Source organism: Mesorhizobium sp. B2-4-14 (assembly GCF_006442155.1).
Taxonomy (GTDB): Bacteria; Pseudomonadota; Alphaproteobacteria; order Rhizobiales; family Rhizobiaceae; genus Mesorhizobium.
Genome location: NZ_VFVA01000008.1, coordinates 1 through 53,439, shown reverse-complemented (window position 1 = coordinate 53,439; position 53,439 = coordinate 1). Strand labels below are relative to the sequence as shown.

The 53,439-nt window shown below is 64.1% G+C and carries 60 protein-coding genes and 2 pseudogenes; 41 read left to right on the top strand and 21 right to left on the bottom strand.

The window, feature by feature from the left end; all coding sequences use genetic code 11:
* Positions 1-127: 127 nt before the first annotated feature.
* A complete protein-coding gene (locus tag FJ938_RS09810; RefSeq protein WP_140693142.1) occupies positions 128-547 on the top strand; it encodes a DOPA 4,5-dioxygenase family protein in 420 nt (139 codons plus the stop codon).
* A gap of 42 nt (positions 548-589) precedes the next feature.
* Here FJ938_RS09810 and FJ938_RS09805 read toward each other — a convergent pair whose 3' ends face one another.
* Positions 590-1,666, bottom strand: a complete 1,077-nt coding sequence (locus tag FJ938_RS09805; RefSeq protein WP_140693140.1) for a class I SAM-dependent methyltransferase — start codon at positions 1,664-1,666, stop codon at positions 590-592.
* Between the two features lie 336 nt (positions 1,667-2,002).
* Here FJ938_RS09805 and FJ938_RS09800 point away from each other — a divergent pair, with 336 nt between their 5' ends.
* Both FJ938_RS09800 and FJ938_RS09795 read left to right on the top strand, forming a co-directional pair.
* Positions 2,003-3,448, top strand: a complete 1,446-nt coding sequence (locus tag FJ938_RS09800) for an adenylate/guanylate cyclase domain-containing protein (protein WP_140611875.1) — start codon at positions 2,003-2,005, stop codon at positions 3,446-3,448.
* 190 nt (positions 3,449-3,638) lie between these two features.
* Positions 3,639-3,782: a hypothetical protein gene (locus FJ938_RS09795; RefSeq protein WP_140693137.1), complete on the top strand. Its 144-nt coding sequence runs from the start codon at positions 3,639-3,641 to the stop codon at positions 3,780-3,782.
* Between the two features lie 24 nt (positions 3,783-3,806).
* Here FJ938_RS09795 and FJ938_RS09790 read toward each other — a convergent pair whose 3' ends face one another.
* Together FJ938_RS09790 and FJ938_RS09785 are read right to left on the bottom strand one after the other, a co-directional pair.
* Positions 3,807-6,140, bottom strand: a complete 2,334-nt coding sequence (locus tag FJ938_RS09790; protein WP_246673243.1) for a cation:proton antiporter — start codon at positions 6,138-6,140, stop codon at positions 3,807-3,809.
* A 72-nt stretch (positions 6,141-6,212) separates the two neighbouring features.
* Positions 6,213-6,905 (bottom strand): DUF2270 domain-containing protein, encoded by a 693-nt coding sequence (locus tag FJ938_RS09785; protein WP_140611871.1) that lies wholly within the window; start codon positions 6,903-6,905, stop codon positions 6,213-6,215.
* 585 nt (positions 6,906-7,490) lie between these two features.
* On the opposite strand from FJ938_RS09785, the gene FJ938_RS09775 reads away from it, so the two are divergent.
* From FJ938_RS09775 to FJ938_RS09730, 10 genes are all read left to right on the top strand, one after another.
* Positions 7,491-8,012: an Hsp20/alpha crystallin family protein gene (locus FJ938_RS09775; RefSeq protein WP_140693135.1), complete on the top strand. Its 522-nt coding sequence runs from the start codon at positions 7,491-7,493 to the stop codon at positions 8,010-8,012.
* Positions 8,013-8,141: 129 nt separating this feature from the next.
* Positions 8,142-8,873, top strand: coding sequence for a gamma-glutamylcyclotransferase (locus FJ938_RS09770; RefSeq protein ID WP_140693133.1), 732 nt, complete (start codon positions 8,142-8,144; stop codon positions 8,871-8,873).
* Between the two features lie 414 nt (positions 8,874-9,287).
* The gene (locus tag FJ938_RS09765; RefSeq protein ID WP_056570925.1) at positions 9,288-9,611 is read left to right on the top strand and encodes a metalloregulator ArsR/SmtB family transcription factor; all 324 of its coding nucleotides are present in this window, start codon (positions 9,288-9,290) and stop codon (positions 9,609-9,611) included.
* Complete coding sequence (locus tag FJ938_RS09760; RefSeq protein ID WP_140693131.1) at positions 9,608-10,039, top strand: SRPBCC domain-containing protein; 432 nt, start codon at positions 9,608-9,610, stop codon at positions 10,037-10,039. Before FJ938_RS09765 ends, FJ938_RS09760 begins: the two co-directional genes overlap by 4 nt.
* Before the next feature lie 75 nt (positions 10,040-10,114).
* Positions 10,115-10,507 (top strand): VOC family protein, encoded by a 393-nt coding sequence (locus FJ938_RS09755; protein ID WP_140693129.1) that lies wholly within the window; start codon positions 10,115-10,117, stop codon positions 10,505-10,507.
* Between the two features lie 38 nt (positions 10,508-10,545).
* On the top strand, positions 10,546-10,767 hold the full coding sequence (locus tag FJ938_RS09750; protein ID WP_140611854.1) for a hypothetical protein: 222 nt from the start codon (positions 10,546-10,548) through the stop codon (positions 10,765-10,767).
* 12 nt (positions 10,768-10,779) lie between these two features.
* Positions 10,780-11,244, top strand: coding sequence for a DUF1801 domain-containing protein (locus FJ938_RS09745; RefSeq protein ID WP_140693127.1), 465 nt, complete (start codon positions 10,780-10,782; stop codon positions 11,242-11,244).
* Positions 11,245-11,278: 34 nt separating this feature from the next.
* Positions 11,279-11,677, top strand: coding sequence for a DUF1801 domain-containing protein (locus FJ938_RS09740; RefSeq protein WP_140693125.1), 399 nt, complete (start codon positions 11,279-11,281; stop codon positions 11,675-11,677).
* A gap of 374 nt (positions 11,678-12,051) precedes the next feature.
* Positions 12,052-13,155 carry an acyltransferase family protein gene (locus FJ938_RS09735; RefSeq protein ID WP_140693123.1) on the top strand — a complete coding sequence of 368 codons (1,104 nt, stop codon included), beginning with the start codon at positions 12,052-12,054 and terminating at the stop codon, positions 13,153-13,155.
* A 142-nt stretch (positions 13,156-13,297) separates the two neighbouring features.
* On the top strand, positions 13,298-14,359 hold the full coding sequence (locus tag FJ938_RS09730) for a diguanylate cyclase (protein WP_140693120.1): 1,062 nt from the start codon (positions 13,298-13,300) through the stop codon (positions 14,357-14,359).
* Between the two features lie 295 nt (positions 14,360-14,654).
* Here FJ938_RS09730 and FJ938_RS09725 read toward each other — a convergent pair whose 3' ends face one another.
* Both FJ938_RS09725 and FJ938_RS09720 read right to left on the bottom strand, forming a co-directional pair.
* Positions 14,655-14,921 (bottom strand): DUF1488 domain-containing protein, encoded by a 267-nt coding sequence (locus FJ938_RS09725; protein WP_140611844.1) that lies wholly within the window; start codon positions 14,919-14,921, stop codon positions 14,655-14,657.
* 66 nt (positions 14,922-14,987) lie between these two features.
* Complete coding sequence (locus tag FJ938_RS09720; RefSeq protein WP_140611841.1) at positions 14,988-15,221, bottom strand: hypothetical protein; 234 nt, start codon at positions 15,219-15,221, stop codon at positions 14,988-14,990.
* A gap of 270 nt (positions 15,222-15,491) precedes the next feature.
* Here FJ938_RS09720 and FJ938_RS09715 point away from each other — a divergent pair, with 270 nt between their 5' ends.
* The 3 genes from FJ938_RS09715 to FJ938_RS09705 all read left to right on the top strand — a co-directional run bounded on the left by FJ938_RS09715 (position 15,492) and on the right by FJ938_RS09705 (position 17,705).
* Positions 15,492-15,770, top strand: coding sequence for a metal/formaldehyde-sensitive transcriptional repressor (locus FJ938_RS09715; protein ID WP_140611839.1), 279 nt, complete (start codon positions 15,492-15,494; stop codon positions 15,768-15,770).
* Positions 15,771-15,778: 8 nt separating this feature from the next.
* Positions 15,779-17,011, top strand: coding sequence for a CDF family Co(II)/Ni(II) efflux transporter DmeF (gene dmeF, locus FJ938_RS09710; RefSeq protein ID WP_140693118.1), 1,233 nt, complete (start codon positions 15,779-15,781; stop codon positions 17,009-17,011).
* 196 nt (positions 17,012-17,207) lie between these two features.
* Positions 17,208-17,705, top strand: a complete 498-nt coding sequence (locus tag FJ938_RS09705; protein ID WP_140693116.1) for a GAF domain-containing protein — start codon at positions 17,208-17,210, stop codon at positions 17,703-17,705.
* A gap of 7 nt (positions 17,706-17,712) precedes the next feature.
* Here FJ938_RS09705 and FJ938_RS09700 read toward each other — a convergent pair whose 3' ends face one another.
* On the bottom strand, positions 17,713-18,777 hold the full coding sequence (locus FJ938_RS09700; RefSeq protein WP_140693114.1) for a YeiH family protein: 1,065 nt from the start codon (positions 18,775-18,777) through the stop codon (positions 17,713-17,715).
* 300 nt (positions 18,778-19,077) lie between these two features.
* On the opposite strand from FJ938_RS09700, the pseudogene FJ938_RS09695 reads away from it, so the two are divergent.
* Positions 19,078-19,916 (top strand): annotated as a pseudogene (locus FJ938_RS09695) (IS1595 family transposase).
* Between the two features lie 500 nt (positions 19,917-20,416).
* Here FJ938_RS09695 and FJ938_RS09690 read toward each other — a convergent pair.
* The 4 genes from FJ938_RS09690 to FJ938_RS09675 form a co-directional block, all read right to left on the bottom strand.
* Positions 20,417-21,184, bottom strand: a complete 768-nt coding sequence (locus FJ938_RS09690) for a hypothetical protein (RefSeq protein WP_140611827.1) — start codon at positions 21,182-21,184, stop codon at positions 20,417-20,419.
* A 49-nt stretch (positions 21,185-21,233) separates the two neighbouring features.
* Positions 21,234-22,241 carry a tetratricopeptide repeat protein gene (locus FJ938_RS09685; RefSeq protein ID WP_140611825.1) on the bottom strand — a complete coding sequence of 336 codons (1,008 nt, stop codon included), beginning with the start codon at positions 22,239-22,241 and terminating at the stop codon, positions 21,234-21,236.
* Between the two features lie 268 nt (positions 22,242-22,509).
* The gene (locus FJ938_RS09680) at positions 22,510-22,887 is read right to left on the bottom strand and encodes an ester cyclase (RefSeq protein WP_181169047.1); all 378 of its coding nucleotides are present in this window, start codon (positions 22,885-22,887) and stop codon (positions 22,510-22,512) included.
* 80 nt (positions 22,888-22,967) lie between these two features.
* Positions 22,968-23,861, bottom strand: a complete 894-nt coding sequence (locus FJ938_RS09675; RefSeq protein WP_140611823.1) for a LysR family transcriptional regulator — start codon at positions 23,859-23,861, stop codon at positions 22,968-22,970.
* A 154-nt stretch (positions 23,862-24,015) separates the two neighbouring features.
* Here FJ938_RS09675 and FJ938_RS09670 point away from each other — a divergent pair, with 154 nt between their 5' ends.
* The 9 genes from FJ938_RS09670 (at position 24,016) to FJ938_RS09630 (ending at position 30,126) form a co-directional block, all read left to right on the top strand.
* A complete protein-coding gene (locus FJ938_RS09670) occupies positions 24,016-24,411 on the top strand; it encodes a cupin domain-containing protein (protein WP_140611820.1) in 396 nt (131 codons plus the stop codon).
* The gene (locus tag FJ938_RS09665) at positions 24,408-24,806 is read left to right on the top strand and encodes a carboxymuconolactone decarboxylase family protein (protein ID WP_226890662.1); all 399 of its coding nucleotides are present in this window, start codon (positions 24,408-24,410) and stop codon (positions 24,804-24,806) included. The genes FJ938_RS09670 and FJ938_RS09665 overlap by 4 nt, the downstream gene beginning before the upstream one ends.
* A gap of 2 nt (positions 24,807-24,808) precedes the next feature.
* Positions 24,809-25,798, top strand: a complete 990-nt coding sequence (locus FJ938_RS09660) for an aldo/keto reductase (RefSeq protein WP_140611818.1) — start codon at positions 24,809-24,811, stop codon at positions 25,796-25,798.
* Positions 25,799-26,065: 267 nt separating this feature from the next.
* Positions 26,066-26,530 (top strand): GNAT family N-acetyltransferase, encoded by a 465-nt coding sequence (locus FJ938_RS09655; RefSeq protein ID WP_140611816.1) that lies wholly within the window; start codon positions 26,066-26,068, stop codon positions 26,528-26,530.
* A gap of 169 nt (positions 26,531-26,699) precedes the next feature.
* Positions 26,700-28,133: an aldehyde dehydrogenase family protein gene (locus FJ938_RS09650; RefSeq protein ID WP_140693112.1), complete on the top strand. Its 1,434-nt coding sequence runs from the start codon at positions 26,700-26,702 to the stop codon at positions 28,131-28,133.
* A gap of 417 nt (positions 28,134-28,550) precedes the next feature.
* Positions 28,551-28,961, top strand: coding sequence for an MbcA/ParS/Xre antitoxin family protein (locus FJ938_RS09645; protein ID WP_140611808.1), 411 nt, complete (start codon positions 28,551-28,553; stop codon positions 28,959-28,961).
* Entirely contained in the window at positions 28,955-29,653 is a 699-nt protein-coding gene (locus FJ938_RS09640) for an RES family NAD+ phosphorylase (protein WP_140693110.1), read from the top strand. Before FJ938_RS09645 ends, FJ938_RS09640 begins: the two co-directional genes overlap by 7 nt.
* A complete protein-coding gene (locus tag FJ938_RS09635) occupies positions 29,650-29,850 on the top strand; it encodes a hypothetical protein (RefSeq protein ID WP_140693108.1) in 201 nt (66 codons plus the stop codon). The genes FJ938_RS09640 and FJ938_RS09635 overlap by 4 nt, the downstream gene beginning before the upstream one ends.
* A gap of 3 nt (positions 29,851-29,853) precedes the next feature.
* A complete protein-coding gene (locus FJ938_RS09630; RefSeq protein WP_140693106.1) occupies positions 29,854-30,126 on the top strand; it encodes a DUF6314 family protein in 273 nt (90 codons plus the stop codon).
* 64 nt (positions 30,127-30,190) lie between these two features.
* Here the strand turns inward: FJ938_RS09630 and FJ938_RS09625 are convergent, their stop codons facing one another.
* The gene (locus tag FJ938_RS09625) at positions 30,191-30,640 is read right to left on the bottom strand and encodes a universal stress protein (RefSeq protein WP_140611802.1); all 450 of its coding nucleotides are present in this window, start codon (positions 30,638-30,640) and stop codon (positions 30,191-30,193) included.
* 299 nt (positions 30,641-30,939) lie between these two features.
* Here FJ938_RS09625 and FJ938_RS09620 point away from each other — a divergent pair, with 299 nt between their 5' ends.
* The 3 genes from FJ938_RS09620 (at position 30,940) to FJ938_RS09610 (ending at position 35,933) form a co-directional block, all read left to right on the top strand.
* Positions 30,940-32,070 carry an efflux RND transporter periplasmic adaptor subunit gene (locus FJ938_RS09620; protein WP_140693103.1) on the top strand — a complete coding sequence of 377 codons (1,131 nt, stop codon included), beginning with the start codon at positions 30,940-30,942 and terminating at the stop codon, positions 32,068-32,070.
* Between the two features lie 4 nt (positions 32,071-32,074).
* Positions 32,075-35,269, top strand: coding sequence for an efflux RND transporter permease subunit (locus tag FJ938_RS09615; protein WP_140693100.1), 3,195 nt, complete (start codon positions 32,075-32,077; stop codon positions 35,267-35,269).
* A gap of 82 nt (positions 35,270-35,351) precedes the next feature.
* Positions 35,352-35,933: a histidine phosphatase family protein gene (locus FJ938_RS09610; protein ID WP_140693097.1), complete on the top strand. Its 582-nt coding sequence runs from the start codon at positions 35,352-35,354 to the stop codon at positions 35,931-35,933.
* Between the two features lie 6 nt (positions 35,934-35,939).
* On the opposite strand, the gene FJ938_RS09605 is transcribed toward FJ938_RS09610, so the two are convergent.
* The gene (locus FJ938_RS09605; protein ID WP_140611794.1) at positions 35,940-36,341 is read right to left on the bottom strand and encodes a VOC family protein; all 402 of its coding nucleotides are present in this window, start codon (positions 36,339-36,341) and stop codon (positions 35,940-35,942) included.
* 202 nt (positions 36,342-36,543) lie between these two features.
* On the opposite strand from FJ938_RS09605, the gene FJ938_RS09600 reads away from it, so the two are divergent.
* Positions 36,544-36,813 carry a cyclase gene (locus FJ938_RS09600; protein WP_140611891.1) on the top strand — a complete coding sequence of 90 codons (270 nt, stop codon included), beginning with the start codon at positions 36,544-36,546 and terminating at the stop codon, positions 36,811-36,813.
* 58 nt (positions 36,814-36,871) lie between these two features.
* On the opposite strand, the gene FJ938_RS09595 is transcribed toward FJ938_RS09600, so the two are convergent.
* Complete coding sequence (locus tag FJ938_RS09595) at positions 36,872-37,660, bottom strand: pseudouridine synthase (RefSeq protein ID WP_140693094.1); 789 nt, start codon at positions 37,658-37,660, stop codon at positions 36,872-36,874.
* A gap of 105 nt (positions 37,661-37,765) precedes the next feature.
* Positions 37,766-38,647 carry an aldo/keto reductase family oxidoreductase gene (locus tag FJ938_RS09590; protein ID WP_140693091.1) on the bottom strand — a complete coding sequence of 294 codons (882 nt, stop codon included), beginning with the start codon at positions 38,645-38,647 and terminating at the stop codon, positions 37,766-37,768.
* 94 nt (positions 38,648-38,741) lie between these two features.
* Between FJ938_RS09590 and FJ938_RS09585 the strand changes: the two genes are divergently transcribed.
* From FJ938_RS09585 to FJ938_RS09560, 6 genes and pseudogenes are all read left to right on the top strand, one after another.
* Positions 38,742-39,647 (top strand): LysR family transcriptional regulator, encoded by a 906-nt coding sequence (locus FJ938_RS09585; protein WP_140693088.1) that lies wholly within the window; start codon positions 38,742-38,744, stop codon positions 39,645-39,647.
* A gap of 131 nt (positions 39,648-39,778) precedes the next feature.
* Complete coding sequence (locus tag FJ938_RS09580; protein WP_140693086.1) at positions 39,779-41,692, top strand: diguanylate cyclase; 1,914 nt, start codon at positions 39,779-39,781, stop codon at positions 41,690-41,692.
* Positions 41,693-41,753: 61 nt separating this feature from the next.
* Positions 41,754-41,990, top strand: a pseudogene (locus tag FJ938_RS29855) (metalloregulator ArsR/SmtB family transcription factor); the annotation flags it as partial.
* A 105-nt stretch (positions 41,991-42,095) separates the two neighbouring features.
* Positions 42,096-42,782 carry an MIP/aquaporin family protein gene (locus FJ938_RS09570; RefSeq protein ID WP_140693346.1) on the top strand — a complete coding sequence of 229 codons (687 nt, stop codon included), beginning with the start codon at positions 42,096-42,098 and terminating at the stop codon, positions 42,780-42,782.
* A complete protein-coding gene (gene arsC, locus FJ938_RS09565) occupies positions 42,779-43,201 on the top strand; it encodes an arsenate reductase (glutaredoxin) (RefSeq protein WP_140693083.1) in 423 nt (140 codons plus the stop codon). The genes FJ938_RS09570 and arsC overlap by 4 nt, the downstream gene beginning before the upstream one ends.
* 120 nt (positions 43,202-43,321) lie before the next feature.
* Complete coding sequence (locus FJ938_RS09560; protein WP_140693080.1) at positions 43,322-43,918, top strand: class I SAM-dependent methyltransferase; 597 nt, start codon at positions 43,322-43,324, stop codon at positions 43,916-43,918.
* Between the two features lie 69 nt (positions 43,919-43,987).
* Here the strand turns inward: FJ938_RS09560 and FJ938_RS09555 are convergent, their stop codons facing one another.
* Genes FJ938_RS09555 through FJ938_RS29375 form a run of 3 tightly spaced genes read right to left on the bottom strand, consistent with a single transcriptional unit; the run spans position 43,988 to position 45,019 of the window.
* On the bottom strand, positions 43,988-44,314 hold the full coding sequence (locus FJ938_RS09555) for a hypothetical protein (protein WP_140693078.1): 327 nt from the start codon (positions 44,312-44,314) through the stop codon (positions 43,988-43,990).
* Between the two features lie 40 nt (positions 44,315-44,354).
* Complete coding sequence (locus tag FJ938_RS09550) at positions 44,355-44,777, bottom strand: hypothetical protein (protein ID WP_181169044.1); 423 nt, start codon at positions 44,775-44,777, stop codon at positions 44,355-44,357.
* Positions 44,690-45,019: a hypothetical protein gene (locus FJ938_RS29375; protein ID WP_181169043.1), complete on the bottom strand. Its 330-nt coding sequence runs from the start codon at positions 45,017-45,019 to the stop codon at positions 44,690-44,692. The genes FJ938_RS09550 and FJ938_RS29375 overlap by 88 nt, the downstream gene beginning before the upstream one ends.
* 6 nt (positions 45,020-45,025) lie before the next feature.
* Between FJ938_RS29375 and FJ938_RS29370 the strand changes: the two genes are divergently transcribed.
* Positions 45,026-45,232 carry a hypothetical protein gene (locus tag FJ938_RS29370; RefSeq protein ID WP_181169042.1) on the top strand — a complete coding sequence of 69 codons (207 nt, stop codon included), beginning with the start codon at positions 45,026-45,028 and terminating at the stop codon, positions 45,230-45,232.
* A gap of 15 nt (positions 45,233-45,247) precedes the next feature.
* Here the strand turns inward: FJ938_RS29370 and FJ938_RS09540 are convergent, their stop codons facing one another.
* The 3 genes from FJ938_RS09540 to FJ938_RS09530 all read right to left on the bottom strand — a co-directional run bounded on the left by FJ938_RS09540 (position 45,248) and on the right by FJ938_RS09530 (position 47,172).
* Complete coding sequence (locus FJ938_RS09540; RefSeq protein ID WP_140693343.1) at positions 45,248-45,631, bottom strand: YkvA family protein; 384 nt, start codon at positions 45,629-45,631, stop codon at positions 45,248-45,250.
* 155 nt (positions 45,632-45,786) lie between these two features.
* Positions 45,787-46,266, bottom strand: a complete 480-nt coding sequence (locus tag FJ938_RS09535; protein WP_140693070.1) for a DUF2127 domain-containing protein — start codon at positions 46,264-46,266, stop codon at positions 45,787-45,789.
* A 48-nt stretch (positions 46,267-46,314) separates the two neighbouring features.
* Complete coding sequence (locus FJ938_RS09530) at positions 46,315-47,172, bottom strand: helix-turn-helix transcriptional regulator (RefSeq protein WP_181169041.1); 858 nt, start codon at positions 47,170-47,172, stop codon at positions 46,315-46,317.
* A 97-nt stretch (positions 47,173-47,269) separates the two neighbouring features.
* On the opposite strand from FJ938_RS09530, the gene FJ938_RS09525 reads away from it, so the two are divergent.
* Entirely contained in the window at positions 47,270-48,154 is an 885-nt protein-coding gene (locus tag FJ938_RS09525) for an SDR family oxidoreductase (RefSeq protein WP_140693068.1), read from the top strand.
* An 18-nt stretch (positions 48,155-48,172) separates the two neighbouring features.
* Here FJ938_RS09525 and FJ938_RS09520 read toward each other — a convergent pair whose 3' ends face one another.
* Positions 48,173-48,847 (bottom strand): RibD family protein, encoded by a 675-nt coding sequence (locus FJ938_RS09520; protein WP_140693065.1) that lies wholly within the window; start codon positions 48,845-48,847, stop codon positions 48,173-48,175.
* 418 nt (positions 48,848-49,265) lie between these two features.
* Between FJ938_RS09520 and FJ938_RS09515 the strand changes: the two genes are divergently transcribed.
* The 3 genes from FJ938_RS09515 to FJ938_RS09505 all read left to right on the top strand — a co-directional run bounded on the left by FJ938_RS09515 (position 49,266) and on the right by FJ938_RS09505 (position 53,090).
* Positions 49,266-50,213 (top strand): substrate-binding domain-containing protein, encoded by a 948-nt coding sequence (locus FJ938_RS09515; RefSeq protein WP_140693062.1) that lies wholly within the window; start codon positions 49,266-49,268, stop codon positions 50,211-50,213.
* 220 nt (positions 50,214-50,433) lie between these two features.
* Positions 50,434-52,074 carry a sugar ABC transporter ATP-binding protein gene (locus FJ938_RS09510; protein ID WP_140693059.1) on the top strand — a complete coding sequence of 547 codons (1,641 nt, stop codon included), beginning with the start codon at positions 50,434-50,436 and terminating at the stop codon, positions 52,072-52,074.
* Positions 52,074-53,090: an ABC transporter permease gene (locus FJ938_RS09505; protein ID WP_140613585.1), complete on the top strand. Its 1,017-nt coding sequence runs from the start codon at positions 52,074-52,076 to the stop codon at positions 53,088-53,090. The genes FJ938_RS09510 and FJ938_RS09505 overlap by 1 nt, the downstream gene beginning before the upstream one ends.
* Positions 53,091-53,439: the final 349 nt, after the last annotated feature.

Genomic DNA, 53,439 nt, shown 5'->3' with positions numbered 1-53,439 from the left:
AAGTCCCAGGTGGCGGCCATACACGATATCGAGAGGTCTTTGCGGCAAGACAGGTAAGGCAGGCTCCGGCGCTGTGCTTGGGGTATAGTTCCGCCGGGCGCCGCCAACATCAAGGGAGGACATTGACGTGAACGAAGATGCCGCCAGTCCAAGACCGCTCGCCGAGATTGCCAGCTATCACGCCCATATCTACTATGACGGGCAAACCGAGCGGCAGCATGCCGAATGGCTGCGTCTTCGCATCGGGGAGCGTTTCCGTGTCCGCCTGGGCAACTGGCATGACGGACAAGTCGGCCCGCATGACCAGGCGATGTACCAGGTCTCCTTCGCCAACGAGATTTTCGCGTCACTCGTTCCGTGGCTGATGCTGAACCATCGGGGCTTGAGCATCCTCATCCACCCGAACACGACCAACCCCAGGCGCGACCATCTGGTCGATCCGATCTGGATAGGCCGGCCGCTGGTGGTGCACGGCGATATCCTGGGCGAGGATCACGAGGCGGAAGAGGCGCTGGAGCCCAACACCGAGCCGACGCTGCCGGCGTAGGCGTTTCTTGACATAGCCGCGACCTCCCTTGCCCGGCCGGCCTTACGGGCGTGCCTCGAGCACCATGTTGAACGGGGTTTCTGTGGCGCGGCGGAACCGCTTGAACCCGCCACCCGACACGACTTTGCGCAGCCTCGCCTCGCCGGCCTGGGCGCCGAGCCCCAATCCGACTTCCTGGGACAGCGAGGCCGGCGTGCAGATGAAGGTCGAGGCGGCATAGTAGATGCGGCCGACTGGGTTGAGGTTGGCCGAGAGCTGGTCGTGGGCAAGGGGCTCCACGATCATCCAGATACCATCCGGCTTGAGCGCCTTGTGCACATGCCTGGCAGCCCCCTCCGGATCGCCCATGTCGTGCAGGCAGTCGAAGAATGCGACGAGATCGTAGGTGCCTGGGAAATCCTTGGCCGCCGCAACCTCGAACCGGGTGTTGCCGGCAACGCCGGCCTCCTTCGCGGCGGCACGGGCGCGCTCGATCGACGGGGCGTGATAGTCGAAGCCGGTAAAGCGCGAGTTCGGGAAGGCCCTGGCCATCAGCACCGTCGAGGCGCCGTGGCCGCAACCGACATCGGCGACGTCCATGCCGCTCTCCAGCCTCTCGACAACGCCGTCGAGCGCCGGCAGCCAGGAGCCGATCAGATTGGCGTTGTAGCCTGGCCGGAAGAAGCGTTCGGTGCCGCGAAACAGGCAGGCGCTGTGGTCGTGCCAGCCCAGCCCCTTGCCGGAGCGAAAAGCCTCCCGCACCTTCTCCTCGTCGAGCCACAGCGTCGAGACGGCCTCGAACGCGCCGGCCATGAAGGCGGGGCTGTCCTCGTTGACGAAAACCTGCTCCTGCTCGGGGCTGAGGTAGAAACTGTCGCCGGCCTCGTCATATTCGACATAACCGGCCGCCGCCTGCGCCGACAGCCATTCGCGGACCAGCCGCTCCTGCGTGCCGGTCTTTTTGGCAAGCTGTCCGGCGGTCATCTCGCCGCCCCCGCTCATGGCCGCGAACAAGCCGAGCCTGTCGCCCAGCAGCACCGCAGCTCCGGTGGTGATGGCGCCCAGATCGCCGATCATCTTTCCAAGCAGCGCCTCCAGTTTCTCCTGGTCAGGCTGGGTCTCCTTGTTGCGCTTCAGCATCGGCTTTCTCCTCCGGCTCGATCCCAAACACTTGCCATGGGCGACAAGCCCGATCCCGTCGCCGGGATGGCCCGCCATGACAAATCATTGTACGCCCCGAGGCGACTGGCTGTTACAGCTTCACAGCAACGTGACCGACACCTGGGAATTCTCGGCGAGCGCGGCCCGGCCAGCGCATCAGAGCCAATGTGCCAGCTCAAGAACGGCGTCTGCTCCAGTGCGCCGCCCGCCGTTTCTGAGGCTCCTGGACAGACCGTCGTACAACAAAGGAATTCATCCATTCGCATCGCGCTCGTTTTTTAGTAGGCTGTCGCGAGACAAGGTTGAGGATCCGGCATGACGGCAATCAACGATCGTCTTCTCGAAAGCAAGATGACCAAGGTGGAGCAGGCGCGAGCCTGGAGCCCACGCGTCATCTCGAAATTCGAGACGCTGATCAGGGATGCCGACGACCACTCGCTCTATCGGGTCAATCCGCGGAGCTTTGCGCGCGACCGCGCAATCGCCGAGCCCGAAGCAATCGACCTCTTCCTTCATGCCGCCCGCTGTGGCCTGTTCGACATGAGCTGGGATGTGCTCTGTCCGCAGTCCGGGATGGTGCTCGACAGTTTCGGCGCCCTGCGCACGCTGAAGACCCACTATGTCTGCGGCCTGTGCGACGTATCGGGCGACACCGACCTCGACGACTTCATCGAGGTCACCTTCTCGGTATCGCCGAAGTTACGGCGCCTGCCGTACCACGATCCCGAGACGCTGCCCGTCGAGGATTTCCACTGGAAGCTCCACTTCGGACATGACGGGCGGCTGCCGGGGCAAGGCGTTCGCTTTCTCGACGTTCTGCGCGGCTTCGTTCGGGGCATGACGTTTCTGCCGCCCGGCACCACCACGGTGCTCCGCGCCGACCTGGGACCGGGCGCTCTCGCGGGCGTCAACGTGCGGACGCAGGCCGCATTCGCCGTGCCAATATCAGGCGATCCGGCGTTGGCGCCGACACTTCTGAAGATCGATTATGACGGCAAACGCTTCTTGCCGGCGCTGCCAGCCGTGCCACCTGGTCCGATTGTCATCGAGGTCGCGAACAGGGGGCCAGCACGCGGTTCGTTGCTTGTCATCAACTGGCCGCCCGAGCTCGTCGCGCTGACTACCAAGCCGGCGCTCGATTTCGAACCTTATGTTTCCGGTGGAGCGCTGCTTGCGCGGCAAACCTTCCGCCAGCTCTTCCGGTCCGAACGTGTCGACGAGAAGGAGGGGCTCGGCATCCGGCAGATCACCTTCCTGTTCACGGACCTCAAGGGTTCGACCGCCATGTACGAGCGCCTGGGCGACCTCAACGCCTATGCTTTGGTCCGCGAGCATTTCGCTTTGGTCAACGCGGCGGTTCAGCAACATTCCGGAGCGGTGGTCAAGACGATCGGCGATGCCGTGATGGCCGCATTCTCGCAGCCGTCGGATGCGATTTCGGCCGCACTCCACATCTTTGAAGAAATCGATCGCTTCAACAGCGATCATCACGGGCCGGGGATCATCATCAAGATCGGCGCCCACTGTGGACCTTCGATCGCCGTGACGCTCAACGACAACCTCGACTATTTCGGCCAGACCGTGAATGTCGCCGCGCGCGTGCAGTCCCTGGCGGACGCCGGACAGGTCTGCATTTCCGAGGCGCTCCATTCCGCGCCCGGGGTTAGCGAAATGCTTGCGGGCCATCGTGTCGTGGCTTTCGATGCGCCTCTTCGAGGTGTGGAGGGTGATGCAACTGTCTATCGCATTATGCGGGGGTAGACACGATTGCGGAGAGTCGGCTGGAATAGGCCTCGCCGCGCAATGCTCGGCTATTCGAACGAATTTCTTTGCAACTCGTTAATTCGGCCATGCTGTAAATAAGCGCCTTCTAATACATTCGACCCAAAAGTGCTCAGCGGTTTTGGGATAACGACATGTGTAAAAACGGATGGCTTCGCGGGGGTACGCAATGACCAAGAATCTCGGCAATGCACTCTACACGCCGGCGAAAGAGCAGCAGAGCTCCGTGCTGGGCAAGGTTGCGCCGGCACTGTTTCCGCTGGTCGTGGTGGCGCTTGGCTACATGATCGGCAGGCAATTCTTCGGCATATAGGATTACAATCGCGGCGAAGATGGATCAGGCGCCGGTCTCGGCTTTCGCCTCCTCGGCCTGGGCCTCGCTACGCCTGGCGCGCTCACTGGCCAGGAGCACGACCGGACAGCCGACGGCGGCCAGCACCGCCGTGGCGGTGTCGCCGAAGAACAGCTCTTGGCCCGGCCGTTGCGTGACACCCATCACCACCATCGCGGCGCCCTTGGCCGCTTCCCTGGCGATGGCCCTGTCGGGCGTCGCGCGGGCGCGGATGGCGGTGTCGACCGTAACGCCGTAGCGATCGGCGAGATCGGCGACGTCCTTCAGCACGGCTTCCTCGCGGCGGTGCGAAACCGAGCTTGGCGGGCTGCCCTTGCGGGCCTGCGAGACATAGAGGACCTTGACGCGGGCTCGGTGCGGACGCGCCAAAGCGAGGGCGAAATCGGCGGCGCGCCGCGCGACTTCGGTGCCGTTGACCGGGACCAGAACCGTTGCGCCGGCGCGCAGCATCGGCATCTTGCCGGTGTCCTTGGCGCCGTTCAGCACCAGGCACAGCGGGCCGTCGAAACCGCTGGTGATGTCGTTCAGCGTGCCGCTGAAGGTGCCGTTGTCGGTCAGCGCGTTCTCCAGCCCGACGAGCAGGAGGCCGTAACCCTTGCGGGCTTCCGCGGCGATCGTCTCGGTGGTGGCTTCAAGTTGGGTGCGGGCTGTGAGATGCATCTTGTCGACGGGCGTGTCCTCGGCCTTGCTGACGGCCCTGGCGCTCCTGGCGGCACCCTTCTTGACCTGGTTCGAGGCCCGCTCGGGACCTCTCTCGCGGGCAGGGCCGGGCAGTTCCGCGCCCTCGAGATGAAGAAGCGTGGTCGGCATGCCGCTGCCGCCGCCGACCAGCCCGGCCAGATAGGCGGTGAACTTGCCGACCGGGCTGTCGTCGACCAAAAGCAGCAGCCGCTCCAGCTTGGAGACGAAGCCGCGTTCGTCGAGCAGTTCGCGGTCGACGCGCTGCTTCTCGGCATTGCCGACGGGCAGGCGGCCGAGCGCCCAGCGCAGCATGGGCGGCATGGCCAGCGTGGTGATGACGGCCATGGTGACGATCATCGTGAACAGATCGTGGGAGAGGATGTTCATCGACAGGCCGATGCTGGCGACGATGACCTCGGTCGAGCCGCGCGCGTTCATGGCGCTGCCGACGGCGGTCGCTTCCTTCAGCGACATGCCGGCGAACCGGCCGCCGACGAAGGCGCCCGAGAATTTACCGATGCTGGCGATCACCACCAGCGCCAATGTCAGCAATGCCAGCGTCGGGTCGGCAAGCACGGTGAGGTCGGCGGACAGGCCGGCCATGCCGAAGAAGACCGGCATGAAAAGCGCGGTGATGACGCCGCGCAGCTGACTCTCGATGTGGTCGGACAGGATCGGCGATTCCCCGACCAGGATGCCGGCGACGAAGGCGCCGAGTACCGTGTGGACGCCGATCAGGTTGGTGATCAGGGCCATCACGCCCATGATGATCAGGATGACGGTGATGACGGCATATTCGCTGCGGAAAGAATCATTGCTCCAGCGGATCAGCGTGAACACCAGACGGCGGCCGATGGTGAAGGAGAACACCATGAACAGCGCCACCTCGGCCACCGTGGTGATAAGCGGCAGCACCTGCAGGCTGCCATTGGTGGCGATGCCGAAGGTGACGGCGATGATCAGCCAGCCGATCGTGTCCTCGATGATGGCCGAGGAGATGATGATCTGGCCGAGATTGCGGCGCATGAAGTTCATTTCGCGCACCACCATGGCGACGATCTTGACCGAGGAGATCGATAGCGCGGTGCCGAGGAACAGCCCGGCGACGACGCGTTGCGTCGGGTCGGGCAGCAGGGAGCCAGGTAGGAATTGCGCCAGCGCGAAACCGCAGACGAAGGGCACGACGACGCCGGTGATCGAGATCGAGAAGCAGGCCGCACCCACCCGGCGCACCAGGCGCAAATCCGTCTCCATGCCGGTCAAGAGCAGGAGCAGCAGGATGCCGAGCTGCGAGACGGCGTCGATCATGCTTTTCTGGGCGGGGTCGCTGGAGAATATCATGTGCTGGGCGCCAGGCCATATCAAGCCGAACAGCGATGGGCCGAGCAGAATGCCGCCGATCAACTGGCCCATGATAGCCGGCTGGCGGTAGCGCTGGAAGATCTCGCCGAGCCCGCGCCCGACCAGAAGCAGAAGGACGATTTCGGCGACGAACAGCCCCTCGGCCGAGCCGCCCATGCCCGAGGCATGGCCGGCGGGCTGCGCGGCGAGGGCGCGGCTTGCCGGAGCCAGGGCAAGGATGGCCAGCAGGACAGCGGCCACAACGCTGCGTGACGCCGTTGCCGGTTGACGGTTCATGGGCTCCCTCAAACGCCGCTGCGGACTGACCATCACAACGCGCGGCCGGCGTTTGCGTTGCAGCCGTTGTCGTCAGACGTGGACGTCGCCAAAGGAAAGTTCGCCGTCGTCGGCGGCCGAGAAAAGGACGATGGCGAACAGGCTGGCATAGAATGCCGCCACGACGATCACGATCGCTACACCGGGAATGGGGCCAAGGGCGGCGCTGTCGACCGCTTCGCGCAGCGAACCGACGAAGCCGGTCCGCACACCCACGGTTTGAAGGCTGGGCGTTGATATCTTCAGCACCCATGCCAGCAGCAGGATCAGGAACAGGTAGATGTAATTCCGGCGCAGGCGACGCGCCAGGGCTGCGCGATGAGACAGCAGGAACTTCGGCGCGCGCAGGCCTTCGCCAACGATAAGCAGCCAATCCGAGGCGAAATCGGGTTGTGGGGAGAAGATCTGCGCGAAATAGTGGCGTTCGAACTGACGCACGCGAGACCGGTAGAAGTCGAAAAACCGGTAGCGGCGTGCCTCGATCCACAGAAGCAGCAGGATCAGCAGCATGGCGAACAGCAGCACGCCATGATGCGCGCTGGCCGCCGACAGCGACACGGAAAGCATCGCCGCCACCACGGTGATCGCCCAGTTGGTCGTCCTGTCGAGCCGATCGCGCCATCCAGCCATGCGCGCGATCTCGGCGCGGTGGAAATGCGACAGCGTGTTCACGCGCTCCGTCGATGACAGGACGGGGCCCGCAGGTTTTGCCGACGCGTCGTTCATGGCATCCTCCGGCCAGGACTATAACCGTTTGCCGGCAACATCGTTCCCTGCCGCAAGCCGCCCCGCGAACGGATTGGCACGGCGAGCCGCCGATTGGCTTCGAGGCCGCGCGGCTGCCGTTCCAGGCTGGGATGGAGGCCGTCGATCTCGGATGCCGCTGGTGGGCGCGTGGCCACGGCTTTGGAATCGTCTCGCCGGGCGCCTTCGCCGACAGCCGCTGGCGACGATCACATTGCATTACCAGGTCTTGAACCCGCCGCAACGGACCCCAGATCGACCGTGCCGGCGCCAGATGGGGCCGGTGCGGACGCGCGCCAGCTTCGTGGGCGGCGGCGTCGGGCGATGGTTTTGTGACCATCGAACTCGGGGCATCATGTGCCGGAGGCGGTGACGCCTCGCGAGGACCGCGACCGGGCAAAAGCGTTCCCAAAGGTGGAGCGGATCGGACCAAAAGCAGGGCGAAAACAGCGAGCGCAAATGGGGTCGGCAGCGATGCCTGCGTCTGACGGCGCATTGTCCCCCCGGAGCATGGCAGCCAGAGCATGCAAGCGTACTAGAAACAGGATCAAGAAAGGAGAAAGTGCAATGACCATTCGTGATCTCATGCCGTGGGGCCGCGATACCAGCCAGTCTCCGACCCTCTTTCGCGAAGACGACCGGGACCCGTTCATGGGCCTGCATCGCGAGATGAGCCGCCTGGTCGACGACATGTTCCGCGGCTTCAATTCGCGGCTTCCCTCCATGGGCAGGTTCTCTTCGGCCGGCCCCGGTTGGCCCAGCATGGAAATCACCGAAACGGACAAGGAGGTCCGCGTGACAGCCGAGATACCCGGCATGGACGAGAAGGACATCGAGGTGCTGCTCGATGACGGCGTCCTGACGTTGCGGGGCGAAAAACACGCCGAAACCGACGACAAGGAGCGCCAGTTCTCCGAGCGGTTCTATGGCCGCTTCGAACGTCGCATCCCGATCGGCTTCGAAGTCGCAGAGGACAAGGTTGCGGCCGATTTCCGCAACGGCGTCCTGTCCGTGACCTTGCCGAAGTCCGAGAAGGCGCAGAGCAAGGCGAAGCGCATCCCCATCGGCGGCAAGAGCACCAAGCACTAGAGCAGACCCAGCCGGGCGGGCGCGCCGCGCACGTCCGGCATCAGCCGGCGGATTTCGCCACCGGCCGCACGGCCCTCTTGAGAATCTCCCAGCCTTCGGCAACATGCCGGCAAGGCTGGGAGCGCAAGGATGAGCAAGGCCATTTCCACCACACCGCGAAAGTCCGTACCGCGCAAGTCGCCGATGGCGCTGACCGAGGCGCTGGTGGCGCGCACCTTGCGCGTGGTCGAGGATGCCGGGCCGACACCGGGCATGGTCTATATGCGCGACGCCGACTATGCGCGGTTCCGCGACGAGATCCTGGCCAGCGCGCCACCGGGGCCGCTGAAGCTGTTCGCCTATGGCTCGCTGCTGTGGAAGCCGGCCGGCGAGGTGAGGGGTGGCGAACGGGCGGTGGCGAGAGGCTGGCACCGATCGTTCTGCTTCACCGTGCAGCGCTTTCGCGGCACGCTCGAGCAACCTGGCCTGATGATGGCGCTCGACCGCGGCGGCCAGTGCCAGGGCATGGTGTTCGAGATCGCGGAGCCGATCGCCGCCAATCTGGAGGCGCTGCTGCGACGCGAGATGACCATCCTGCCCGCCGTCAACGTGCCGCGCTGGCTGCGGGTCACCACCGATGGTGGGGCAGACCGGGCGCTCGGCTTCGTCGTCGATCCCTCCAATCCGCGCTACGCCGGCAAGCTCGACAAGCCTGCGGTCGCGGCGACGCTCGCCCGCGCCGTCGGGCACTGGGGGTCGGGCGCCGAATATCTGTTCGAGACGATCCGCCATCTCGAGGCCTGCGGCATTCGCGACCGCAATCTGTGGCAGCTGCAGGAACTGGTGGCGCAGGAGATCGGCCGCACGCACGGCACCGTCTAGCGACGGATCGCCTGCCTTGGCGAGAGATCAGCCGAAGCTTTCCAAAGTCGTCATCCCTGGGCGAAGCAGGAGCGAAGCTCCGTCGCGGAGACCCCAGGATCCATGCCGCGACCTTTGCCGTGGAGTGCAGCGGAGCAGAATTCTAGACCGTTGCAACGCTCTAAAATCGCGGCATGGATCCTGGGGTCTCCGCTGCGTCGCTGCGCTCCTTGCTACGCCCCAGGATGACGAAGCGATTGATGTTTCCGCCAATCCATGATGTCGCCTGTCAGCAGGCGAAGTCCTGAGATATCGCCGTAGCGGCCCTCGACGATCGAGGTGCACAGCGTGGCGCACCACTTCAGTCTACCCCTTGACGAACATATATCTCTGTGGTTATACATTAACCAATAGCCATCGGGTTATGGATTGCAAATGCCGGATGCCCACGACATGCTCTTCAGGACGCTCGCCGACCCGACCAGGCGGGCGATCTTCGAACGGCTGTGCCGGCAAGGAGAACAGACAGTTGGGGCGCTGACAAGCCAGTCCGGCGTCTCACAGCCTGCGGTGTCGAAACATCTCGGCGTGCTCAAGCAGGCCGGGCTGGTGCGCGACCGCCATGAAGGCCGCCAGACGCATTACAGCGCGCAGCTTGGCGCGCTTGCGCCGCTGATGGACTGGACACGCGAGATGGCGGGGTTCTGGGAGAGCCGGTTCGATGACCTGGAAGATTTGCTCAAGAGGATGGACCAGTGAACGATAGTGCCACGGAAAACCGCACGGTCGTCGTCGAACGCCAGATTTCCCATCCGCCCGAAAAGCTCTGGCGCGCGCTGACGCAACCGCACCTGATCGAGGAGTGGCTTATGAAGAATGATTTCAAGCCAGCTGTCGGCCATCGCTTCAACATCAGCGCCGATTGGGGCGGCGTGCTGGACTGTGAGGTGCTGGCCGTCGAGCCGAACAAGACGCTGTCCTACACCTGGAACCTCGCGCATCACGATCCGGCCTTCGATCTGCGGAGCGTGGTGACCTTCACGCTCACCCCGACACCCACGGGAACCCATCTGCGTATGGAGCAGTCCGGCTTCCGGCCCGATCAAAGGCGGGCCTATGGCGGCGCCAAGGTGGGATGGCCGCAGCTTCTCGAGAAGCTGGAACAACTTCTTGACCGGACGGACTGAGGTCCGCCGGCCGATTGAACGCCACACTGATTTCACCGGGCGGTCCACCGCCAGCAAGACCTATGGAGGATTACGATGAAGATCAAACTGACCAGCATCTACGTGGACGACCAGGAAAAGGCGCTTGCCTTCTACACCGGCGTGCTCGGCCTGACCAAGAAGGCCGATTTCAGCAACGGGCCGTTCCGCTGGCTGACGGTCGCCTCGCCAGACGAGCCCGAGGGCACCGAGCTGCAGCTGGCGCTCAACGACAATCCGGCGGCCAAAGCCTATCAGCAGGCCATCTTCCAGCAGGGCCAGCCCGCGGTGATGTTCTTCACCGACGACGTCAAGGGCGAGTGCGAGCGCATTGCGGCGCGCGGCGCCAGTTTCAAGATGCCGCCGACCGAGGTGACCGGCTCGACCATCGCGCAGCTCGATGACGGCTGCGGCAATCTCATCCAGATCACCCAGCTGGCGCGCTGGTAGCAGCGGCCGATTTCAGCATGTTTCCAAAGGAGGTCGTCTTGGACTGGAGCAAGTGGATCCGGCAAACGCATCGCTGGCTGTCGATCATCTTTACGGCAACCGTCGCCGCGAACTTCGCCACCATGGCCTTTGGGCAGCCGCCGGCCTGGGTGGTCTATTCGCCACTCCCGCCACTCTTTCTTTTGCTGTTCAGCGGCCTCTATATGTTCGTGCTGCCCTATGTTGCGAAGGGACGCGCCGCGCAGAGGGCCACCGGATAGGAGTGTGAGGGCATGGCCCAGTCGACCAAACCCCAGTCGACCAAGCCCAAGTCGACCAATTCCGCCGACGAAGCTCAGCCGAAGCTGCTTTCCGGCGGCAGTCCGCAGGTCGCCAAGGGCTATGGCGATGCTCCCGTGCAGGCCTATATCGCGGCCATGCCCGGCTGGAAGCGCGAGATGGGCCAACGTCTCGACGCGCTCGTCGAGCGCGCCGTGCCCGGCGTCCACAAGGCGGTCAAGTGGAACTCGCCGCTCTATGGCATCGAAGGCGAGGGCTGGTTCCTCGGCGTCCATTGCTTCACGAAGTACATCAAGGTGGCTTTCTTCCGCGGCCAGTCGCTGGAGCCGGTGCCGCCGGGCCAATCCAAGAGCCGGGACACGCGCTATCTCAACATCCATGAGGACGACCCGCTCGACGAGGCCCAGTTCAGCGCCTGGGTGAAGCAGGCCAGCCAACTGCCTGGCGAGCGGATGTGAGCGTTCTACTTATCAGGCGCAAAGGAGAAACGGCATGACGACCACCGGATCGCAGGAGAGCAAATCCGCCTCCGAACTGATCGACGGCAGGATCAAGGAACTCGGCGACTGGCGCGGCGAGATGCTGGGGCGGCTGCGCGCCCTGATCCGGCAGACCGACCCCGCCGTGGTCGAGACGTGGAAATGGCGCGGCGTTCCGGTGTGGGAACATGACGGCATGATCTGCACGGGCGAGACCTACAAGAGCGTCGTCAAGCTGACCTTCGCCAAGGGCGCGGCGCTGCCCGACCCCTCGCGGCTGTTCAACTCCAGCCTCGAAGGCAACACGCGGCGCGCCATCGACTTCCAGCAGGGCGAGGAGATCAACGAGGACGCTTTCAAGGCACTGGTGCGCGCCGCCATCGCCTTGAACAAGTCGAAAGCGCGGAAGTAGTTCTGCCGCGCCATGGGCGATTATGCGTGACGGTCGTCGTCGGCGCTGCCCCTCACCTGCCTGCCGGCATCCTCTCCCCGTATAGGGCGGGGAGAGGGGCGCTGTCATCGGCGATTTCGCCAATCTTCAGCGTTGCAGGAAGGCGCCGGCGTTGCGGCCAGCCCCTCTCTCCCCGTTTTACGGGGAGAGATGTCCGGCAGGACAGTGAGGGGCAGCGCCAACGGCGGAGGATTGCCAACGACTCCGCAAATTATCGGACGTGCCGGACGGCAGCGGCCAATAGTGATCCGGCGTTTACGATCTGGGAAGCTTGATGGTGCTAGATATCGCCGGATGATGGCTGGCCGGATTGGCCGGCTCCGGATGGATTCGCCATGAACAGCCCGATGCGCATGCCGTGGGTGGACACGGCCAAAGGCCTCTCGATCATCCTCGTGGTGATGATGTACTCGGCCTACAACACCGGCGAGTACACGGGCGGCGTCGGCTTCCTCCACTATGTCATCGGCTTCGCGACGCCGTTTCGCATGCCGGAATTCTTCCTGATCTCCGGGCTTTTCCTGTCGCAGGTCATCGACCGGCCGTGGCGGCGCTATATCGATCGCCGCGTCGTCCACTATCTCTATTTCTACGTGCTGTGGGCGATCATCTCGATCGGGCTGAAGATCGGCATCTTCAGCCGGGATCCCGGCGGCATGCTGCACGACCTGGCAATGGCTGTCGTCCAGCCCTATGGCGTGCTGTGGTTCATCTACATGCTGGCGGTGTTCGGCCTGGTGGCGAAGCTGTTGCTGCAGTTTCGCGTGCCCGCCTGGATCGTCATCCCGATCGCTGCCACCCTGCAGATGTGGGCGCCCCATCCGGAGAGCTATGCGCTTGAACAATTCGCGGCCTATTTCGTGTTCTTCTACCTCGGCTTCGTGATGGCGCCCTTGGTGTTCCGGCTCGTCGAATGGACGCAAGCCCGCCCGGCGCTGGCCGTGGCCGGCTTGGTTCTGTGGGCGATCGTGAACGGCCTCTTCGTCTATTCACCGGGTTATGCCCTTCAGCCGGTCGGCATGCAGATGGGCCTGGCGGCGTGGCCGCCGTTGCACCTCACCCTGGCCGTCGCCGGCGCGGTGGCGCTTTGCGTGCTCGGCGGCTTCCTGTCCAAATTCCCGGCCATGGAATGGCTGCGGTGGCTCGGCGAACATTCGCTGGTCGTCTATGTCGCCTTCACCATCCCGATGTCGCTCTTCCGCGGCGCGGCGCTGGCAAGCGGCCTCCTGACCGACACAGGCATGCTCAGCCTGGCGGTGCTTCTGGTCTCGACCATCAGCCCGGTCGTTCTCTACTTCATCGTCAAACGCATCGGTTTCGGCATGTTCCTGTTCGAGCGGCCGGGCTGGGCGCATATCGACGGGAGCGCTCCGCAACCGAGCGCGTTCACGCCCAAACCGGCACTGTCCGCCGCCACCGCCCAATCGAGCCCGAAGTAGCCGAGCTCCAAACGGCCCGAAGCGTTGCGGCCGCCTCAGCCGTCCCGGAGTTAGAACTCAGTGAGGTCTCCGAGACCAATTCGCCGTCAGCGAAGTTTTAAGGGCTGTTGCGCCATGGTGGTGGCCCGCCAGGAGCTAAGCCATGTCCAATACGTCATACACTCCCAAAGGCCCGGCATCGCAGCCCGGCAGCCGGGGAGGGCGTGACAGTGCCGGCGAGCGCCGCCGCGATGCCGCCACCATCGCCAGCCTCAAGGCGGAAGTCGCGGCACAGGCCGCACTGATCGCCAGGCAGGAGGTTTCGCTGGCGCACAGCCGCAAGATCTTCGACCGCGCATCGGTCGCCGCGCGCCTCGGCGTGTGGGAGTGCAGCCTGCCCGGCGAACAATTGCACTGGACCGATGTGGTCTATGATCTGTTCGATTTGCCGCGCGGCGCCGCACTCGACCGGAGCGAGATCATCAAGTGCTATCCGGCGGAGTCACGCAAGGCACTGGACAGCCTGCGCAGCCGCGCGATTGTCGAGCGCAGCGGCTTCACCCTCGACGCCGAGATCACCACCTTCGCCGGCAGCAGCCGCTGGATCCGCATCACCGCGACGGTCGAGTGCGAGGACGGCGTGCCGGTGCGTATCTTCGGCATGAAGCAGGACATCACCGAGGAGAAGATATTGTCGGACCGGATGCGCTACCTCGCCGAATTCGATGCCATGACCGGGCTCGCCAATCGCGCCCGCTTCCAGGCGCGGCTCGCGCATGCCGACGAAGACCGTCCGCTCGGCGCGCTGCTTCTGATCGATCTCGACGGCTTCAAGGCCGTCAACGACACGTTCGGCCATGTCGTCGGCGATGAGTGCCTGAAGGCAGCCGCCGAACGGCTTGCCGGCGGCTGCGGCGAGGCGGACCTAGTGGCGCGTGTCGGCGGTGACGAATTCGCGGTGCTGCTTGGCCCGCATCTCGACCGGGGTGCCGTCTCCGGCATGGCGCGCCGCATCGTCGAGGCGATGGGCAGCCCGGTCGCGGTCCGCGGCCAGTCGCTGAGACTGGGCGCTTCGGTCGGCATCGCCTTCGCCGGAACGGACACGCCATGCGACCTGTTCGCGCAAGCCGACACCGCGCTCTATGCGGCTAAGGCGGCTGGCCGCAACACGTTCCGCATCTTCAAGGCGGAAGCCGGCGTGAATGGCCGCAGCGTCGCGGCGTGACGGTGGAGCCCGCCCGGAAAGTGAGAGCGGTTTTGCGCCCGGAATTGCGTAAAAACAGAGAGTTAGAGCTGTGAATTAGAGCTGCGGCCGACTCGCCGGGCCGCTGTTTCGCTGGCCAATTGTTCGCCTGGCAGACATTTCGCAATGTGCCGACAAAACAGGTCTTCGAGCTTAACTTTTCCGCAAACATTTATCCGTTAGGTCGATCGCCATGGCCTCGTGGCGGAGCGGCTACGCTGGAGACGGCAAATCTCTGAAGCCTCGGTTCGATCCCGAGGCGAGGCCTCCAACATTCTCAGCGGAAATCATCGGCCGTCAGCACATACAGGCTCTTGCGGGTGCGGTCGTAGGCTTTCGACGCCACGTCCCGGATGGCGCTGCCCTCGGCGTCGAACGTGGCCAGGTAGCCCGCCTCGTTGGCCACGGTCGACGGCTTTATCTTCGACATCGCATCGGCGGCGACGGAAAAGGATATCTGGAACATGCCGTCATGGCCGACGAACCGGATGCGCTTGCCGGCTTCGTCATAGCTGCGGCTGCGATTGGGAAAGGTCAGGCTCATCTTGGCCTCCTGGGCTCTATGCTCCGACGCAATTCCGGGCGGCTTCACACCCTTCTGGAAGTCCTCCTAGGCCTTTTTCACCGCCCGTTTCTTCTTCGGCGCCGGGTTCTCAGCTTCCGCTATCCTATCGGCCTCTTCCTTGGCCAGCCGCAACTGCCTCAGTCTTGCCGTCTTGATCTCCCTGGCGCGCGCCTCGGAGATGTATTCGGCGGTCGCCTTGCTGCGCTCCGCGGTCTTTTTCTGCTTGTCGACAAAACGAGCTTCGGCTTTCGCCATTAGAGTCTGATTGCCATCAGCCATCGAACAAATCTCCTTCATGCAGAAAAACGCGGAAACGAACTTGTCGGATAAATAGGCGCTCGGCCGATAAAATTCAAATTTTTGAAATATTTGGCGGTTCGCGGATCGCGGGAAAGCGGATGCCGAGATAATATTTTTGAATATTTCATGCCGGTCGCAAATCATTTTCGCACGCCTGTCCATCAGTGCCGACGTGCCCGCACCCGCGATTGCAAGGGGCGGTTGCTCGCCTCATTGTATAGGGTAGGGGGCTATGCTAAGCCGGGCGGCATGACACACACGGTCCGGGAAAAGCAGAAGCTTCTGGCGCGCGTGCGCCGCATCAGGGGGCAGGTCGAAGCCATCGAGCGGGCTCTCGACAGTGAGGCCGGCTGCGAGGCGGTCATGCATCTCATCGCCGGCGCGCGCGGCGCAATGACCGGGCTGATGGGCGAGGTGATCGAGGATCATGTGCGCACGCATCTCGTCGATTCCGAGCGCCACCCCGGCGCGCTCAACAGCGAAGCGGTCGAGCAGTTGCTCGATGTCGTCCGCACCTACGTGAAATGAGTTCCGCCATGACCGAAGCCAACAGCGCAGCGGCTTTCCACAGCCATATGTTCCTGGGCGAGGAACACCGGAAGAGCGAAGGCAAGACCTGGGCGGTGATCTGGCTCTGCGCGGCCATGATGGTGGCCGAGATCGTCGGCGGCTTTCAGTTCGGCTCGATCGCCCTTGTCGCAGACGGGCTGCACATGAGCACGCATGCCGGTGCGCTGCTTCTGGCGGCGCTTGCCTATACCTATGCGCGCCGGCATGCCGGCGACCAGCGCTTCACCTTCGGCACCGGCAAGCTCGGCGACCTCGCCGGCTTCACCAGCGCCATCATCCTGGCCATGATCGCACTGCTGATCGGCTACGAATCCGTCATGCGCCTCCATACGCCCGTGCCGATCCATTTTGCCGAGGCCATTCCGGTCGCCTGCCTTGGCCTTGCCGTCAACATTGCCAGCGCATGGCTGCTCGGCGGCGGTCATGATCACGGGCATGGCCACGGTCATGAGCACACGACCGTGCACGGACATGACGAGCGGCATCCGATCGCCACGGCGGATGGCGAGGTCGTGCTGGAAGTGTTCGAGGAGGGCGTGCCGCCGCGCTTCCGGCTGCATTCTCAATCGGGCGTGGCGCTTGCTTCGTCGTCCGTCTCGATAGAAACGGTGCGGTCGGATGGTGCCCGGCAGAGCTTCGCCTTCAGGGATCTGGGCCATGGCCTGGAATCTATCGAGGCGATTCCCGAGCCGCATGCCTTCGAGGCCAATGTCAGGATCGGCGGACGGACCTATCCGGTCCTGTTCGAGGAACATGAGCATGCGCACGGCAAGGCCACGCATGACAACAACATGCGCGCCGCCGTGATCCATGTCGTCGCCGACGCGGCGGTGTCCGTGCTGGTCATCATCGGCTTGATCCTGGCCCGCACCTTCGGCTGGCTGTGGATGGACCCGGTTGCCGGCATTGCCGGCGCGGTGGTCATTGCCAGCTGGGCGCTGGGACTGATTCGGGACACCAGCGCCGTCCTGCTCGACATGAACCCCGACCGCGGCATGGCCGAAAGCCTGCGCCGGACCATCGAGAGCGAAGGCGACCAGCTTGTCGACCTGCATCTGTGGCGGCTCGGGCCGGGCCATCTCGGCGCCATCGTCTCGGTGGTGACGCGGACGCGCCGGCAACAGGATTACTATCGCGGCCGGCTGGCGCGGTTCCGGTCCTTGTCGCATCTGACGATCGAGGTCCGGAAGGCGGCGTAGGCTTTCGCCTTTTCCTGGAATTGCGCTCAGCATCACGTCGCGTGTCAGCGGTGCATCCGACATCGACACAGGTGCATGTGTGGCGCCGACCTCGATGGCGGTTTTCGTCGTGATCCGAATTCACGCTATATGATCCGGTGCTCGTTTGGTGCAGAGTTGCGGAAACGGAACCGCTGATTTACTACGGAGACAAGCCATGTTTGCGGCCAAGGCCATCGACACCTCGGACAAGCCGGCGTTCTACCGCGATCTGGCGGCGCAACTGAAGGGGCTGCTCGAGGGCGAGGAGGACTCGATCGCCAACGCCGCCAACACCGCGGCGCTGATCTTCCAGATGGTGCCCGACCTCAACTGGGCCGGCTTCTATTTCCTGGCCTCGGACGAGGAACTGGTGCTCGGCCCGTTCCAGGGCAAGCCGGCCTGCGTGCGCATCGCTGTCGGCAGGGGCGTGTGCGGGACCGCGGTCGAGCTCGGCACCTCGATGCTGATCAAGGACGTGCATGATTTTCCCGGCCACATCGCCTGCGACGCCGACTCGCGCTCGGAACTGGTCGTGCTTCTGGAAGACAATGACGGCGTCTTCGGCGTGCTCGATCTCGACAGCCCGACGCCGGGCCGTTTCGACGCCGAAGACCAGGCCGGCATCGAAAAGCTCGCGGCGCTCTATGTCGCGGCGAGCTCGTTCGAGGAGTGACGGCTGCTCAGACCAGCTTCACCAGCATCAGGCTGAAGCAGCCGATGAACAGGAACGCCGAGAAGGCGAGCGCCAGCGGGCGCAGGCCGCGCGAGCGCAGTTGTGAGATGTCGGCCTGCAGGCCCATGGCGGCAAGACCCATGGTGAGCATGATGGTGGTGGCGAGCGCCATCGCCTGCTTCAACTCGACGGGTATGGCGACAAGGCTGTTCAGCGCCACGACGGCGACGAAGGCGGCGACGAACCATGGCATGGGCGGCCGCGCTGCCGACTCGTTGCCGCTGCTCCTTCGGCGCGCCATCAGGCCGAGCGCGACGACCATCGGCGCCAGCATGGCGACGCGGGTCAGCTTGGCGACGGTGGCGATCTCGCCGGACTGAGTGCCGTTCTGGAAGCCGGCGCCGATGACCTGCGCCACCTCGTGGATCGAGGCGCCGGCCCACAGGCCGAAAGCATGCTGGTCAAGGCCAAGCAGCGGCGCCAGCAGCGGGAAGCCGAGCATGGCGACGGTGCCGAACAGCGTGATGGAAGCGACGGCATAGGTGACGTCCTCGTCGCGCGCATCGGTGACGATGTTGGTGGCCACGATCGCCGAGGCGCCGCAGATCGAGGTGCCGGCGGCAATCAGCTGCGCCAGCTTGGCGTCGACGCCGATCAGTCGCCCAAGCGTGATGGTGAAGAGGAAGGTGGCGCCAAGGGTCAGCGCGACGATGCCGACGCCGCCGGCGCCGATCGCGACGACCTGGCCGAGCGTCAGCTGGAAGCCGAGCAGCACTATGGCGAAGCGCAGCAGGCGCTTTTGCGAGAAGGCGATGCCGGCCTTGGCATGCGCCGGCGTGCCGAGCACGTTGGAGTAGATCATGCCGGCGACGACGGCCAGGATCATCGGGCTGAACAGGGCGAAGCCGGAGACGTTGTGGGCCGAGAAGGCGACGGCAGTGATCATCGCCACCAGCACGATGCCGGGGATGATGCAGTTCCACAGCGAATCGAGGCGCTTGCGCCCGGCCGCCAGATCGGCGGAAATCGTGCTTTTCGGAATATCGTTCGCGATGCGGGTCAAGGAAGACAATGCAATTCTCCAGGCGAGTGTGCCGGAGAAATGTCATTTCACGATCAATCTTTCCAACGAATTATTTTCGTTATAATGATCGATTTTTACGAACGATTGCGTAAACCCTTCTGACGCCAGCGCAGCCCTCATTGCCTTGCCGGGTGTTCGTCGTTCGAAAAGCAATCGGCTTTTTCGTCCGCTGCGCGGACCACTTCTCAACTCCCCGTATAGGGACGAAAGGGCAGTTTCGACTCGGCGCTTGTTCTTTAGCGTAGGCGATTGGCGAAATGATCGGCGACAGCGCCCCTCTGCCCGTCTCTGACCGCCGAAATCTACCACGACGCCGACAAGGCCCGCGAGCATTTGGAGGCCATTCATTGGCCGCATGGTCCGTTCTGCCCTCATTGCGGCAATGCCAATCCGGAGCGCATCACCAAGCTTGCGGGCAAGTCCACTCGTCCCGGCGTCTACAAGTGCAACGAATGCCGCCTGCCGTTCTCTGTCACCGTTGGCACTGTGTTTGAGCGCTCCAAGATCGGCCTGCACAAGTGGGTGCTGGCCTCGCATCTATATGCCTCATCCAAGAAAGGCATGTCCGCGCACCAACTGCACCGAATGCTTGGCGTCACCTACAAAACCGCTTGGTTCATAGCGCACCGCATTCGCGAAGCCATGAAGGAAGACGTTAAGTCATCTGGCCCGCTTGGCGGCGAAGGCAAGACCGTCGAAGCCGACGAAACCTACATCGGCAAGCGCGAGACGCCCCGCGTTTCAGAGCAGCGCAAGGGCCGCCCATTCACCAAGAAAGGCAAGGGCGGCGGTGCACACGAACGCATTGTTGTCGGTCTGGTCGAGCGCGGCGGCAAAGCCCGCATGTTCCACCTTAACGACGCCACCAAGGCGACCGTGCGTGACGTGCTGGTCCGCAACGTTGACCGCAACTCGACGCTCTACACCGACTCCTCGCGCCTCTGGTCGGCATCTATCAGCATTGCGGCGAAGCCCACTTGCACAGCTACCTTGCCGAGTTCGATTTTCGCTATAACCGCCGCACGGCGCTTAAAGTGTCAGATGCAGAACGTGCCGAAGATTTGCTTCGCATGGCCCGTGACAAGCGCCTTACCCATCGGCGGATTGGTGAAGCCGATCTCGCTTGAGCAAAAGGCGAAACGACTCTTGCGTCTGCAAAAAAAGAAGTAATATCCCGTCATTTTCAACAGGAGGGAATATGATGGCAGACAATAGGCTTACAATCGAACAGTCGATGGAGGAATCGAAGGTACAGGCCCTTCGTGAGATTGTCGCTGAGTTGCGCGCAATGAAGTTGGAGGTTCAGCAGATTCGCGTACAGGTGACGAACGTGGCCGCAAATCAGGCGAGGAAGCTATAAAGTCCAGAAACAATTCGGCGCGGGAAACGGAAATCATCGGATCTTCCCCAATGAGTGCAAACCGCGCCGACATTTCCGGAGCGGCAAGATAGTCGCGCCTATTTCTTTGGCTTTTCGTCACCACTATCCGTATCCTTTTTTCTCCAGCTTGGGCTCATGCGGCTTCGGCGGCGTCTTCAATAGGCGGCGCAAAATCTCGTCGCCCTTTCCTGGTCTTTGTCTTTTGGGGTTTCAGACATGGCAAAAGCGGACTTCTATGGACCCTTGCTAAAGGTTGAACGGGCCGACTATCACATCGGCCAACTCGAAATCATTTTCCGGCACTACGTCGGTAATAACGTGAAGCGTTTGCGGCCCGAGCGCAATCACAGAAGGCTGAAGGCGGGGCAATCCCCACGGCAAACCACGTTTCCCAAAAACACTCCCACAGTCCTTGGTGATGCGCTCCATAATCTGCGAGTTGCCCTTGATCACGCGTACCACATCGTCGCCGACGCCAACTCCGCCAACTTCAGCGAACACCGACGCTTCCCATTCGGCAAGGATAGGAAGTCTCTTGAAGGTTCCATCAACGGACAAAAAGAGAAGGGATTGACGCCAAGCGACGAGGTCATCGCGGTCATCTTGGATGAGATACAGCCTTACGAAGGAGGGAAGTTCGGACTGTACGGACTCCACAGGCTCGACATCACCGACAAACATATCGTCCTTATTCCCACCGTCTCTCGCATGGCTATAGAACGGCTTGAATTTGTCGATAGCTCCGGCGCGAAAACAGGGGGAGGCATCTACAATCTTAGCCTCACAGTTGAGCATTCCCAGAAGGCCGAATTTATTTCCTTCCAAGGCGGAACAGGGGCGGTACTTCAAGGCGATCCAAAGGCGGCCTTCAAGATAGTTTTCGACAAAGGACAGCCCTTTGAGGGTGAGAGCATCCTTGATACCGTCCGGTCGCTCAGGTCGGCGACGGTTGAAGCCGTCAATCTCCTCAAGAACGCTATCTGAATTTGGTGCCGGCCAGTCGGCGTAAATCATAGGAAAATTTTCCGGTACGTCAAGCATATAACTAGAAAATTGTCCTTCGCTATCTTATTTCTGACATTACACTTATCAGGGCTTGGATGCGGCGGTCGCGTTTAATCCAGTCAGGAGTAAGTCGTTCCCATTTCTCCACTTGGTCGTGATTTTGTTTTACCTCCAGCAGAGCGGAAAGCGCGCCCTTCCAATCCCCTTTCGCTGCGAGAATCTTCGAAAGATATTCTAATTTTTCGACCCTTACAGAATTGGCGAAAGGACCTCCCTTACTATCACTAAGGGCTATAGAAACGCGCATCTGTGCTTCAGCTTCTTCTAGACGGCCCAGCTCAAATAGGCATTCGGCAAGGTCAGCCACGTGAAGACTATGCCCGCCAAAGTCCGGGAAGCCAGGTGCAGTTCCAATCGCGATTGCTTCGCGATAAAAGGAAACCGCTTGGTCCAATCGTCTGGCGCGCCTCAGCGCTCCCGCCAATCGCCACGCGCTGTTCGAAAGATAGAGATCGTCGCGTGACTCTTGCTTTCGGTCGTAGCCATAAATTGTCTCCGCCTGGATTACTGCTTGATCTGTCATTCCAAATTTCAGGAGCCAATTTAGCAGGCTCATATAAGCTGATCGAACTTGATCAATCTTCGACCCTGGTTGACGGACTTTCATCGGATGGTCGGCGACCACTCGCTCAATCTCTTTTTGGCGGTCAAAGCAAATACCTATTGCTTTATCGCTATCACCAAGAAGAAATCTTTCCTGGGCCATCCCAAGATTCATGGAGACGCTGCCTTCGGACAAAGGCCCTTCCAATACATCATAAATCTCGCGGGCTTGCTGAAATAGCCCTTCAGCTTCCTCATGATTCCCGAGTTTCGCCTCTATACCGGCAAGGGCGCGTGTGATTGTTGCCGTCTCGGGAGAGACTTGACCGTATGCCACAATCGACAGTGCAAGCGCTTCGTTCGCGCGGGGCTTCCAAAAAGCTTCGCCTCCTCCGTCCATGAGGGATTGCCCCATACCGGACGTCAAGGTCCGAACTCTCTCTTGTGCTTCGTCGCGATCCATATTTGACCTTCGCCTGGGTTAGTATGGGGGGCGAACATTCGCTGGACGGCCTCCGATCCAGCCAGCATCTTGAATTACAAAATCACCCTCCCAGGAATCACCTCCGATTCAATGTTTCAATCAATGCCTGAACCGCTCTATACGGGGAGAGGATGCCGGCAGGCAGGTGAGGGGCGGTGCAAACGTCTCCAGAATAGCAATTCAACACGCGAAGCGACTGCCCCTGACCGCCGGTATGATTCATGGGCCTTTGCGTAGCGCCGCGATATCAAAGCTGCGCTTCGATGGCCGCCTTGTCGATGACCGACCAGACGTTTCTGATGCGGTCGTTCAGGAATTCATAGAAGACGTTCTCGCTGAAGGAGACCTTCTTGCCGTTGATGGGCAAGCCGAAGAAGGTTCCCTTCGGGGTGCAGTTGAACTGGAGGCGGCTGGCTATGAATGGCGGCTCGGAGATCATGAGCTGGACGTCGAAATAGAGGTCCGGAATGTCCCGGAAATCCCGCTCCAGCATCTCGCGATATCCCGACAGCCCGACCCGGTCGCCGTTATAGTGCACCTCGTCGTGCACGAAGCGGTGCAGCCTTGGCCAGTCCTGGTTGTTGAGGCAGTCGATATAGCCTCGATAGAGGTCGGTCTCGGTCACGTCGATGGCTCCGGGGTTCGTCTCATCATACTCCGCCAGGAAGATAGAACGACCGCGGGTGCAGTCCAGATGGGCTGCGGCTAGCCCCTGTACCGCAGCGCGTCGACAAGCAGCGAGAAGGCCGGCGTCGCCTGGCGGCGGCTGGGGTAGTAGAGGTGGTAGCCGGGGAAGGGCGGGCACCAGTCGGCCAGCACCCGCACCAGCCGGCCGTCGGCCAGGTGCGCCGTCACCTCGTCGTCGGGCAGGTAGGCAAGGCCGAAACCGGCCAGCGCGGCATTCATGCGCAGCCCGGCCGTGTTGAAGATCAGCTGGCCCTCGACGCGCACCTTCAGCTCGCGTCCGGCCTTTTCGAACTCCCAGGCATAGAGTCCGCCATAGGTCGGTAGCCGCAGATTGATGCAATTGTGGGCGGTCAGGTGCTGCGGCGCGCGCGGCTTCGGCCGCTTGGCGAAATAGGCCGGCGATCCGACCACCGCCATGCGCATGTCGGGGCTTATGCGCACCGCGATCATGTCGTGCGCCACCTGTTCGCCCAGCCGCACGCCGGCGTCATAGCGCTTGGCGACGATGTCGGTCAGGCCGTAGTCGACGATGATCTCCACCTTGATGTCGGGATAGTCGGGCAGGAATTTTGCCAGTGCCGGCCACAGGATCGTGTCGGCGGAATGCTCGCCAGCGGTGATGCGGATGGTGCCGGCCGGCTTTTCCCGCAACGCGCTCAGGGCGGCGAGCTCCATCTCGATCTCGTCGAGCCTTGGGCCGATGGTGCGGGCCAGGCGTTCGCCGGCTTCGGTGGGCGAGACGCTGCGCGTGGTGCGGGTGAGAAGCCGCACGCCCAGCCGCTCCTCCAGCGCGCGCACCGTGTGGCTGAGCGCGGATTGCGAAACGCCGAGCTTGGCCGCCGCCCTGGTGAAGCTCCTTTCCCGCGCGACGGCGAGGAAAGCGGTCAGCTCGTTCATGTTATCGCGCGGCATTCATGAATCCTCCTCATAAGTACATGCCGTATATAGCAGCTAATCCGGGCCAATCGCACGCGCTAGATTAAGACCATCGCAACGGGCGGCCCGAAGCCGGCGGCCCGCGGACCCGGCGGCAATGTCCCGACCGGCATCGAGAAGGAATGAAATCATGGAAATCAAGCGAAGCGGCTCGCAAGCCTCGGCGAAAGGCCCGGCGGAGTATTTCACCGGATCGGTGCGCATCGATGCTCCCTTCCAGGGCAGCGATCCCGCCCGCGTCGGCGGCGCCACGGTCACCTTCGAGCCCGGCGCGCGCACCGCCTGGCATACGCATCCGCTCGGCCAGACGCTGATCGTCCTGTCCGGCGCCGGCCTGGTGCAGCGCGAAGGTGGGCCGATCGAGCAGATCCGCCCCGGCGACATCGTCTGGTTCGCGCCCGGCGAGAAGCACTGGCATGGCGCGGCGCCGGCCACGGCGATGAGCCACATCGCCATTGCCGAGGCGCTCGACGGCAAGGCCGTCGACTGGATGGAGCATGTCACCGACACGCAGTACGGGGCTTGACAGAAGCCATCGGCACCACGCCCGAACCCGACGATCCAACGAAGGAGACCATCATGACCTATGCACAGGCGGCTCCCAAAGGGCCGTTCTCCGACATCGCTCCGGCGCTCGGCAGATACACCGACGAAGTGCTGTTCGGCGATGTCTGGAAGCGCCCCGGCCTTTCGCCGCGCGACCGCAGCCTCGTCACAATTGCCTGCCTGATCTCGGGCTACCGGATCAACGAGATGCCGTTCCACATGAAGCGGGCGCTCGAGAACGGCCTGACCCGGGACGAGCTCATCGAAACCATCACCCATCTCGCCTTCTATGCCGGCTGGCCGCCGGCAAGCACCGCGATCGGCATAGCCCGCAAGGTTCTTGAGCAAGCCGAGGCCGAGAAAAAAGGACAGTGACAATGCAAAAACGCACACTTGGAAAGGGCGGCCTGGAAGTTTCGGCCATCGGGCTCGGCTGCATGGGCATGAGCCAGTCATACGGGCAGCCGATGGCGACGCCGGACGCCGTCCGTCTGATCCGCTCCGCGTTCGAGCGCGGCGTCACCTTTTTCGACACCGCGGAGGTCTATGGGCCGTTCAAGAACGAGGAGGTCGTCGGTGAGGCGCTTCAGCCAATCCGCGACCAGGTGGTGATCGCCACCAAATTCGGCATCGACATCGCCGCCACGGCCGGACATGAGGGCATGGACAGCCGGCCGCAGCATATTCGCGACGTCGTCGAGGCTTCGCTCAAGCGGCTGAGGACCGACCGCATCGATCTTCTCTATCAGCACCGTGTCGATCCGGTCGTGCCGATCGAAGAGGTGGCGGGCACGGTGAAGGACCTGATCGGCCAAGGCAAGGTGAAGCATTTCGGCCTCTCCGAGGCGGGCGTACGCACCATCCGTCGCGCCCATGCGGTGCAGCCGGTCGCCGCGCTTCAAAGCGAGTACTCGCTGTGGTGGCGCGAACCCGAGGAGGCGATCCTGCCTGTCCTCGAAGAACTGGGCATCGGCTTCGTGCCCTTCAGCCCCCTGGGCAAGGGGTTCCTGACCGGCGCCATCGACGCCAATACGAGGTTCGACAGCAGCGATTTCCGCAACACCGTCCCGCGGTTCGCGGAGGAGGCCAGGAAGGCAAATCAGGCACTGGTCGATGCTATCGCCGCGATCGCGGCGGAGAAGAAGGTGACCCCGGCACAGGTCGCGCTTGCCTGGTTGCTGGCGCAGAAACCGTGGATCGTTCCGATCCCCGGGACGACCAAGCTCAGTCGCCTCGAGGAGAACATCGGATCATCCGCTGTCGCGCTGACGGCGGGCGATCTCGCCAATATCGAAAGCGCGGTCTCGGCGATTGCCGTGCAGGGAGAGCGCTATTCCCCGCAACAGCAGGCGAGAATCGATCGCTGAAGCGCAACGCGGGTTACCCGCGGACTATCTCTTTCGCCCGGACGGCGGCATTCGCCATGAGCCGGTATTGACGTCCCGCGCTTCCTGCTCCAGCTTGGCGCCATGATTGCTTTCGCGTCCGCCAGCACCCGACGCCGCTCCCGCACAATGCGGAGCGGGGTGCTGACCATGCGACGACGAACACCGGCAGAATAAAGTCCGGTTCGTTCGTTTCCAGCCCCGCCACCTGAACAGGTCGGCGGGGTTTTTGATGTCTGGAGTGTTGAGATGACAAACAAGTCCATCCGGTTTCGGCCGGCCGAGCCCGCTGACGCCGCCGCCATCCGCGACATCGTGCGGGCCGCCTATGCCAAATGGGTGCCGGTGATCGGCCGCGAGCCGCTGCCGATGCGCGCCGATTACGTCGAGGCTGTCCGCGAGCATCCGTTCGACCTCGCGGTGGAGGAGGATCGCATTGTCGGCATGATCGAAACCATGCTGGCCGACGACCACCTCTGGATCGAGAATGTCTGCGTTTGGCCGCAGGCACAGGGCAGGGGCATTGGCGGGCTGTTGCTGCAGCGGGCCGAGCAGAAGGCGCTCGAAGCGGACCGCCCCGAGCTTCGCCTGCTAACCAATGGCGCCTTCGAAGCCAATGTGTCGCTTTACAAGAGGCATGGCTATGCGATCGACCGCGAGGAGCCGTTCATGAACGGAACGACGGTCTATATGAGCAAGAGGCTGGCAGGCTGAAGCGGGCGGCCGTTCGTCCCGATTGCCTGGCTCAATGACTCTGGTTCAATGACTGGGCTCGCTGGCTCAACCAGTTCGGGGATTGCGTTTGACAGCGCCGTTTGCGCATCGTTATTGCAAGCCCCATATCACGGCCGGAACGGCCATGCGGCGCACCCAGGAGAAAACCATGTCACACAATCTGCAGTTCTATATCGATGGCGCGTGGGTCGATCCGGTAGTGCCCAGAACACTCGATGTGGTCGATCCGTCGAACGAGGACGTCTTCGCGCAGATCTCGCTCGGCTCCAAGGCCGATGTCGACAAGGCGGTGGCCGCCGCCAAGCGCGCCTTCAACACGTATGGCTTCACCTCGGTGGAAGAGCGGCTGGATATCCTCAACCGCGTCATTGAGGTCTACAAGAAGCGCAGCAAGGACCTGGCGCTCGCCGTGTCGCGCGAGATGGGCGCGCCCCGCCAGATGGCGCTCGACAGCCAGGTCGGCGTCGGCCAGGCGCATCTGGAAAAGATGGCCGAGGTGCTGAAGAGCTTCCAGTTCCGCCACGTCAAGGGGTCGTCGCTCATTGTCAAGGAACCGATCGGCGTCGTCGGCCTGATCACGCCGTGGAACTGGCCGCTGAACCAGATCACCTGCAAGGTCGGCCCAGCACTTGCCGCCGGCTGCACCATGGTGCTGAAGCCCTCGGAAATCGCGCCGCTCGACGCCATCATCTTCGCCGAGATCCTCGACGAAGCCGGCGTGCCGAAGGGTGTGTTCAACCTCGTCAATGGCGACGGACCGGGCGTCGGCCAGGCGCTGTCCAGCCACCCCGATGTCGACATGATGTCGTTCACCGGTTCGACGCGGGCCGGCATCCTGGTGGCCAAGGCCGCCGCCGACACGGTCAAGCGCGTGCACCAGGAGCTTGGCGGCAAGTCGGCCAACATCCTGTTTCCCGATGTCGACCTCGCCAAGGCTGTCACCAAGGGCGTCGCGGGCTGCTTCGGCAACAGCGGCCAGTCCTGCAATGCGCCCACCCGCATGTTCGTGCCCCGCGACCGTCATGACGAGGCCGCCGGCTATGCCAAGGCGGCCGCGGAGAAGTTCACCGTCGGCCCGGCCGACGGCGCCGACACAAAGCTCGGCCCGGTCGTCAGCCAGGTCCAGTTCGACAAGATCCAGGACCTGATCCAGGCCGGTATCGACGAAGGTGCGACGCTGGTGGCAGGCGGCCCCGGCCGCCCGGCCGAACTCAACCGCGGCTACTTCGTCAGGCCGACCGTGTTCGCCGACGTCACCCACGACATGCGTATCGCGCGCGAGGAGATCTTCGGGCCGGTGCTGGCGATCCTGCCCTATGACACGGTGGAACATGCGGTCGAGCAGGCCAACGACACGGTCTATGGCCTCGCCTCCTACATCCAGGCCAGGGACATTGAGAAGGCGCGTGACGTGGCCGCACGCATGCGCTCGGGCAATGTCTACATCAACTACCCGACCTGGGACGCCGGCCTGCCCTTCGGCGGCTACAAGCAGTCCGGCAATGGCCGCGAATACGCCGAATACGGCCTCGAGGATTTCCTCGAGATCAAGGGCATCGCGGGCTATGAGGCGGCTGAGTAGGCATCGAGTGCTCGTGCGGCGCTCGACTTGCCGCAAGTAGCCAATCGCCCGAGGCGGCGCTGCCCCTCATCGCCCTGCCGGCGTTCGTTGCTCGAAAAGCCAAGCAGTTGGCTTTTCGTCCGCTGCGCGGACCACGCCTCACCTCCCCGTAGTGACGGGGAGAAGGGGCTTGCCGCGACGCTGGCGCCTCTTCCTGCAACGCTGGCGATTGGCGAAATCATCCGGCCTAGCGCCCTTCTCCCCGTTGCTATACGGGGAGAAGATGCCGGCAGGCAGATGAGGGGCGGCGCCAACCTTGGGTGATTGACGGCTTCCAAAATTGCCATCATTTCCGAAGAGTTGCTCCCGATGCTTTGGGGACCACTCCTTGCCAATTGGCAGATGTATGCTATATATCTGCCAATCGGGAGCAGGAAAATGCAACTTCAGTCCATCGTCACCACACCGGCCACGGTCGGCAGCGCCATTTCGGATGAAGAGGCGGGCGCCTTGGCGCGCACCACGGTCAACCTGTTCAAGGCGTGGAACCTGACCGACCTCGAAGCTTGTATCCTGCTTGGCGGCATGTCGGCGCGGACCTGGGCGCGGTGGAAGGAGGGCGGCATCGGCAGGATCGACCGCGACCTGCGCACCCGCATGGCGCATCTGATGGGCATCCACAAGGGCCTGCGCTATCTCTTCACGGAGCCGGCGCGCGGCTATGCGTGGATCCGCAAGCCGAACGCCACTTTCGGCGGGCAGTCGGCGCTCGACCTGATGCTGCGCGGCGAAATCTCCGACCTTGCCGCCATGCGCGAATGGCTCGATGCGGAGCGTGGTGCATGGTGAGTGGGCTCGCGGTCCGGCGCCGCGTCCACTGGCCCCAGACTTTTCGGATCATCCGCTCCATCCATCCGCCGATCGACCTCTTCGAGGACATTGCCGATCCGCGCGACTGGGAGGCGCTGGCCGCCGTCGAGGAGAAGACCAATCCGCGCATAAGGCTCGAGATCGGCGATCTCGGCAAGGTGGCGGCGGCAAGGCGGGTTTCCGGTCCCGGCGCCAGCTTCGTCATGGCGCCCTTCGTGCATTGTTCGACGCTGCGGCCCGGCCGTTTCTCGGATGGCAGCTACGGCATCTACTATGCCGGCGACAGCGAGAATGTGGCGCTGGCCGAGACCATCCACCACCATCAGAACTTCATGCGCGCCACCAATGAGGATCCGGGCTGGACGGCTGACTTTCGCGTGCTCGTCGGCAGCGTCGACCGCGACCTCGATGACGTCAACGCGGTGCCCGGCGTGCTCGACCCCGACGACTACACCGCCTCGCAGGCGGAAGGGCGGGCGCTGCGGGCAGGGGGCAGCGACGGGCTGGTGTGGAACAGCGTGCGAATGCCGGACGGGCAATGCATCGGCATCTTCTGGCCCGACGTCATCACCGTGCCGGTGCAGGGCCGGCACTACAGCTACCATTGGGACGGCGGACGCGTGGATTTCGTGCGCCAGCACGATACCGGCAAGGTGCTGGCGGTGACATGATGGGCTACGGCGCCGCACAAGCATGGTTGCCGATCCCGGCTGATCCGATCGAGCGGGGAGACAGTCTGGTCGGCGACTGGAAAGTCAGCCGCACGATCATCGATTACCTGACCGGCGCGACCTACCGGTTCACTGGCGAGGTCATCGTGACGCAAGACGCCTTCATCGAGCACGGCACCATGCGGGTGGATTCGTAGGAAATGCCTGCAAGCCGACGCTACCGGCTCGAGCCGGGCGAGGGGGTGACGCGCATCCTGCACGCCGATGGCCGCGACTTCATTGAACTGGAGGCGAAAGCGGCGCAAACCGTCCGGCATCTGTGTGGCGCCGATCTCTATGCTGGGCGCTTCTTCTTTCGCGGGCAGGGCGATTGGGCCGAGGTCTGGCGCGTCAAGGGGCCACGCAAGAACTATGCGAGCCTTGGGCGGTTTTGGCGCGTCGGCGATGCGGCTCGGGCATCATACAGCCCGTGAGGCCGGCGCTTGCAAAAGTCGCGAAGCCGTCCTCACCCTGGCGATCGACATCCCGCCATTCGGATCAGCGCACCACCAGCACCGGGATCTCGGTGTAGGAGAGCACTTCCGCCGTCTGGCTGCCCAGAAGCAGCCTGCCCAGTCCGCGACGGCCATGCGAGGCCATGACGATCAGGTCGCAACCCAGGGCCTGCGACAGTTCCAGGATCGCTTCGGCGGGCCTTTTATCCTCGACATGGACAACCTCGGCGGAGACGCCGGCCGCATCGGCTGAAGCCTTGCACTTGTCGAGAACCTCCTTGCCGTATTTGCGCGCTTCCTCCTGGAAGACCGCCAATTCATCGCCCGCCGCATAGCCGGCCATGGCGCCGCCCCAGGCGAAGATCGGGAATTGTTCCGAGACGGTGACGAAGGTGACGGTGGCGCCGACACCCTTGGCCAGCGTGAGGCCGTGGGCGACGCCCTTGCCGGCCAGTGCCGATCCGTCGGTGGCGATGAGCAGATGTTTGTACATGATGATCTGACCTGTTGTGCAAGGGCCGATGCCCCTGGGGTGGCGGGAGCCCGAAAAGGGCTGATCCTGATATAGGCGCGCCGCTGAGGCCCTTACAGGGCCAGCGCGATGCGGATCAGGGCCAGGCGAGGGCATCCCGAAGCGCGTGGACATCAACTCCACGACCTTACGGATCGGTAAGGCGACGGCGATACGCCGGTAAGGTCGGCCCCGCAAGATGGCGGTCACGGGACTGTGGGTTGCCAGGGAACTCGCCGCATGTCCATCGTGGACATCCAACTGGATCGACGAGACCGAGCATGACCGCCGACCGCCGCAAGGCCTTCCGAACCCTTGGGGCCATTGCCTTAGGCTTTCTGATCCTGAGTATGGGAAGCGGGCCGGCAGTGGTTTCCGCCCTGGCGGCGGGCGCCGCCATTCCCGTTGTCGCCGATGTGGCGCGCCGGACCGATGTTCCGGTGTTCCTCCTTGGACTAGGCTCCGTCGCGCCGCTGCGCACGGTGACCGTGACCAGCCGGATCGACGGCCAGCTGGTCAAGCTCGACTTCACCGATGGTCAGGATGTGCATGCCGGCGACCTGCTTGCCGAGATCGACCCGGAGCCCCTGCAGGCGGCGCTCGGGCAGGCGCAGGCCACCAAGACGCGGGACGACGTGTCGCTGGCCAATGCCAGGCTCGACCTCGCCCGGGCGCAGACCCTGACCACCAAGGGCGTCGGCTCCACACAGGTGCTGGACACGGCAAAGGCGACCGTGGCGCAGCTCGAGGCGACCGACAAGGTCGACCAGGCCGCCATCGACATCGCGCAGATCCAGCTCGGCTTCACCCAAATACGCTCGCCGCTGGATGGACGGGTTGGCATCCACATGGTCGACGCTGGCAACATCGTCCGTGCCAGCGATACGGGCGGCATCGTCCGCATCAGCCAGATCCACCCGATCGCGGTGGATTTCTCGCTTCCGTCCGACGCCCTTCCGCGCATCCAGGCCGTGATGAAGGCAGGCAACGCCGCCGTGGTCGCGCAGGACAATGGCGGCCAGCAACTGGCCTCCGGCCGGCTGAGCGTTGTCGACAACCAGATCAACGGCGCCACCGCGACGATCAGGATACGCGCCGTCTTCGACAATGCCGACGACCGGCTGTGGCCGGGACAATTCGTCAATGTGCGCGTCCAGGCGGATCTGCAGCGCGGGGTGGTCACCGTCCCGGTGACGGCGATTGTGCGCGGTCCCGACGGGACGTATGTTTTCATCGTCGGCAAGGACAGGCACATCGTCAAACGGCCTGTGACGGTACCGTATTCGAATGCCGAGCTGGCAGTTGTCGGGAAGGACGTCCAGCCCGGCGATACCGTCGTCACCGACGGCCAATACCGCATCCAGGAGGGAGATGTGGTCGACGTCACCGGCCCGGCCCAGGCGGCGAACTAGCTCCATGAACATATCCGCGCCCTTCGTCATCCGGCCGATCGCCACCACGCTGCTGGCCATCGGGGTGACGCTGGTGGGTCTCGTCGCCTATTTCCTGCTGCCGATCGCCGGCGTGCCGCAGGTCGACATCCCGACGCTGCAGATATCTGCCCACCTGCCGGGCTCCAGCGCCGAGACGATGGCGACGACGGTCGCGGCACCGCTGGAGCGGCAGCTCGGGCTGATTTCGGGCGTGACGTCCATCAGTTCGAGCAGTTCGCTCGGCCGCACCTCGATCCAGGTCGAATTCGACCTCGACCGCACCCTCGACGGCGCCGCGCAGGATGTGCAGACCGCGATCAGCGCGGCCAGCGGCGATCTGCCGAAGGACCTCCCCAGCCCGCCGACCTATGAGAAGGCCAATCCGGCCGACGCCCAGCTGATGTCGATCGCCGTCACCTCCGCCGATCTGCCGATCGACAAGGTCGACGACTATGTCGAGAACTACCTGGCGCTGCAGCTGTCGCGGGTCACCGGCGTCGGCCTCGTCGACTTCCATGGCGAGCAGAAATCGGCGGTGCGCATCCAGGTCAACCCGTCGGCGGCGGCCGCGCTCGGGCTCAGCCTGGAGGACATCCGGTCGGCGATAGCGACAGCCAGCGTCAACGCGCCCAAGGGCACCCTGGATGGGCCTCGGCAGTCGCTGACGCTGGCCGCCACCGACCAGCTGTCCACCGCGGCGGCCTTCAACTCGGTGATCGTCGCCTATCGCAACGGCGCACCGGTCCGGGTCAGCGATATCGGCACGGCCATAGACGGCGTCGAGGATATCAGGCAGGCGGCGTGGCTCGGCAGCCAGCGCGCCGTCATCATCGACGTCCACAAGCAGCCCGGCTTCAACATCAACCAGACGGTGCAACTGATCAAGAACGTGCTGCCGGAGCTTCAGCGCACGCTGCCGCCCTCGGTCAAGATGCAGATCCTGGGCGACCGCACCCAGACAATCCGGGCTTCGGTCTCCGAGGTGCAGTTCACCATGGCGATCAGCATCGGCCTCGTCGTGCTGGTCATCTTCCTGTTCCTGCGGCATGTGCGCGCCACGCTCATTCCCAGCATCACCATTCCTGTGTCGCTGCTGTGCACCTGCGCGGCGATGTATCTGCTCGGCTACACGATCGACAACGTCTCGCTGATGGCGCTGACCATTGCGGTCGGCTTCATCATCGACGACGCCATCGTCATGGTGGAGAACATAATCCGCCACATCGAGAATGGCGAAGCGCCGCTACAGGCGGCGCTGGGCGGATCGCGCGAAATCGGCTTCACCATCATCTCGATGACGCTGTCGCTGGTCGCCGTCTTCATCCCGCTGCTTCTGATGGGTGGGCTGATCGGCCGGCTGTTCCGCGAATTCGCGGTCGCCGTCAGCATCGCCATCATGATGTCGGGCCTGATTTCGCTGACGCTGACGCCGATGATGTGCGGCCGGCTCTTGAAACCGATCGACCGCGATGCCCGCGAGAACATCGCGTCGCGGGCCCTTGAAGCAGCCTTCAATGGCATGCTGTACGTCTATGAGGTCGGCTTGCGCTGGGTGCTGCGCCACAAGCCGGTGATGTTGCTGTTCATGGCGGCGACGCTCGGCGCCACCTTCTATCTCTACCAAATCATCCCGAAGGGTTTCTTCCCGCAGCAGGACAATGGCACCATTTCCGGTTCTTCCGAGGCAGCCCAGGACATCTCCTACGACGCCATGGTGCGGCGCCAGCACGAACTGGCCAAGGTGGTGACCGCCGATCCCGATGTGCAGACCGTCTATTACTGGGTCGGCGCCAACCCGACCGTGAACAGCGGCCGGCTGATGATTGACCTCAAGCCGCTGAGCGAACGTCATGCGACGGCGACGCAGGTGATCAACCGTCTGCGCAAGGCGGCGGCCAAGGTGGAAGGCATCGCCCTGTTCGGCCAAGCCCGGCAGGACGTGCAGATCGGCGCACGGGTCAGCAAGACGCAGTACCAGTACACGCTGCAGGATCCCGATGTGAACGAGCTGTTCAAATGGGCGCCGATCATGCTGTCCAAGCTGCAGACCCTGCCCGAGTTGCAGGACGTGACGGGGGATTTGCAGGCGAGCGCGCCCAGGATGACGCTCAAGATCGACCGCGATCTGATCGGCCAGCTCGGCATCACCCCGCAGGCCGTGGACGACACGCTGTATGACGCTTTCGGCCAGCGCCAGGTGGCGACGATCTTCACCCAGCTCGACCAGCACCATGTGGTGATCGAGCTGCAGCCGCGCTTCCAGGAGGATGCGTCGGCGCTGGCGCGCCTGTTCGTGCGCTCCAGCACCAGCGGGCAGATGGTGCCGTTGTCGGCGCTGGCGCATTACGAGACGTCGGTGTCGCCGCTGACGATCAACCACCAGGATCAGTTCCCGGCGGTGACGCTGTCATTCAACCTGGCGGCCGGCCATTCGCTCGGCGACGCCATTTCAGCCATCCAGAAGCTCGAACGATCGATGATCCTGCCGCCGACGCTGACGACGCGCTACCAGGGCTCGGCCAAGGTGTTCCAGTCGTCGCTGGCCAACCAGCCCTATCTGATCCTGGCGGCGATCATCGCCGTCTATATCGTGCTCGGTATTCTCTATGAGAGCTTCGTGCACCCGCTCACCATCCTGTCGACGCTGCCGTCGGCGGGCGTCGGCGCCTTCCTGGCGCTGATGGCGCTCGGCTATGATTTCTCGCTGATCGCCCTGATCGGCGTCATCCTGCTCGTCGGCATCGTCAAGAAGAACGCGATCATGATGATCGACTTCGCGCTCGAGGGCGAGCGACGGCGGAACCTGTCGGCGGAAGATGCCATCTACGAGGCCTGCGTGCTGCGCTTCCGGCCGATCATGATGACGACGATGGCGGCGCTGCTTGGCGGCCTGCCACTGGCGCTGGGCAGCGGCGCCGGCTCCGAACTTCGCCGGCCGCTGGGCATCGCCATTGTCGGCGGCTTGCTGCTGTCGCAGTTCCTGACGCTCTACACCACGCCCGTCATCTACATCTATCTCAGCCGGTTCAGCCATCTCAGGTGGTTCTGGCGCCGCAAGGCCGATCCCGAAATCGTCGTGCCCGCCGCCGGGCCGGCGCTGGCGGCGGGCCCACGGGCGGAGATTCGGCAGATGCCGCCTCGACCGAAGCCGCACGAACGGGCGGCGAAGCGGCGCTGAAGCGGGTGTCGTTGCTGCCGGGACTTTCCCCGTGCCGTGCGGACCGCTACAGCTTGGCCCGACACAACGAAAGGCCGAGCGGATGAGCAGCGCGCTACCCCAAATCCACCTGGTCCGGCATGGCGAGACGGCGTGGAGCCTTTCGGGGCAGCACACCGGCCGCACCGACATGCCGCTGACGCCGGCCGGCGAGGCGGCCGCGCGGGCCGTGGCGGAGCGGCTGAAAGGCCTGACGTTTTCGGCCGTATGGTCGAGCCCCTCGCAGCGCGCCTACAACACCAGCGTGCTTGCCGGCTTTGGGGCGCGGAGCGTCAAGATGGACGATTTGCAGGAGTGGGATTACGGCGCCTATGAAGGGCGCACGACCAACGATATCCTGGCCGAGCGGCCCGGCTGGAACGTCTTTCGCGACGGTTGCCCGCAAGGCGAGATGGCGGCCGATGTCGGCGCCCGTGCCGACAAGATCGTCGACCGCCTGCGCAAGGCCAATGCCGACATACTGATCTTTTCCAGCGCGCATTTCCTGCGCGTGCTCGCCGCCCGCTGGCTCGGCCTGCCGCCGGAAGGCGGAGCGCTGTTCGTGCTCGACACGGCCAGCATCAGCGTGCTCGGCTACGAGCACGACCTCGGCGAGCCGGTCGCGCGCAAGTGGAACCTGAAGTAGGGCGCTCTATTTGTCGAACTTCCGGATCGCCTCGGCGGTCACGGGCGTGAAGAAATTCACCAGATTGCCGTCGGGATCGCGAAACAGCAACGAGCGGTTGCCCCAGGGCATGGTGGTCGGCTCCTGCACGGTCGTGGCCTTGATGACGTCCGACAGGCGGGCGAACTCGGCATCGACGTCGGCGACGCGGAATTCGATGATGGCGGTGTGGTTGTCGGCGGGGCGGGCGATGTCGCCGCCGAACAGCATCAAGGTGCGCGTGCTGCCGATCGCCAGCGTGCAGGCCGGCGTCGCCAGTTCGGCGAAGTCTTCGGTGTACACCGTCACCGGCATGCCGGTGATCTCGCCGTAGAAGCGCACGAGGCGCTGAACATCCGAGGTGATGATGCGGACAGAGACGAAATTCATCGCTTTGGCTCCTTGATCGCTGAAGCCGCGACCGGCTCCTGATCGATCTATAGGCCAGGCCTCCTGACAGCTTTCCGTCAGGAGACGGCCCGGCTGTCATTCATTCGCCTGTTTGCCAAAGCCAGGATTGGGGCAATAGACTGGAAGGCCCATCGCCGATCGCTTGGGCGCAACGTCAACAACAGCCTGGAAGGAATGGATGATGACGACACTGTTCGTGAGACATGCCGTGTCCGATTACAAGGCATGGCGCAAGGTCTATGACGCGTTCGCCCCGGTTCAGAAGGCCAGCGGCGTAAAGGCTGAGAGCGTCTACCAGGCGGCGGACAATCCCAACGACGTCACCGTGACCCATGACTTCGCCAGTGCCGCCGACGCGCGCGCCTTCATCGAAAATCCAAAATTGAAAGAAGCGATGGCGAGCGCCGGCGTGGTCGGCGCGCCCACCATGTGGATCACCAACAAGGCCTGATTTGGTCAGGAGCGGTTCATTGTTTCATGGAAACGCCGAATCGCTCCATTCCCTTGTTTTAACGCAATTCCAGCCTGGCGGGGGAGGCTTGTTCACCACCCACCAGCACCAATTCCTCCTGCGTCAAATGCCGCGCGGTGCCCTTGGCGAGGTCGCCCAGCGGCAGCCGGCCGATGGCGATGCGGATGAGGCGCTTGACCTCGATGCCGTGCGCTGAAAGCAGGCGGCGGATGTGTCGGTTTTTGCCTTCGTCGAGCACGATTTCCAGCCAGGCGGTGCGGCCGCCGCTGCGCAAAAGCGCGATCGAGCTCGCCGTCAGGGTCTCGCCATCGACGGTCACCCCTACGCGCAGCGCGTCCAGCATCGCGTCGTTCGGCACCATGCCGACCTGCACATGATAGGTCTTGGGCAGATGCGAAGCCGGGTCCATCAGCCGGTTGGCGAAGCGGGTGTCGTTGGTCATCAGGAGCAGGCCTTCGCTCGCCTTGTCGAGGCGGCCGACCGGCGAGACGAAGGGCAGGTCGAGCCCTTCGAGGCAGGCATAGACGGTGCCGCGCTGCTGCGGGTCGTCGCGGGTGGTGACCAGTCCGCGCGGCTTGTTGAGCATCAGGTAGACCTTGCGCTCGGCGACGACCTCTTCGCCGTCGACGCTGATCTTGTCGCGGTTCATGTCCACGCGCTGCTCGGGATCGCGCACCACCTTGCCGCCGACACGCACGCGGCCCTCGGCAATCAGCACCTGCGCCTGCGTGCGCGAGCACAGGCCGAGCTTTGAGATCGCGCGGTTCAGGCTGACGCCTGGCGGGGCGGGTCGCCCGCCGCTGTTTGGTGTTCCTGGTCGTGGCATGCCGATCGCCGGTGTTGGTGGGCCGACTGATGGCATGAGCGGCGAGGCGTGTGCAAGACATGGCGTCGCCTTCTCCCGGCAAGGGAGAAGGCGGGTCGCATTGCCTCAGGCGGCTGCTTTCTCGTTCGCGATGCCGTTCAGCACAGCAAGTGCGTCGGCCGGCAGGTCGAGGTCCGCGGCCGCCAGGTTTTCCCGGAGATGGCCGACCGAGGAGGTGCCGGGGATGAGCAGGATGTTGGGCGCGCGGCGCAGGAGCCAGGCGAGCGCCACCTGCATGGGCGTCGCGCCGAGTTTGCGAGCGACATTGGCCAGCGTGTCCGACTGCAGCGGCGTGAAGCCGCCGAGCGGGAAGAACGGCACATAGGCGATGCCGTCGGCACCAAGAGCATCGATCAGCGCGTCGTCGTTGCGGTGGGCGATGTTGTAGAGGTTCTGCACGCATACGATCGGGACGATGCGGCGCGCCTCCTCGACCTGGGCGAGGGTGACGTTGCTCAGCCCGATATGCTTGACCAGGCCCTGCCGCTGCAGTTCAGCCAGAACCGTCACTTCCTTCGCTATCGAACCTTCGGATGGTTCATGCAGGCCGTCATGGCGGCGGAAGTTGACGACCTCGATCACATCGAGGCCGAGATTGCGCATGTTATCGTGCACCGCCTGCCTGAGCTCGTCCGGCGCGAAGGCCGGAAGCCACGCGCCCTTGTCGTCGCGCCGGGCGCCGACCTTGGTGACGATGGTGAGGTTGGCGGGGTAGGGATGCAGCGCCTCGCGGATGATCTGGTTGGTGACGTGCGGGCCGTAGAAATCGCTGGTGTCGATGTGGTCGACGCCGCTGGCGATAGCCTCGCGCAGCACGGCGATCGCCGCGTCGCGGTCCTTCGGCGGGCCGAACACGCCGGGTCCGGCCAGTTGCATGGCGCCGTAGCCCAGTCGCTTCACGGTGCGGTCGCCGAGTTTGTAAGTTCCGGCCTTGCTGATGTCGGTCATGGTCTCATCTCCTTTTGGATCGGCCCAATATAGACTTCGAGCATCTGCACGATAATATGGTGCAATCGGTACACCCTGTGCGGAAGAGCGAACAATGGCGGCGGATCTCGGTGACCTCCAGGCGTTCATGGCGGTGGCGCGCGCCGGCGGCTTTCGCGAAGCGGCCCGGGTGAGCGGCGTCAGTGCCTCCAGCCTCAGCGAGACGGTGCGGCGGCTGGAGAGCGGGCTCGGCGTGCGGCTCCTCAACCGCACCACGCGCAGCGTCGCGCCCACCGAGGCCGGCGCGCGGCTGCTCGAACGGCTCGGCCCGGCACTCGGCGAGGTCGAGGCGGCGCTCGACGTGGTCAACGGCTTTCGCGGCCGTGCGGCCGGCACGCTGCGGCTCAACGTGCCGGTCGTCGCCGCGAAACTGGTACTGCCGCGCCTGTTGCCGCCCTTCCTCGCCGCCTATCCCGACATTCGGCTGGAAGTGACCGCCGAGGACAGTTTCGTCGACATACTGGCGAGCGGCTGCGATGCCGGCATCCGCTATGACGAGCGGCTGGAGCAGGACATGATCGCCGTGCCGATCGGCCCGCGCCGACAGCGTTTCGCCACCGCCGCCGCGCCAGCCTATCTCGACCGGCACGGCCGGCCCGGCCATCCGCGCGACCTGCTCGATCACGCCTGCCTGCGCGGCCGCTTCGCCAGCGGCGTGACGCCGCCCTGGGAGTTCGAGCGCGACGGCGAGGTGGTGAGCGTCGACCCGACCGGCCCGCTGCTGGTCAGCACCGGCACCGCGATGTCGCTCGCGCTCGAGGTGGCGGTCGCCGGCGGCGGTATCGTCTCGCTGTTCGAGGACTGGCTGCGTCCCTATTTCGACGACGGCAGGCTGGAACCGGTGCTGGAGCCCTGGTGGCAGGAGTTTTCAGGCCCGTTCCTCTACTATCCCGGCCGCCGCCTCATCCCGGCGCCGCTGCGCGCCTTCATCGATTTCGTCGGCACGATGCGATGGGGGTGATTACAACAGGCATGCCGCCGCATGCTTGTCTCTTCCGCCGGAGGTCAAATACCCGATGTAACACTTTGTTGTCATTGAGGGTCTATCGAGGAGGCGATACGGCGAAAGCCCGGTAAGAGGAAAGGCGCGCGATGGGTTCGCCCTGGTCCGAATTGCTGGCCAATCTCGCGGTCGTTGCGATGTTCGTTTCGGTCTGGATCCACACGCATGTGTGGCTGGACCGCAGGCCGGCCATGGCGAAGGCGGTGGCCTTCGGCCTGCTGATGGGCGCCGGTGCCATCATCCTGATGCTGACCCCCATGCAGTTGCAGCCGGGTGTCCTGGTCGACCTCAGGACGACGATGATCGGGCTTGCCGGCTTCTTCGGCGGTCCTGTCGCCGGCATCGTCGCCGGGGTCATGGCCGGAGCGTTCCGGACTTTCGAGGGCGGCATAGGCGCCTTTGCCGGCGCGGTCGGGATCGCGGCCACCATGCTGATTGGCATTGCCGGCAATCTTGCCCTCAGGGGCCGCCCGCCCGGCATGGCCGATATCATGATCCTTGGCGCGGCGGCCGCTGCCGGATCGCTGCTTGGCCTCTCCGTCCTGCCGCGAGCCGTCCTGCAGATCGTTCTGCCGGAGGTGGCGCTGCCTTCCGCCCTGCTCATCTTCGTCTCGGTGGCGATGTCGGGGCTTGCGCTCCACCAGGAGCGGCGTCGTCTCGAAGCGTTGCAGTCCAGGCGCATCTTCAAGGCCGTGGTGGAGACCTTGCCCGACTGCCTCAACGTCAAGGACCTCGACGGGCGGTTCATCATCGCCAATCCGGCAACCGCCGAGCTGATGCATGCGCCTGATGCCAGGGCGCTGATCGGCAAGACGGATTTCGACTTCTATCCGCGCGAAACGGCGCAGGAATTCCGCGAGGACGAGCTTGCCGTGCTGGCGTCCGGCGTCTCCTCCACCATCGAACAGCGCCTGCACCACGCGGACGGGACCGATGGCTGGCTGGCGACCCTGAAGGCGCCGTTTCGCGACAAGACCGGGGCGGTCGTCGGGCTGATCACACACAACCGTGACATCACCATACGCAAGCAGCTGGAGACCGAGCTGGCGGAAAGCCAGGCGAGGCTCGGAGACGCGCTGACGCACATGGCCGATGGCCTGGTGATGTTCGACCCCGACGGCATGCTGGTGCTGTGCAACGCCCGGTACCGCGCCATGTTTCCGAAGACGGCCGACATCAGGGTGCCTGGTGCCGACCATCGCGATATCTTGCGCGCCTCGGCGGCGCGCGGCGAAGGGATCACGCCGCCGGAGGCGGTCGAGGACTGGATCGCCGACGTGATGGCCTCGCAGACGCTTGCCAGCCACCGCCAGGTGCGGCTCGCCGACGGGCGCTGGCTGGACGTGCGGACCCGGCCGACCGGGGACGGCGGAAGCCTCAGCGTGTTTTCCGACATCACCGAGGCCAAGCAAGTCGAGGCTGAATTGCTGACGGCCAACGAGAAGCTGAATCTGCTGGCGCATCGCGACGGGCTGACCGAACTCTTGACGCGGCGGGCCTTCAACGACGCGCTGTCGCGCGAGTTCGCCCGCTGCCGGCGCAACATGAAACCGCTCAGCCTGCTCATCATCGACGTCGACTGGTTCAAGCGGTTCAACGATCATTACGGCCATCCGGCGGGTGACGAATGCCTGCGCGCCGTCAGCCGCTGCATCGAGGCGACGGCCCGCCGGCCGGTCGACGCGGCAGCCCGCTATGGCGGCGAGGAGTTCGCGCTCATCCTGCCTGAAACCGACGCGAGAGGCGCCTTCGTCATTGCCGAAAGCCTCAGGAGCAAGGTGCGCGACCTCGCGCTCGCCCATCCTGGCAGCGAAAAGGGCATCGTCACCGTCAGCATCGGCGTCGGTACCTTCGAGGGCGGCGCGGCGATCGAGATCGCCGATCTCATCAGGCGCGCCGACGAGGCGCTGTACGGCGCCAAGGCCGCGGGACGGGACCGCGTGCATGGCTGGCGCCCGCATCTCAGCGAGCCACGCTCGACCGGTTCCGCGCGCAAGCCGTGAGGCTGTCACAGGCTTGTCATGGTCGGCTGCGATTAATCCATAAATCTGGATAAATGGATTGATGGACAAGACAGCGGCATTGCTGGCGCTCGCCGCGCTCGGCCAGGAAACTAGGCTGGAGGTGTTCCGGCTGTTGGTTCGCGCCGGGCCCGAGGGGACGCCGGCAGGCGAGATCGCCACGCGGCTGGGCGCGGTGCAGAACACCATGTCGGCGCATTTGAAGACCCTCGGTCAAGCCGGGCTGGTGCATGCCGAACGCGAGGGGCGCAGCATTCGCTACACCGCCGACATGACCGGGTTTCGCGACCTCCTGGCCTATCTGATGGAGGATTGCTGCAACGGCCAGCCGGAGCTTTGCCAGCCGATCATCCAGGCCGTGACCTGCAATGTTGAGGTGGGAGCCATGACCGACCTTCGACGCCGTCTCGCGGCCGAGGCGCTGGGCACCGCCATGCTGGTTGCCACGGTGGTCGGCTCGGGCATCATGGCCAGTCGGCTGACCGGTGACGCCGCGCTTTCGCTGCTTGCCAACACGATGCCAACCGGCGCCATGCTGGTGGTGCTTATCGCAACGCTTGGACCGGTCTCCGGCGCCCATTTCAACCCGGCGGTCACACTGGTTTTTGCGCTGCGGCGCGAAATCGACTGGTTCGCGGCGCTGGCTTACGTCGCCATGCAGGTCCTCGGCGGCCTCGTCGGCACGCTGGTGGCGCATGCCATGTTCGAACTGCCATTGCTGGAGATTTCGGCAACGGTGCGAAGCGGGCATGGGCAGTGGCTGGCCGAACTGGTCGCGACCTTTGGCCTGGTCTTCACCGTCCTTGCCGGCCTGCGCTTCCGGGACGATGCCATCCCCTGGCTGGTCGGGCTCTACATCACCGCCGCCTACTGGTTCACGGCCTCGACCTCGTTCGCCAATCCGGCGGTGGCCATCGCCCGCGCCTTCTCGAATACGTTTGCCGGAATCCGGCCATCCGATGTCCCGGCCTTCATAGCCGCGGAATTGGCAGGTGCGCTGCTTGCGCTGTCGCTGGCAGGCTGGCTGCTGGCGGACCCCAGAACCCTTACCCGGATGAAAGCCGCGCCATGACCATCACCATCTATCACAACCCCGACTGCGGCACGTCGCGCAACACGCTGGCGATCATCCGCCAGTCCGGCGAGGAGCCGCAGGTGATCGAGTATCTGAAGACGCCGCCGTCGCGCGGCAGGCTTATCGAATTGCTCGAGGCGATGGCGATGACGCCGCGCGAGTTGTTGCGCGAGAAGGGCACGCCTTATGCCGAACTCGGCCTCGGCGATCCCAAGTGGAGCGACGACGAGATCCTCGATTTCATGCTGGCGCACCCGATCCTGATCAACCGGCCGATCGTGGTCAGCCCGCTCGGTGTCATCCTGGCCCGGCCGTCCGAGGCGGTGCTCGATTTCCTGCCCAACCCCGACATCGGCCCGTTCACCAAGGAGGACGGCGAGATCGTCGTCGGCCCCGGCGGCAAGCGGGTTGTCTGAGTCCCTGTTTCGGTCGGTCTCGGAACTTGCGCCAGTCGACGCCATCGGCGATGGCGTCATTGCCTTTGGCGGCTTGCGGGTCGACACTGCTCCGCAGCACAATTCAAAAGCTTCCGCCCGATGACTGGAACGTTTCCCTCCACCTCCATGCCTGACCGAGATTGGTGGGAGGTGCTTTGGCCAGAGCCGTCGGGTCTTTTGCTGTCGTTAGGTATCGAGCCCGGCATGACGGCACTGGATCTGTGCTGCGGCGATGGCTATTTCACCGCTGCGCTTGCGAAAATCGTCGGTGGCCGCGTCTATGGGCTCGACCTCGACCCGGACATGATCGTGGCGGCCAGGGCCGAAGTGAAGCGGCGCGGCGTTTCGGTCCTGGAATGGATTGTTGCGGATGCCGGCGAAGTTGCGGAACTTGTGCCTGAAAAAATCGATTTTGTGCTGATGGCCAACACCTTCCACGGCGTGCCCGACAAGCCAGCCCTTATCAAAGTCGTGGCCCGTGTGCTCAAGCCGCGCGGTCTGTTTGCGCTCGTCAATTGGCATCAGCGGCCGCGAGAGCAGACGACCGTGCTTGGCAAGCCGCGCGGCCCCGGGACAGAGATGCGCATGTCACCCGAAGCTGTGGTGGCGGTTTTGGAGGCCAATGGTTTCCAGCTTTTGCGAATGGTTGATCTACCGCCGTATCACTACGGGGCAGTGTTCGAACACAGGGAATGATACGAAATCTCCCCGCCCAGTGCGAGGCGGGCGCCTGTTGCAGGACACCGGATTGTGGGCTCGATCACCCTATAGTATGCCCACCCACCAAAGAAACACGGCGAAGGTCGCGGCGAATACAGCGAGGGTATAAATGGCAAGGAGCAGCAGGACGGGGAAAAAATCGCTGTCGAAGACTGCCACGATCGGATGATTTTTTTTGCGATCCCCTTGAGAGTCCCCGATGTCGTTGCGCGTTAAGTCATTTTCGACCGCCGAGGCTCCGGTATTTTGATTTGAAACTTTTTCTGCCGTGCTCAAAATTCTTTTGGCGATGTCTTCGCTCTTCGCGGGACCTTCGGATAGGCGATCCCGCCTGGCCGCTTTGGTGAACAATTGAACGCCACGCATGCTCATGGCTACTAAGCTTCTTGCCTGACTTATGTTCCTTCAAATGTCAGCTTCGCATGCATTTCGTGCGGTGGCGCTTGATCCGTCGGTGATCCTGGCTGATGCCGCATTCGGGCATTGGCATCCATGGATGCGGATTGGGTTGGCGGTGCTCGATTCCTTCCAGTCCGGCCATCGGCCCGTTCACCAAAGGGGATGGTGACGCCGGCAAGCGGCTCGTCTGAGCTTTATTTCGGCCTCGGAACTTGCGCGAGTCGATGCCCTTGGTGCCCGGACCGTAGGGGCTCGGATAGATTTCGCCAATGGTCATCAGTTCGATCTCGCCATCGAGCGTCGAGCCGATGATCTTGACGTCGGGATCGTCGCAGCAGAACTCCCAGATCACCTGCCGGCATTCGGCGCATGGCACGCCTGAATAGGGGCCGTGGCAGACAATGGCCTCGATCTGCCGCTCGCCCGCCGCCGCCATCTGCTCACCGCGTTGCGCTCGGCATGCACCGATTGCTGCAAGGTGACGATTTCGACATTGCAGGCGGAAAACAGCCGACCCGACGCGGTGCGCACGGCCGAGCCGACCTTGTGATTGGAGTAAGGCGTGTAGGCCTTGTCGCGCGCCTCGGCGGCAGCGGTGACGAGGGCCTGGTCGGCGCTTGAAAGTCTGTCGAAGCTGGTCTTCTGGAGGCGCTCGCCCGCATCCGCGCCGCCGGCCATGAAGAGATGGCTGACGGGCTGCAGCCGGGCGTCATCGATCTTGCCTTTCCGGTCATCGGGCCGTTCGGCCACTCGGTCGCGGCACTCACCGTACCCTATGTGGCGACCACCTACAGCGTGCTCGACCTTGCCACCGTACGCCGCCACGCCGCGCAGGCGGCGGGGAGATCGGGCTGGTCCTGGCGCCGGAGCCATCGCAATGACCGGAGGTAACGGGTCAGTTTGAATCTAAGCCGGGTGAGTCGGCCAGAATAGCCAGAGCAACGCCGCTGCCGCGACTATCCAGACCGCGATCATGAATATCAGGCCGGCCTTGCTTACCGGCTTGGCGCGTCGGGTCGCTTCATCCCGGAATTCCCGCATCAGATCAACCGGCACCAGCTTGACCGCCAGCATGATCCCCAGCGGCACAATGATGAGGTCGTCCAGATAGCCGATGATCGGAATGAAGTCGGGGATCAGGTCAATGGGGCTCAGCGCGTAGGCGGCGACCGCACCGGCAACCGCCTTGGCATGCCAGGGTACGCGCGGGTCGCGGGCGGCAAGCCAGAGGGCGACGACATCACGCCTGATGGCCCGCGCCCATTGTCTTGCCGCATTCAAAATCCTCAAACCAAAGCTCGCTTCTGGCAAGGGCCGCGCGCGGCCGGCGGTTGTAGTGGCTATCGTAGGGTAATACGCAGGGAAGCACGAATTTTGCGCAAGATGTATTGCCCCACTGTCGATGCGGACGGCCGATCGTGGTCGGGATGATTCGGCGGGCGCCTCTAGCGGCCTGCCACCTCGTGCCGCCGAACGAGGCGGTACTCATGCCAGATCAGCCAGATGACGATGAGATCGAACAGGGTGAGCACGATCAGCCCCGCCGAATGGGTATAGCTGAAGCGGTAGAGTTGGTAGACGATGAACAGCAGCAAGGCGACCAGCGAGGCCGGATAGGCCCATAGCTTGCCTCTCAGCAGGCCCACTACCAGGGCAATCTTGATAAGGCCGTGGCTGAGCAGGTAGAACGCGTAGAAATGCTGCGTGCCGACGGAGAAATGGCTCGCGGCGTGCATCAGATGGCTGGCGATGAAATCGTTCGGGTCCTCGGTCAGCTCTTCCTGTGTCAGCCTGTTCACCAGCGACACGATCGTGCTGGTGCTGACAAAAGCGAGCAGCAGGCCGCCGACGCATTCGACCAGCGCATGTGCGCCCTTCAGCAGCAGGCTGACCTCGAAAATCTGGTGGACACGCTGCTCGTTCATGCGGTCTCCTGTCCCCTGGCGTGGCTTCGACGATAGATCGGCCGGGTATCATCGCGATGTCTGGCTGTCCTGCGGCTTTTGCGCCTTGGGACGCCGGGCGAGGTCGCGGATACGGTCGGCGATCGCACCGTCCAGCGGGTTGTAGACGATCATGCTCAGATCCGGCCGGCCGTCGACCGCGAAGGCCGAGTATTCCAGCTCGATGTCGCCGAGTTCCGGATGTTTCAGGCGCTTTGTCCCGTCGCCGTGGCTGAGCACGTCGTTTTCCTGCCACAGGGCGGCGAATTCCGGGCTGACGCTGCAGAGTTCGTCGACCAGCTGGGTGACCTCGGACACTGCGCCGGCGCGCGCCGCATCGGCCCGGAACGCGCCCACCACGAAACGGGCGAGGTTTTCCCAATCGTGTTGCTTGGCGCGGATAGTGGGACTGCGGAACATGAAGCGCAGGATGTTGCGCTGGCCGGCGGGCAGGGCGCCGTAGTCGGTCAGCACCACTTCGGCGGCGCGGTTCCAGGCAACGACATCCCAGGTGGCCGTCTTGATCAGAGCTGGGCTGGCATCGAGCGTGTCGAGCAGGCGCTGGAGGCGAGGGCTGACGCCGTCGGCCCCGATGTAGCGGACCTCCGGCGGGCGCCCCAGCCCGAGCATGAAAAGGTGTTCGCGTTCCGCCTCGGTCAGAAGCAGTCCCTTGGCGATCCGGTTCAGCACATCGGCCGAGGGTGCGCCGCCACGGCCCTGCTCCAGCCATGTGTACCAGGTCGGGCTTATGTTGGCGCGCTGCGCGACCTCTTCGCGGCGCAGCCCCGGCGTGCGCCTGCGCCCGGAAAAGCCGAACGACGCCGGATCGAGCCGGCTGCGCCGGTCCTTCAGGAAGGCCGCGAGCGTGCCGGCGGGATGAATGGGCATGGCCGATCCTATTAGCAATTATACCACGATAAGGTCACTACTTTAATGGAATAATAGATCGGGGATACTGCGCCTGCAACTGTGCAGGAGATTTTGCATGCGTATCCTTCTCACCGGCGCGACCGGCTTCATCGGTTCGGCGCTTGTTCCCGAACTCATCAAGGCGGGCCATCAGGTGATTGGCGTGACCCGCTCCGACGCCGGCGCGGGGGCGCTCGTCGCGGCAGGCGCGGAGGTCCATCGCGGAACCCTCGAGGATCCCGAGGGCTTGCGCGACGGCGCGGCGAAGGTGGAAGCCGTCATCCACACCGCGTTCGACCATGATTTTTCGCGGTTTGTCGAGAATTGCGAAAAGGACAGGCGCGTCATCGCGGCTCTCGGCTCGGCACTCGCCGGCTCCGACCGGCCGCTGGTGATCACATCCGGCGTCGGTATGGGCAGTCCCGGACATGGCGAACTGGCGGTCGAGGACGTCTTCAATCCCAGCCACGGCAATCCGCGCATCGCCTCGGAACTCGCGGGCAACGACTTGCTGGAGGCCGGCATCAACGTGTCCGTGGTGCGCCTGCCGCAGGTCCACGATACGGTCAAGCAAGGGCTGATCACGCCGCTGATCGAGATCGCACGCCAGAAAGGCGTCTCGGCCTATGTCGGCGAAGGCCGCAACCGCTTTTCGGCGGGCCATGTTCTCGACGCGGCGCGCCTTTTCCGGCTCGCCGTGGAAAAGCGGCAGGCCGGCGCGCGCTATCACGCCGTCGGCGAGGAAGGCGTCGAGGTGCGCGCCATCGCCGAGGCGATCGGGCGGGGCCTCAACGTGCCGGTCGTTTCGATAGCGCTTGAACAGGCGGCGGAGCATTTCGGCTGGATGGCGATGTTTGCCCCCATGGACCTGCCGGCCTCCAGCGCGCTGACCCAGGCACGGCTCGGCTGGCATCCGACCGGGCCGACGCTGATCGCCGATCTCGATGCGATGCGATACTGATGCTCTTATAAATCCGCTTCAGCCGGAGGTGACGGCGTAGCGCAAATGGACGAGACCGTGCGCGAGGGCTTTGCAGTCGGTGAGGGACAACTGGACCTTTCCGGCGAGGCCGCTCCCGCCGAACTCGACAAAACCCTGGTTTGCCGCCCGCGCATCGAGCGCGGGGGCAACGAGAAGGCTGAGTTCATCGACGAGGCCCGCCGCGAAGAAGGAGCCGTTGATGCCGGCGCCGCCTTCGAGCAACAGCCGGCGGATGCCGAATTCACGCCCGAGCACGTCGGTCATGGCGGCGAGATCGATGTCCGTCGTCTCCGAGACGATATAGGACACCCCGTCGCCGGCAAGCTCGGCCAGATGGCTGTCGGCGACGCCGTGGCCAAGCAGCACCACGACATGGTCGCCGCCGATGTCTGACTTGGAAAAATGGAGCTTGCCAGAGGCATCGAGCGCCACGGCGAAGCGGCCCACGTCGCGTCGGGCGAAATGATGCGGCCGCTTGACCTTGCCGGCTTGCGCCGGCGGGTGCGCGTCGGCCCTGCTCATCTCGGCCATGGTGACACGGCCGACGATCCAGGCGTCGCCTTCGAGATCGCCGTGGACCTGTTCATAGACGCCTGACCATTCGGCCCGGGTTCCGTCCGGGCTTGTGGTGTAGCGGCTCGGATGGAGACTGCCATCAAGCGATGCGAGCATATGGCAGATGATGCGGTTTCATGCAGTTCTCCAACGTGCAATTTCGAAGTCGCGGGTTCGAAAGCCCGAGCGGATTCCAAGGTAGCGCACGATCGAAAGAATGGAAGTGAAGCGCTCCGGCCGCGGCGCCGCCGATCTCGACCGTTCGGCGAAAGGGCGGGGTGCCAAAATTCAAAATTCCGACAATTCCGATAATTCACTGTCCGGCCCTGTTATATCGATGTTGCACAGATGGTTGACCCTGGGTTAGCATCCTGTTGCTGACGCCGATCGGAGGAATTTTAAGCGGCCGTCAGCTGGAGCGGCATGCGCCATCGGGCGCAAGGAGGATGCTCCAACACTTTGAACCGACGCATGATCCTTCCTGAAACCGGTCCCGGTTTCCGGGGCCATGCGTTCTTGTGGAGGAGGATCACCCATGAACAGACGTGAATTCCTGATGACGTCCGTGGCCGCGGGCGCCTTGGTGCTGGCCGCACGTTCGGCGTTCGCCGAGGACAAGCTGACCATACTGGGCTCGGTGCCCAATCTCGGCTTTCCGTTCTTCGTGCACATGCTGAACGAGATCAAGGCCGAGGCGCAGGCGCAAGGTGTCAACCTGACCGAGAGCGACGGCCAGAATTCGGCCACCAAGCAGACCGCCGACATCGAAGCGGCCCTGGTGCAGAAGGTCAATGCCATCGTCATTTCGCCGCTCGACGTCAACGCTCTGGCGCCGGCCATCGAGGAAGCGGTCAAGGCCGGCGTTCCCGTGGTGACGATCGACCGCCGCGTCGATGGCGTCCAGGGCATCCTTGCCCATGTCGGCGCCGACAACGTCAAGGGCGGCGAGGCGGAAGCGCAGGCCGTGGTGGCGGCATTCCCCAATGGCGCGAAGCTGTTCCACCTGCAGGGCCAGCCGGGCGCGGGCCCGGCGATCGACCGCAACAAGGGCGTGCACAATGTGCTCGATCCCGTGAAGGACAAGTACCAGATCATCTTCGAGCAGACCGCCAACTTCGCCCGCGCCGAGGCGCTGTCGGTGACGGAAGCCGGCCTTGCCGCCAACGGCAAGCCGGACGCCATCATCTGCGCCAATGACGACATGGCGCTGGGCGCGCTCGAAGCGTGTGCCGCGCGCAACTTCAACGACGTCAAGATCTACGGCTTCGACGCGCTGCCGGAAGCGTTGGTCGCCGTGCGCGACGGCAAGCTTGCCGGCACGGTCGAACAATTCCCCGGCCAGCAGTCGCGCACCGCCGTGCAGATCGCTGTCGCCTACGCCAAGAGCAAGACCGAGCCGAAGGAGAAGCTGGTGCTGCTGACGCCGATCGTCATCGGCAAGGACAATCTCGACAAGGCCGAGAGGCTGAACGAGACGAAGTAGGGGCGCCATAATGGGCAGGCTGGCGAGGTGATGTCCTGCGAGCAGGACCAATCGCCGACATTGGCGCTGCCCCTCATCCGCCTGCCGGCACCTTCTCCCCGTATAGTGACGGGGAGAAGGGAGAAGCTCCAACGCTGGCGCCCCCCTCTCCCCGTCACTATACGGGGAGAGGGTGAGGGTGAGGGGCAGCGCAGACATCTCAAGTCTCAGGGAGCACTCCTTGCAGCCAGCTGAAGCCGCACCCGTCCTGCTTGCCGTCGAGGGCGTCACCAAGCATTTCGCCGGCGTCACCGCGCTGAGCGACGTCTCGCTCGAGGTCAGGCCCGGCGAAATCCTCGGCCTGCTCGGCGAAAACGGCGCCGGCAAATCGACGCTTCTCAAAATCCTGTCGGGCGTCATGCCGCCGTCGAGCGGGCGCATCATTTTCGACGGCGCCGACTACCAGCCGGCGCGTCCGCAGGATGCCAAGCAGCACGGCATCGTCACCATCTACCAGGAACTCAGCCTGATCCCGACGCTGACGGTGGCGGAGAATATTTTCATCGGCCGTGCGCCGACCGGTCCGCTCGGGCTGGTGAGCTGGCGCAAGATGGAGCAGGACTCCCGCGCCATTATCGCCCGTGTCGGCCTCACCATCGACCCGATGACGCCGGTGTCGGCGCTGTCGGTGGCCGAGCAGCAATTGGTCGAGATCGCCCGCGCGCTGTCGCTGAAAAGCCGGCTGATCATCATGGACGAGCCGACCTCGGCGCTGACCGAGACCGAGGTGCAGCGGCTGCTGTCGATCATGGACCGGCTGCGCCGGGACAAGGTCGCCATCATGTTCGTCACTCACCGGCTCGAGGAGGCATCGGCCATCTGCGATCGCATGACGGTGCTGCGCGACGGCAGGCTGGCCGGACATCTCGACCGCGAGCGGGGGCCGATCCAGTTGCCACGGATCATCGAAAAGATGGTCGGGCGTGCCGCGTCCGAACTTTACGCGCGCCCGGTGCAGCGCGCGGTGGCCGGCGATGTCGTGCTTTCCGTACGGGGCTTGCGCACCGTGCGCGACCCCGAGGCGCCACATGCCATCGTGCTCGACGGCGTCGACATCGACCTCAAGGCCGGCGAGATCCTTGGCGTCGCCGGCCTCGTCGGCTCGGGCCGCACGGAACTGGCGCGCGTCATCTTCGGCGCCGACCGCATCGCGGCGGGCACGATCACGCTCGACGGCAAGCAAATCGCGCCGGCTTCACCCGCCGACGCCATCGCGCTCGGCATCGGCCTTGTGCCGGAGGACCGCAAGCACCAGGCGATCTTTGCCGCGCTCGGCATATTGCCGAATTTCTCCGTCGCTTCGCTCGGGCGGTTCAGCAACGGTTTCGGTTTCATGGCCGAGCGGCGCGAGCGCGACGCGCTGTCGGGTTTCCGCAAAATGCTGTCGATCCGCATGGCGTCGGCCGAACAGGCGATCGAGGGCCTGTCGGGCGGCAACCAGCAGAAGGTGATCCTGGCGCGCTGGCTGGCGCGCGATCCAAAAGTGCTGATCGTCGACGAGCCGACGCGCGGCGTCGATGTTGGCGCCAAGGCGGAAGTCCACCAGATCCTGGTGCAGCTCGCGGCGCGCGGCATCGCGGTGATGATGATCTCATCCGAACTGCCGGAAGTGCTGGCGGTGTCGGACCGCATCGTCACCATGCGCCGGGGCCGCATCACCGGCGAGATGCCGGGCGTCGAGGCAAATGAGGAAAAACTGATGGAACTGATGGCGCTCGACAAGCAGGATGCGAGGGGGCAGGACGCGCTCGGGCCGGAAGCACTCGGGCAGCAAGCACTCGGGCAGCAAGCACTCGGGCAGGATGGGGAGGGGCTGACATGATGAGCATCGCCGAGGAACAGAGCCAGCGCGGCGGCGCCACACTCGCAAGGCTTTTGATGAGCTTCGGGCCGCTGCTGTTCCTGGCAGCCCTCGTCGTCGTCTTCACCGTGCTGAAGCCGAGCTTCATCGACCCCATCAACCTGTTCAACATCACCAGGCAGATCTCGATCACCGGGCTGATCGCGCTCGGCATGACCTTCGTCATCCTCACCGCCGGCATCGACCTTTCGGTCGGCTCGCTGCTTGCCTTCTGCGGCATGGTGGCCGCCGTCGTCGCCAAGGGCGGCGCGGCCAACACGCTGTCGCTGTCGACGTCGGGAACGCAAGGCTATGGCTGGTTCGCCGCACTTCTCGCCGCCGTTCTGGTGGGAGCGGCCGCCGGCGGCGTGCAGGGCCTTGCCATCACAAGGCTGAAAGTGCCGCCCTTTGTCGTGACATTGGGCGGGCTGACGGTGTTTCGCGGGCTGACGCTGACCATCTCCAATGGCGGCCCGATCTCGGGTTTCGATGCCTCGATGCGCTGGTTCGGCACGGGGCTGATCGGCCCGGTGCCGGTGCCGGCGATCATCTTCGCCATTGCCGCCATATTGTGCCACATCGTGCTGCGCTACACGCGCTATGGCCGCGCCGTCTATGCCGTTGGCGGCAATGCGGAGGCGGCGCGGCTGTCCGGCCTGCGCGTCGACCGTATCCTGGTCTCGGTCTATGTCATCGTCGGCTTCTTCGCCGGGCTCGCCGCTTTCGTGCTGTCGGCCAGGCTGAATTCTTCCGAAGCGGTGGCTGGCATCGGCTACGAACTGACGGTGATCTCGGCCGTCGTCATCGGCGGCACCTCGCTGTTCGGCGGCATCGGCTCGGTCGGCGGCACGGTGGTTGGGGCGGCCCTTATCGGCGTGCTGCAGAACGGGCTGCAGTTCAACAACGTCTCGTCCTACACGCAAAGCATCGTCATCGGCCTGATCCTGATCCTGGCGGTGGCCTTTGATCGCTGGCTGAAGTCGCGGGTGCGGAGGTGAGTGCCTTTTCCTTCCCCCCTTGTGGGGGAAGGTGGATCGGCGCGAAGCGCCGAGACGGGGTATTGGACGGAATGAGGCGGTGAAGATTTACGTCAATACACCCCGCCACAGAACAAGCGTAGCGCCAAGCTGGAGCACCCCTCATCCGTCTCGGCGCTGACGCGCCGATCCACCTTCTCCCGCAGGGGGCTAGCGTGCGCACACATCTGCTTCGGAGGGGTGTCAAGGGACGTATTGGCCGGGCGGCAGATGGGGCTTGAAGGGTTGGAATCGTGTGTGATTCTGTAGCTGCCATTGTTGATTCGGGAGATTTCGACGATGGCCCCGCTGCTTGGATACTTCGGCGACC

Coding starts and splice junctions, on each gene's coding strand:
- FJ938_RS09805 (WP_140693140.1), bottom strand. CDS start 1,666: ATGCTGAAGCGCAACAAGGAGACCCAGCCTGACCAGGAGAAACTGGAG.
- FJ938_RS09800 (WP_140611875.1), top strand. CDS start 2,003: ATGACGGCAATCAACGATCGTCTTCTCGAAAGCAAGATGACCAAGGTG.
- FJ938_RS09795 (WP_140693137.1), top strand. CDS start 3,639: ATGACCAAGAATCTCGGCAATGCACTCTACACGCCGGCGAAAGAGCAG.
- FJ938_RS09790 (WP_246673243.1), bottom strand. CDS start 6,140: ATGAACCGTCAACCGGCAACGGCGTCACGCAGCGTTGTGGCCGCTGTC.
- FJ938_RS09785 (WP_140611871.1), bottom strand. CDS start 6,905: ATGAACGACGCGTCGGCAAAACCTGCGGGCCCCGTCCTGTCATCGACG.
- FJ938_RS09775 (WP_140693135.1), top strand. CDS start 7,491: ATGACCATTCGTGATCTCATGCCGTGGGGCCGCGATACCAGCCAGTCT.
- FJ938_RS09770 (WP_140693133.1), top strand. CDS start 8,142: ATGAGCAAGGCCATTTCCACCACACCGCGAAAGTCCGTACCGCGCAAG.
- FJ938_RS09765 (WP_056570925.1), top strand. CDS start 9,288: ATGCCGGATGCCCACGACATGCTCTTCAGGACGCTCGCCGACCCGACC.
- FJ938_RS09755 (WP_140693129.1), top strand. CDS start 10,115: ATGAAGATCAAACTGACCAGCATCTACGTGGACGACCAGGAAAAGGCG.
- FJ938_RS09745 (WP_140693127.1), top strand. CDS start 10,780: ATGGCCCAGTCGACCAAACCCCAGTCGACCAAGCCCAAGTCGACCAAT.
- FJ938_RS09740 (WP_140693125.1), top strand. CDS start 11,279: ATGACGACCACCGGATCGCAGGAGAGCAAATCCGCCTCCGAACTGATC.
- FJ938_RS09735 (WP_140693123.1), top strand. CDS start 12,052: ATGAACAGCCCGATGCGCATGCCGTGGGTGGACACGGCCAAAGGCCTC.
- FJ938_RS09730 (WP_140693120.1), top strand. CDS start 13,298: ATGTCCAATACGTCATACACTCCCAAAGGCCCGGCATCGCAGCCCGGC.
- FJ938_RS09725 (WP_140611844.1), bottom strand. CDS start 14,921: ATGAGCCTGACCTTTCCCAATCGCAGCCGCAGCTATGACGAAGCCGGC.
- FJ938_RS09720 (WP_140611841.1), bottom strand. CDS start 15,221: ATGGCTGATGGCAATCAGACTCTAATGGCGAAAGCCGAAGCTCGTTTT.
- FJ938_RS09715 (WP_140611839.1), top strand. CDS start 15,492: ATGACACACACGGTCCGGGAAAAGCAGAAGCTTCTGGCGCGCGTGCGC.
- dmeF (WP_140693118.1), top strand. CDS start 15,779: ATGACCGAAGCCAACAGCGCAGCGGCTTTCCACAGCCATATGTTCCTG.
- FJ938_RS09705 (WP_140693116.1), top strand. CDS start 17,208: ATGTTTGCGGCCAAGGCCATCGACACCTCGGACAAGCCGGCGTTCTAC.
- FJ938_RS09690 (WP_140611827.1), bottom strand. CDS start 21,184: ATGATTTACGCCGACTGGCCGGCACCAAATTCAGATAGCGTTCTTGAG.
- FJ938_RS09685 (WP_140611825.1), bottom strand. CDS start 22,241: ATGGATCGCGACGAAGCACAAGAGAGAGTTCGGACCTTGACGTCCGGT.
- FJ938_RS09675 (WP_140611823.1), bottom strand. CDS start 23,861: ATGCCGCGCGATAACATGAACGAGCTGACCGCTTTCCTCGCCGTCGCG.
- FJ938_RS09670 (WP_140611820.1), top strand. CDS start 24,016: ATGGAAATCAAGCGAAGCGGCTCGCAAGCCTCGGCGAAAGGCCCGGCG.
- FJ938_RS09660 (WP_140611818.1), top strand. CDS start 24,809: ATGCAAAAACGCACACTTGGAAAGGGCGGCCTGGAAGTTTCGGCCATC.
- FJ938_RS09655 (WP_140611816.1), top strand. CDS start 26,066: ATGACAAACAAGTCCATCCGGTTTCGGCCGGCCGAGCCCGCTGACGCC.
- FJ938_RS09650 (WP_140693112.1), top strand. CDS start 26,700: ATGTCACACAATCTGCAGTTCTATATCGATGGCGCGTGGGTCGATCCG.
- FJ938_RS09645 (WP_140611808.1), top strand. CDS start 28,551: ATGCAACTTCAGTCCATCGTCACCACACCGGCCACGGTCGGCAGCGCC.
- FJ938_RS09640 (WP_140693110.1), top strand. CDS start 28,955: ATGGTGAGTGGGCTCGCGGTCCGGCGCCGCGTCCACTGGCCCCAGACT.
- FJ938_RS09635 (WP_140693108.1), top strand. CDS start 29,650: ATGATGGGCTACGGCGCCGCACAAGCATGGTTGCCGATCCCGGCTGAT.
- FJ938_RS09630 (WP_140693106.1), top strand. CDS start 29,854: ATGCCTGCAAGCCGACGCTACCGGCTCGAGCCGGGCGAGGGGGTGACG.
- FJ938_RS09625 (WP_140611802.1), bottom strand. CDS start 30,640: ATGTACAAACATCTGCTCATCGCCACCGACGGATCGGCACTGGCCGGC.
- FJ938_RS09620 (WP_140693103.1), top strand. CDS start 30,940: ATGACCGCCGACCGCCGCAAGGCCTTCCGAACCCTTGGGGCCATTGCC.
- FJ938_RS09615 (WP_140693100.1), top strand. CDS start 32,075: ATGAACATATCCGCGCCCTTCGTCATCCGGCCGATCGCCACCACGCTG.
- FJ938_RS09610 (WP_140693097.1), top strand. CDS start 35,352: ATGAGCAGCGCGCTACCCCAAATCCACCTGGTCCGGCATGGCGAGACG.
- FJ938_RS09605 (WP_140611794.1), bottom strand. CDS start 36,341: ATGAATTTCGTCTCTGTCCGCATCATCACCTCGGATGTTCAGCGCCTC.
- FJ938_RS09600 (WP_140611891.1), top strand. CDS start 36,544: ATGACGACACTGTTCGTGAGACATGCCGTGTCCGATTACAAGGCATGG.
- FJ938_RS09595 (WP_140693094.1), bottom strand. CDS start 37,660: ATGCCACGACCAGGAACACCAAACAGCGGCGGGCGACCCGCCCCGCCA.
- FJ938_RS09590 (WP_140693091.1), bottom strand. CDS start 38,647: ATGACCGACATCAGCAAGGCCGGAACTTACAAACTCGGCGACCGCACC.
- FJ938_RS09585 (WP_140693088.1), top strand. CDS start 38,742: ATGGCGGCGGATCTCGGTGACCTCCAGGCGTTCATGGCGGTGGCGCGC.
- FJ938_RS09580 (WP_140693086.1), top strand. CDS start 39,779: ATGGGTTCGCCCTGGTCCGAATTGCTGGCCAATCTCGCGGTCGTTGCG.
- FJ938_RS09570 (WP_140693346.1), top strand. CDS start 42,096: ATGACCGACCTTCGACGCCGTCTCGCGGCCGAGGCGCTGGGCACCGCC.
- arsC (WP_140693083.1), top strand. CDS start 42,779: ATGACCATCACCATCTATCACAACCCCGACTGCGGCACGTCGCGCAAC.
- FJ938_RS09560 (WP_140693080.1), top strand. CDS start 43,322: ATGACTGGAACGTTTCCCTCCACCTCCATGCCTGACCGAGATTGGTGG.
- FJ938_RS09555 (WP_140693078.1), bottom strand. CDS start 44,314: ATGAGCATGCGTGGCGTTCAATTGTTCACCAAAGCGGCCAGGCGGGAT.
- FJ938_RS09550 (WP_181169044.1), bottom strand. CDS start 44,777: ATGGCGGCGGCGGGCGAGCGGCAGATCGAGGCCATTGTCTGCCACGGC.
- FJ938_RS29375 (WP_181169043.1), bottom strand. CDS start 45,019: ATGGCCGGCGGCGCGGATGCGGGCGAGCGCCTCCAGAAGACCAGCTTC.
- FJ938_RS29370 (WP_181169042.1), top strand. CDS start 45,026: ATGGCTGACGGGCTGCAGCCGGGCGTCATCGATCTTGCCTTTCCGGTC.
- FJ938_RS09535 (WP_140693070.1), bottom strand. CDS start 46,266: ATGAACGAGCAGCGTGTCCACCAGATTTTCGAGGTCAGCCTGCTGCTG.
- FJ938_RS09530 (WP_181169041.1), bottom strand. CDS start 47,172: ATGCCCATTCATCCCGCCGGCACGCTCGCGGCCTTCCTGAAGGACCGG.
- FJ938_RS09525 (WP_140693068.1), top strand. CDS start 47,270: ATGCGTATCCTTCTCACCGGCGCGACCGGCTTCATCGGTTCGGCGCTT.
- FJ938_RS09520 (WP_140693065.1), bottom strand. CDS start 48,847: ATGCTCGCATCGCTTGATGGCAGTCTCCATCCGAGCCGCTACACCACA.
- FJ938_RS09515 (WP_140693062.1), top strand. CDS start 49,266: ATGAACAGACGTGAATTCCTGATGACGTCCGTGGCCGCGGGCGCCTTG.
- FJ938_RS09505 (WP_140613585.1), top strand. CDS start 52,074: ATGAGCATCGCCGAGGAACAGAGCCAGCGCGGCGGCGCCACACTCGCA.